Origin of the sequence: Senegalia massiliensis (assembly GCF_900626135.1) — a bacterium.
Taxonomy (GTDB): Bacteria; Bacillota; Clostridia; order Tissierellales; family SIT17; genus Anaeromonas; species Anaeromonas massiliensis.
The window spans coordinates 946,409-1,004,079 of sequence record NZ_LR130785.1 but is presented as its reverse complement, the minus strand read 5'-3'; the positions used below and the strand labels follow the sequence as shown (position 1 = coordinate 1,004,079).

Below are 57,671 nucleotides of genomic sequence, written 5' to 3'. Positions count from 1 at the left end.
ATCAAAGGGACGTATTATACCATAAAATCCAGATAGAATACGCAAATGTTCTTCAAGATATTCAAATTCTTCAGTTTCAAATACATTTTGCCCCATATGCTTGTACTGAAGACCTTCAAATGAAAGTATAGCAGGAGTTAAGTTGCTATACAAGTCCATATTATGGATTCGGTCATAATTTAAAGTAGCTATTTTATCACTACATTTCCATATTGACTTTAATTCTTCATAACTTAAAGTTCTTAAATATGATAGCAAGATTTCTGTATCCTCTATAAACTGAGGAACTTGATTGTAATCTAATGAATCTATATCTACCTTCATTTTCTTTGCAGGTGAAATAATAATTCTCATACTTACCTCCTTATCACTAAAATTTTCACATAGTTATATTTTCTTTGTTTTGATTATATCATAAATATGTTTTATTATCTCATTGAAATGTCATACTTGATTTTCTAACATTAAATTCCTTTATACAAAAAACCAGTTAAAGTAATGTTACTTTAACTGGTTTTTATAGATATAAATATTATCTTATTTACTTACTAATACATTATTTAAACCATAAATCTAATTCACGCTTTGCACTTTCTCTTGAATCTGATCCATGGATTACATTTGTATTCATAGAATTAGCAAATTCACCTCTTATAGTTCCTAAAGCTGCAAGTTTTGGATCCTTATCTCCTATCATATTACGCATTACTTCAACAGCAAACTCTCCCTTTACTTCCATTGCCATAACTGGACCACTTAATATATAATTTATTAAGTCATTAAAAAATGTTTTGCCTTTATGTTCTTCATAATGTTCCTCAACTAAAGCTCTGCTTGGTTCAAATAATTTAGCCTGTATTATTTTAAAACCCTTTTTTTCTATTTTAGATATGATTTCTCCCATTATACCTCTTTGTATTCCATCAGGTTTAATCATTATAAATGTTCTTTCCAATATATATCCTCCTTAAAGTTATTTCAGATATTATACCCTATATTGAGGAATTTTAAAAACTATTATTAAAAAGCACCAAGATTTCTGCCATAATTGGCTAAAATCTTGGTGCTTTTTATGATTAAACTATATTATTTTGCATTTACTATTATACTATTGGAGGTGTTCCTTCAGCATTTCCTGCAACTGCATCTATTTGAACTAAAGCATCCATAGGTAAATCTGAAACCGCTACTACTGTTCTTGCTGGAACTCCTTCTGGGAAGAATGTTTTATAAGCTTCATTTATAGCAGCAACATCTGCTATATTTTTACAGAATATATTTACTTTAACTACATCTTCCATAGCATGATCTACACTTTCTATAATTTCTTTAATATTTTTTAGACATTGTTCAGCTTGCTCTTTCACACCACCTGATACTAATTTACCAGATTTTGGATCAATAGGTAATTGTGCTGAAATGTGATTATAATGAGAAAATGCTACTGTTTGTGTTGATAGAGAATCTTTTGGAGCATTTTCTGTGTTATTTGCTTCTATGATAATACCATGTCTATCTTCAATAACTTGTGGAGGAGTACCATCACCATATGATACCACTGCATCAATTTGAACTAAAGCATCCATAGGTAAAGCTTCAGCTGCTACTACTGTTCTTGCTGGAACATAATTCACAGCTCTTGCTATAGCAGAGTCTGGGAAGAATGTTTTATAAACTTCGTTTACAGCTTCAATATCTGAGATGTTTTTAAGATAAATATTAATTTTTACAATATCATCAAAAGGAACGTCAACACTTTCTAAAATTGCCTTAATATTTTTTAAGCACTGTTTAGCCTGTTCTTTAACATCAGTAGCTACGATTCTACCAGACTTTGGATCTATAGGTAGTTGTGCTGAAATATTATTGTAATGAGAAAAAGCTACAGTTTGTGTAGATAAAGAACAATTTGGCGCATTTGATGTGTTATTTGTAAGCTTTATAAGATCTCCTGATTGTGGAGCATTTGGAATCGTACCTTCACCATTTGATAATAATGCATCTATTTGAACTAAAGAATTCATAGGTAAATCTTTAACCTCTACTACTGTTCTTGTTGGAAGATAGCTTGTAAAGAAAGTTTTATAAACTTCATTTATAGCATCCACATCTTTTATATTTTTAACGTATACTGTAATTTTAACAATATCATTCATAACATGGTCTATGCTTTCTACAATTGCCTTAATATTTTTAAAGCATTGTTCAGCCTGCTCTTTTATACCTCCATCTACTACTTCACCAGATTTTGGATCAATGGGTAATTGAGCTGAAAGATTATTGTAATGAGAAAAAGCTACAGTTTGTGAATATAAACCGTTACCTTTTGGCGCATTTTCCGTATTTCTTGATAATACTTCATTATAATTACTCATAATAATATTCTCCTTTTTAGATAGTTTTTTGATAAATATATTTATCAAATTAAGTTTTACATCATAAAAATCAGAATAAAATATCTACATATATAAGAATCACGACTCTGTATCATGGATATTTTTTCATGATGTAAATTATACATTTCTTAAACGATCAAATATCTCAAATTATTGTCCATACAATATATTAGAAATACTCACTATTCCACTTTTGCTTACACTTTGTGGAAATTCTTTTTATAATGTATACTATCATATTTGCAATGAAGTCACAGATATGTAGTTGAAAAAAGTAATTTCCACTAAAAAGGCTCCATTTTTTAGAAATTGATATTTTATTTAATTTCTAATTTTGACTTTAAATTTAAAATGATAAATCTTAGAGTGGTTGCCTTAGGTATAATTATAGCATATTTTTTTTGCTTTGACCACACATTGTTTGGTTTTTTTGTATTTAGAATTCTTTATATATCACACCCCTCCTATAATACATTGATATTTTTTCCGTTAATTAGTTTTTTTATGCACTTATATAATTATTCAAGGGTTGTATATATATTAGAATTCACTCAATGATTTGCCATTCTGTAGTAATACCATCTTTAAAATTCTTAAGACCAATATCTTCAAAACTGTTTTCATGTACCTAAAATATTTTTTAAATATAAATTGAAAAAATTATATGAAACAAAATTTAAAATAAAGCAGTTCATTATCTGCATTTAGTTTTAAATTCATAAAAATTAAATGCATCAAGATTTTTTATCTCAATGCATATATATCATTTCTATTTAATAGCAACAGCCTCAAAAGTAATTATATCTTCAGAATTTGATGGATATTGACCAAATTTATAATCTGAAGAAATCACAATATTTTTAAACCCTATACTTTCAAGTATTAATTTAAACTCTTCTACTCCATACCATCGTAATGGAAAATACTCCAATTCAGTTTGAAAAAGTACACCTTCACGCCACTTTTCATATCGTCCATGGGAAATAGTATATTGATTTATATAGTCAACCTCAACAATTTTATTTTCTAATGTAATTATATCTCCATTAGAACATTCCAAAGTTTTTGTAGAAACTGTATCTATTGAAATATCTGTTTGTAAAGATATATCAACAATTAATCTACCACCATTAGATAAATGCTTATAGAAGTTTTTTAATGCTTTTATTGAATCTGATCTTTTATGTACTAAAAGAAACGTTCCCGTTGGTACTATAATAGCATCATATTTTTTATCTTGCGAAAAAGACTCCATCTTTGCCTCAAAAAGTTTAGCATTTAAACCTATTTTTTTACAATTGTTCATACATATATTTAACATATCTTTCGAACTATCAAACCCTTCAACATTTAATCCTTTTTTTAAAAGAGGAATTAATATACGACCAGTTCCTATTCCAGGTTCAAGAATAGGTCCTTTGCATGACTCTAATCTATTTATATAAAACTCAACATCCCCAAAAGAATGACCTATAGGTTTATCCATATCATATACTTCTGAAGACAATCTACCATAATAACTTAACATTTTCATCACCTTCTTCTTTTATTTATAAGTAAATTTTGTAAATATAAAGAGTTGGTTACCTTTATTTTACTTTTTTAATAGGAACGTAAATATCCATTACAGTATCCTTTCTATGATGACAGCGTTCATCATAGAATTCAAAATCAAGTTTGGTTTCGTCATATACATATCCACTATCTTTAAATCAATCTTCAAAAATATATTTCCATGTTCCTGCAATGATCTTTGCAAACTCCTTTTGTTCTTTTTCATTTGTAGTATCAATAGGAGGTGTTGTAAAAACTGCATACTCAGCTTCTGGCACTTCTACTGTTATCATATTTTCTTCTACCTTTGAAAAGTCATCCACTATAACACCTAAAAGATATATTGTATTTCCATCTTCAGATAATGGAACACATAATCCCACTTCACCATGCTTAGCAGGATTTAAAATTTTATACATTTTACTTTCTAAATTTTCACCATTATAATTGCTCCAAAAGGATGCAATATCCTTTGTATATGTTCCCCCAGTAATATTGGTTTTAATTCCATAACCAGCTACCTTAAATGCAGCTTTCTTTACAATAACAGGATTCATAATATAACCTCCAATTTCAAATGTTGTTTTTACATCATCATATCCAGCCATTCGCACTTTATATTGTGTTGGACTATAACCAAAAGATTTACGAAATGCCTTGGTAAACCCACTATGTGTTTCAAATCCATATTCTAAAGAAATGTCAATAATTTTTCTACCTTTGAATAATTCTATAGCTGCTAAAGACAACCTTCGTTCTCGAATATATTCCATAACAGACATACCTTTACACAGGCTAAAAACTCTACAAAAGTGATAAACTGAGTACCCTAATTGATTAGCAACATCTTTAATAGTAATATTTTCTTTGATATTCTCCTCAATAAATTTAATACACTTCTCAATATCTCTCCTATAATTCAATTTCCACCTCCACCTGACCTTTCTCCGTACTTTAACTTTATTATAACAATAAAATTAAAATAAAACTGTTCCTGTTTTGCTAAATATTTATAGGAGTAGGAACACTAGGTGTTAACTTAGCAATATCAAAATTATTAAACAAAAAATAAAAAATACGTGTAAGTCGGTCATATGAATTAGTTGAAAATTAAGTGGCCGATTTTTACACGTATATGTATTTTATTTATAATAGTCATTATTAATTCTCTCTACTCTATCCTGTAAAACCCCTAAACTTGGATCTATGTAAATAAAATAGACACAAAAAACCAAACTTTTATGTAGGTTCCTGACATTCTAGCTCTTCGCTCAATTTACATTCCAACTATTGAATTCCATAAGTTACCTCTATACTCACTTCTAATCAGCAAGCTGAATGTCGCTAACTACACGTTATGTGATCGTAGCATAGCGTTCTAAATATCTATTGTATTTCATTTTTTTAAAATGTCTTGTATATATTCTAAAATAAAAGTATTTCTCCCTGTCCATATAGGTGTTTCTCGTAAATCAGAATTAATAATCAAGTTATTATTTTGTATTGCTTCCTCAATACTAATCCAAACAGGTTTAAATCCTAGATTTTCTTCATATTGATCTAAATTTTGCTTACAGTAATTTTCTTTTACTTTACATAAATAATAATAAGAGGTCATTTTAAATACGTCGTATTCATCTTCCACTGGTTTATTATATTCTATTACTGTTCCAATTTCTTTCATAACTATAGAAACTAAAGCACCGCACTCCTCTTCCACCTCACAAATCAAAGCTTATATATATATTTCACCACTTTCTATTCCACCACCAGGAAATTTATAATCACCATTTTGAGATGAATAAGCCATAAGAACTTTATCATCATCTAAAATAATACTCCTCACTACTTCCCGTTTAATAGTTTTTCCCTTTTTATTTATATTTTTTTATGATATATTTCTTTTAATTGTTTCATTATTACCACACCGATTATTTTTTATGATTTTACAATAGAATTTCTATATAATATAAAACTAACTAATATTATATAGATAGCTACACTATGTCATGGATTATACGGAAATAATCACGAAAGTTGTTTGTGCCAGATTTCTGTTCTAGATTCAACCTGAAAACCTATATCTTTATAGAAGTCTTGATTAGATCCTACATGTACTTTTGTAGCACCAAGTTCTTTAATTCGATTTATTCCTTCATATATAATTGATTTTCCTAATCCTTTACGACGATATTTAAGTATAGTTCCAACTGGTTCTAATATCCCTACCTTATTTGTAGAATCAAACCATAGTGTTACAAAAGATGCAATTTCTCCAATTTCATCTACTATACATAAATCAATGTCTTCATTATAATCAGGTGCATTAACCAACCCTGTATATCCTCTTGTACGTTCATTTATACGAGCTGGAACTTCTGATAATTCATTGTTAAATGCTCTTCCATGTGCTTGTGCTCTCTCTCTTGCACTGTAATTATTAGCAGGCTGAATCATAAATCCATCTGGCAAGTCAATGTTAAGTTGCTTTTTTATATCCATTGAACAATCTGTTTCATAATTACCTGTATTTGAATAACCTCTATCAACTAAAACTTTAGTCATTATATCTTTACATGCGTTATTAACCATGGGATATAGTTGTAAGTACCCATCTTTTAATATGCATAAATTCTTTTCTGCATATTCTATTAATATATTAATGAAGTCTTCACTATAATTTATTTCTCTTAGTTGAAAAAACACTTCACCATTATTCTCTTCTTCAGACGAAACAATAGCAACTATTTCATCGTTTTCATCCACCCACATTCCAACTGTAGAAGGCCATGTGTCAAATACTTCTAACCAATTGTGAGCAAAGTATCTACAAAAATTCCATCTATCAATATACCAATTACTAGATTCTTCACTATAAGTCTCTTTAAGAAAATCTCTAACCTTTTCAAAATCAGTTTGTTTAAATTCTCTTCTAAATACTGTCATATATTCTCTCTCCTAACGTTTGTTGTCTTTATCTTTCGGCCTTTTCCCTTGTCATAATTAAACTTAATATAAAGTTTGTCTTTATTTATGACTATAACCCATATATCTATAAGCTCTCATTCCTTTTATTGGTTATTACTATATACCATTTTATCATATTTTTCAAAATATTCATTTAATTTTAGCGTTTTCCAAATATATTTTTCAAAAAAAACAATCAAAATTATTCCCTTAAAATCTCAACTGGCTCTAAACCAAATACTCAAGCTATTTAATTATACACTCGACCTCTGTTCCATCAAGGAATCTAACAATTACGTTATATTGAAAAACTATTGTTTTTTCAAGCATCCTAAAATGTAATTGATAGATGACTTTTTTTCTACATAGTACATTAGGGCTTTTTCATTTCTAGTACACAATAGCCATCTAAATAAAATATGTTCCCTAAGACTAACTTAAGGAACATAAAACACATCTACATATTTACTTAAAACCTTCTAAACCTTGCTATTCCAATCTATTTCTTCTCTATCAACACGACTGTCTCGACGTGGCTTGAGAGTACAATAAAGATGTCGCTTAGACCTGGCTATCCCTTGTGGCAATATAGATTTTAAATTACAAACAACAAGACCCTCAAATAATTTTTTTATTTAAAGGCCTTGTTCATCATAATTTTATTATTTGTCATCGTAATGACCTCTACATTGAGCTATTTCAATCATATTATCTTGAATTCTATATACAAGACGATTTTTATCATCAATTCGACGTGACCACCATCCAGATAAATTTCCCTTAAGTGGTTCAGGTTTTCCTATTCCTTCATTCCAATTGCGATCAATGTCTTGGATAAGTTGATTTATTCGTTTTATTGTTTTTTTATCTTGACCTTGCCAATAGATATAATCATTCCATGCAATTTCTGTAAAATTTATCTTCATTGTTCCATTTCCTTCAATTCATCAAATGACTTAGAAATAAATTTACCTTCATCAGCTTCTTTTATAGATTCTATAAGAGTCCTCATATTAGATTCACTATAAAATGAATCAACCTGTGTTGTTATTTCAAAAGGTATACCACCTTCTCGAATACTTTGACGGATAAAGATATTAAAGGCTGTTGACATATTTAAACCCAATTCATCAAATAATTTCTCCGCCTTTTCTTTTAAATTATCATCAATACGAATATTTATCTGAGCCATGTTAATCACCCCTTTCAAATATATTATATATTGTTTTATATACATTGTCAATACAACGTATATGTTTTTTCGTTTATCATATGTTATGTAATTATTATAATAATATGTAATATTATGAACTAAATATTTTAAATTTATTTTTATCCCTTTTACTAGTTTTTTGAATTACATAACAAGAAATCATCAAATTACTTGACAAACACCTCTCCCATAGCTTTCTATATCTTTAATGCCATCAAAGAGTTCAAATTCATATCTGGATTCTGCAAGTGCATATACTTCATCAATAGTTCGAGGCTTAATATGATCCATAAGTTTTTCAAAATATCTTGTATTTTGGCTCCCCATCTGACTATAATGCTTTGCTAGTTTATTTAAGGCATCTACCTTAATTACTGGTGTTGTACTTTCAGAAACAATATTTAGTATACTGTCGGGAAAACTATGGCTATCAACTGCCACCTCACAATCATGGAGATAAGGTGTTTCTAATCTCATCAGTGCCTTTTCAACTTCAACATCTGAACATGGAAGATAGATATATTCATTCTCTCCCTTTGCAGTCAGCTGTACTGCTGCTATTGTTTCTTTCCATAGATATGGAGGGAACTGCTTTCCATTATATACTTGCTCAGGTACATATGCTATTTTTATATAGGACTCCATATGGTGTGATTATAGGATTAGGATTGTTTTTTATTACATCCATTGCATATGATTCGCCATCAAGTTCATCTAATTCTTTTGTCGATACTGCTTGCCTCTCTGTTAGATATAGGTCTTTCCCCACCTTTTCAAGATTATTAAAGTCTCTTACAAGACTATAGCAATGCATATTAAAACTTAGATCTATTAACTCTGCCATTGTCTTAGGGTTTTCTGCAAAGGATGCACCATAAAATCTTTCTATCTCTTTTTGACTAAATCCATCTAGTCTTTTCATTAAATAGTTCAGCTCATCTATATTACAGTTTTTATCATGCAGTATCCCTAGAAAGTTTCTATCCATGCTATTTTCAATATAGCAATTTGGTTCTGTAGTCATTTCTATTCCCAGTTCACTGCATATCTTATCTAAATTTTCCTCTTCAATGGGAAACCATATGGTTCTAGCCTTTTCATTTTCTCCATTAGATCTTTTAATTGTAATATTCAAGTCTTGTCCCTCCATTCTATTTTGTAATTAAAAATATATCTGTACCATCCCTTGTAATCAGTGAAGCATTAATAATTGTTTTAAAGGCCTTATCATCAATTAAATCTACATCTGCTATTTCACTGATCCTAATACTTTCTTTTCCTGTCCATATGGTTTTAGCCATTTGATATATGGCATAGCCTTCTGTACTTATTTGTTTAAGGTTAAACTTATTAAAATCAAATCCATTTGGTTTTACTGTGTGCTCTAGTAGATTCCATAGAGTCTCATCAGAAGTAAGGAGAAATATGACGGCAATATATCATAGGTACCAATATCTTGTTCGTAAATTACACGATAAAATCTTTCCTTATGATTTGAATGTAAGAATACTTCTCCTTTAAAGCTATCAGTAAGATGTTTCAACCTATCTTTAAATGAATAATTTCTTATTTTTCTAAAGCATTCATTTATTAAACCTTTATAACTAATCTTATCCATATTAGATAAGAAACTAGAATGAATGTCTCCACAATCATTGCATCTATTACTAACATTAATCACAGAATTACAGTCTTTAACACCTCCTTTACAATTAAAATAATTATTAATTACTATACCACTTCTTCTTGGTTGGAAATTAGGTGCCATAACCATCAGCTGTTCTATCCCTCCTAATGATGTTCCATACATAAATAATTTTGACATTGTTCTCAATCCTTTCTTTTAGTTTTTGAAATAAAAAAAGGCGAAGCCTATCGATCATAAGTTGATCGACGACTTCCCCTCTTAGATTTCTTCATTTAGTTTTAGTTTTATATAAAATAAATGCATTAAGACTTTTTTATCTTAATGCATTTATGGTTTTCATTTAAGTTTTTAAGTAATTAATTGTGGTTGAAAATTGGAATTTGTATATCTCAAAAGTTGTATTGCGGATAGTCTTTATACTTTTCGGGTAATTCATAATCGTAGTAATTCAGTTGTTCAATTAGTACCGACTTCTGTTGTGGAAATATCCACTCATTCAAATAATCAATAAAATCAGTTGACCCATAAATTGCTACTTTCTGCCCTCTTATTTCCTGCAACAGCTTTGCTCCATTTGGGTTTTTCCAAATCCAATTAGCAGCAAACTCCCAACAATACTTGTCTAAGTTATCTGCCACCTCATCTGGAACAGAATATATTCTTACTTTATCATCGTGACTGAGAATAACATTTTTCATATATACCCTCCAAATTTCTATTTGTCTAATTGTTTATAAATGGTTCATATTTTAATACCTATACGACGTTAAATATAAAGAATGTGCAGCAAATATTCAAGATTTATTTTAAATTTAAGCTTACAGGTATACTTACTATATCAAAAAATAAATCATATTCTTTATTTATGATATCTATATCCTTTTTTAACTTATCGATAGTTTCTTCCTTATTAGGTCTTATAAATCCTTCATTCTTTAAAGAATACCATATTTGTTGGTACAACTTTTCCTCTTCACTATTAGGAGAATACTCAGTATCATAAAATGGCATTATTATATAATCATTTAAAATTATATCCTCCAACGGCTTATTATCATGTCTCGTACTTAGTGTTACATCTTTTTCTAAAAATCCAATTATTCTAAGCTTTATTTCTTTCGTAGCCAATTCCAAATTCAAAACATCATTTAAATTATATTCATTAACATAATTACTTCCTAATATTATATTAACCATTTCATTTTCTTCTGAAATTATAAAATCCTTTGACTCGAAAGTCCTCCCTTTACTAATTTGTAAAGGAAAGTTCATGAAAAATCTTTCTCCTATTTGCATTGTTTTTAGGTCTGTAGAAATAAAGCTTTCAAGCCCTGTATTAATCTCTTGATTTATTGTGTCTTCAGAAATAGCAAAACCTTTTTTCCCAGTATAATTACCAATATAATGTAACGGTTGAAATTTAAGTTCAATATAATCGTGATTTTGGTTCAAGATAAGATTGATTTCTTTTTCAGTATCTAAAAAATTATCTGATGCAAATAACTCTGATGGTTCTGGATTGTTATCATGGCCAAATCTTAATAATATTTTTTGATATTCATCTTCTTTATTAATAACTGAAAATTTTTCTTTTTTATCCTCAATTTTTACATTATCATCTGCTGTGTTAGTTAAGATATCCGGTGCAGGATTCCTCTGACATGCTGTAATTGATAAAATGGTAATCAAAACAATAATTAAACTTATACCTTTCTTTTTCACAATAAATCTCTCCTCTCTGGTCTCCATACGCCGTATAAATCAACTGATGCGACGCTAAATATAAATTATGTTTAATTATTAAGCTACAAATTGGAATTTGTGAACTTCATGTTATGCTCATTACCCGAAGTTATTTAATACTGTTCGCTGTGAAAAATAAGCTCTTTTCCGTTCTCTTTTGCATATAAAATTTCATCAGCAACCGATGTGCCGATATAACCATCAATATCAACAATATAAACTGCATCGCAAATATCTATTTTCCTATAATGTGCTGCAACAAGACGCTTTTGTGCCTCGTCAGTTATAGGCTCATTCTGCTCATTATAGATGCATTGAAGTACATTAAACCCTTTTTCAACCTCCAGTCTCCAAGCAATCTGTTTCATTTTCTCTGCAAATTTCATACTACCACAAATTGTTATAGTTTTCATTTTGTTCACCTCATCAAATATAAATAATCTTCCCTACATTATGTGTATTATAATTCATTCCTTTCAATTATTTACTAAAGTGAAGATAAAATTGGTTGTTTTCTTCAGTATTATTAATTAAATTAAACCCAACACCTTTACAAATATTTTCAAAGTACTTATTATCTTGGAATGCATCTTCTTTATAGATTCCATAGGTAGTATTAACTTTCGAGCCATTCACATCTATATTTAGTTGAACTAAAAAGGGGTTTGCTTCGTTTATATTTGCATCCCAAATATAAAGTTCTCCTTGTTCTTTTAATACTCTGTATGCTTCTTGGATTACTTTACTATGTTGTTCTTTGTCAATATACATAAGAGTATAAAATAAGGTCACATTATCAAAAGTGTTATCAGTAAATTCAAGATTACAAGCATCCATTAAAAGTTTTGTAAATCCTTCTGGTGCATCGTCTAACTCATCCTGCCTATTATCTATAGCAGTAACTTGTGACTTATAAAGTCTGCCAATAATCCCTTCACCACCGCCACCTATATCAAGAATTGTGCCTTTTATTGTTTTATCCAAAGCTATTTTAGTCATTAAATGTATCCTCCTAAAAGAACTTATTAATAGTTTCACTACAAATTGAAATTTACCATCGTTCCATATTAGCTTGATGTTTTTGCAAATATACTTTTTCCAGCTCTTGTGGTGAAATATCATAACAAAGCATAACATCATTAAAATACATAAGAGTGTCACACATTTCCTCAATAAAATTATTTCGAACATCTATATCATCCATAATCATTTTATCTCCCTTTTTTTTGATTACATCAGCTATTTCACCTGCTTCAATTATCATCCATAGAAGTTTATCTCTTCCTCTGTCAGGCGAAAGAGGATTCCATTTATCTTTATATTTTTCTTGTAACTCCTTTTGGATTTCTTGCATTTTCTCAAAGTTAAAACCTGACATTGTCTTCCCTCCAAATTCTTATTCACCGGTATGTTAATCAATTATTATAGTCCATAACTTTTTACTGCTGAATATAAATCTACTGATGTACATTATATAATTATGCAACATTAACAGACCAAAATTCCTGTGATGCCGAATTCTACCATTGTATATTATAATAATTAATCTTAACTACTTCTCTTACGAAAAATATATGTAACAAAAAATCCTCTTTCATCTTTATCTTCAATATACTTAACTAATTCGAATGATTTTTTTACATCTTCAAAATCAGATGATTGAATCAAATCCTGTTTTCTAATTTTAGAATCAACCTGGTGTTTATGTCCAAATCCACAAACAAATAGAATCCCATTATCAGATATATGATTTTCAATATCTGCAAGTCCCTCCTTGCTTAATCTGTAATGATTGATTAAGATATTATCAAATACTCCGATATCATTTAAAGAATTCAATTTACTTAAATCGATTCTCACTGTATTCACAACATAATTACTTCTTTTAGCAAACATCTGCAAACGCTCAAGTGCCTTAATACTAAAATCCACTCCTGTAACCTTGAAACCCTCCTTAAGTAGAAATAGGGAATTTCTACCATCCCCACATGCTATATCAAGAATAGTTCCTTCTTTAAAGTACCTAACACAGTCAACTAGTGATTTTTCTGGACTTAATGGATTGTCATTTCTATTAGCAAATTTTTCATCCCAGAATCTTTTATCACCCATATACTCCATTTCAAAGCCTCCTATTTATGTTGCATATAATATTACAAATGATCATCTCTAGTATATAATTCACCTACCATTTTATCAACCAAATTTAACCATTTACTCTTCATATATATCTTCAACTATCCTATGTCATCTATAAAACACCCTATTTTTAAGGGTCAAAAAACGGTGTTTTTTCACTGTTCTTTGACCCAAATTTCACCCTCAAACCACTATATGTTGTGGTCAAGCCCTGCTATTCCTCCTCCAAACCACAATACGTCATCAGAATTATACTCTCAACGTGGATTGAGAGGACAGAATGAATGTCATTTGTGTATGTCCGTTCTCGGAAACATATCCACGACACTTTTTGCACTATCGGTAGACGGGAACATATCCATTACACTTCACAATTAAACTTAATGCGCTCTTTCATATAAACCGGAATCTGTTGGTTACTTGTATTCACTCGGAACAGGAATATTAAATCCCTCACACAATAGTTTTACATCATGCACATCTGTATAGCAAAATTTTAACCTATGATAAAACGTTCATAAGCTATCTTTTTTCCTGTAGCCGTTTTAAAATTCTCATCTATACATCTTTTTATTTTTTGCTGTTCCTTTTCTTTATCCATAACCGTTAAGTTCTCAAGCAAATCTGCTTCCCATTGTATCTGAAAATCAGGGCCATCAATTTTAGAAGGAGTGTGATGGTTACCTATTATAAAGCATATTCGATCAATATTTTTGTCATATTCTACTTTTTTTAATATATCTTTTGCTACTGTTGGTCCCTCTATCTCCTGATAAGGTCCATCTATTGAACCATACTTTTTTTGTGCTTCAACAGCACCAATATCATGTAGTATAGCAACAATACGAATTAATTCTTTTTCTTCTGCTTCAACATTTTCACCTTTCATTATCTCTTCTGCATTTTGTAAAACCTTGAGAGTATGGTCAATTCCAAAAGGAATTTCTTTGAAGATTTCTTTCATCTCTTTAATAATTTTTTCCATATACATTGATTGCCCCTCCTATTTTCCCATTAATTGTTCTAATCCCACATCTGATGTTAGCTCTTCAAGATTATTAAATATTTCCTCTTCGCTCCAATTCCACCATTGAAGCTTTAGCAAGAATTCAATCTTTTCGTCACTAAAGCGTTTTTTGATAAACTTAGCTGGATTCCCACCATATATTGTATATGGCTCAACACTTTTCACTACTGTTGAATTAGCGGCAATAATCGCACCATCACCAATTACAACGCCTGGCATAATGGTTACATTTTGACCTATCCAGACATCATTACCAATCACAGTATCTCCCTTAAAAGGAAGTTGTTCTATTGTAGGAGTAACCTTTTCCCATCCACAGCCAAAGATATTAAAGGGATAGGTTGTAATTCCATCCATTCTGTGGTTTGCTCCATTCATAATAAACTTAACACCCTCTGCAATTGCACAGAACTTACCTATTATCAGTTTATCCCCCAGAAATTCATAATGATGCTCAATATTATCATAAAATTTCTCAGGTGACTTTTTGTTATCACTATAATAAGTATATTCGCCAATTTCTACATTAGGGCGTTTAGGCAAATTACTTATATAGCAAACGCTCTTTATATTCTCATTCGGATAAAGCTTTTTCTTATCTGGTCCCGTCATTGAATATGGACTCCTTTCAGGTATTCAACCTCATTTACTAGTCTTTGAAGAATCTCTATTCCTTTTCTTGTACAATCTACATCAGTTGATATTAAGGAAATAACCTTATCGACCCTTTCCTTGTAATCGCTTGGCTTGATCTTAAAATCTTCAATCATCTTAACAGCCTTTTTTTCATTTATACAGTATTCTTTATTTATTGCAAACAAGACTTGATTAAGGGAAGATATGCTTCGAAAGCAATGTCCGCAAACATAGGATACATCGTCTTTATCAATATTCTTCTCAGCAAACATTAAAGAGAAACCTGCCTCAAACATAAAAAATTCAGTTAATCCCTTCTGCAAAGCGGTTGGATAACGTTCTGCTTGCTTTTTAAACTCATAAAAGTTTTCATCATTAGCATATTGTATCTTGCTGATCGCCAATTCTCCACGATACATAGCACTTATATAACCATGTGGATGCCCAGTCTGATAATTGGCAGTAACACTTCCTTGCTCCGTATCTTTGATTATTTGTTCCACCCGTTTTATATCACGTAAAATCAAGTCAACATGATACCCGTTTATAACTAACCATCCGCCACCATTAATCCAATCACCCCACGCTCCGGGAGGTACAACAAGGTCGATTCTATTCTCATCATCCAATTCTGTAGCAATTTGATTAATCGCTGTCAGGTCAAATGATTCTGAATTGTAATAGATTCCGATATCTATATCAGAATCCTCTGTATGGGTACCTCTTGCACGGGAACCCCCTAATACGATGCCTTCTATATAAGGCAAAGAGGATAATTTTTCTGTCACTGATTGAATAATATTATCTACCATATCAAAACACTCCTTTATTACTTTTTATTATTCATCTAACAATTTAATAACTGGAATAAGTGGGCAAACTAGGGCAATACCAACTATTAGGGTTCCAGATATTAAAAACCAATTATTTACACCATTTCTATCAGCAAATATTCCTGATAGAATTAAACCTAGCGGCATAGCCAGTGACATAATGCTTCCTGTAAAAGAAAACACACGTCCTAAATATTCAGGTTTAATTTTTTCTTGAAAAAGAGCCATTTGAAACTACTTATTCAGCAATCGCGCCCAGTTGAAAGGATCCTCCAGGATTAATCGTATATTATATATTTTCCTTCCTCCTGTATCTTTTTTAAAGATGTAAGCATATTATTTATTTCTTCATCAGAATGTCTTTCCCATGATCCTAATTCAGCTATTATTTTCAAAGGAGATTTAGATCTATAAGAACGTGTGGGGTTTCCAGGAAATCTTTTATCAGTTAAGTTCGGATCATTTTCAAAATCACCTAATGGTTCTACAATATAAATTCTTTCCTTTGATTCAGATGCTGCTAATTCAGCACCCCATTTAGCAGCATTTAATGTTGCAGTAAAATATATATAGTTGGATTTTTTATCTTGGTAATTTGATAAGTGTTGCGGTTTTAATAAATCTCCAATTTTAAGTTCTGCTTTAGTACCATGAAAGAAAGGTCCATTATCTAAAACATCATGTTTGTTATCCATACTGATCCACCTCTTATATTTTTTTTGATTTATGCATATCATTTATTATCTATATCTTTTTCTGCTATACTTATATTCAAATTCCCTTATGTCATCTATAAATCACCCCAAAAATAGGGGTCAAAAAACGGTGTTTTTTCACTCATTTTTTGCTCCAAAACCGACCTCGAACCACTATATGTTGTGGTCAAGTTCTACTTTTTGCCCTCTGAACCACAATGCGTCATCAGAATTATACTCTCAACGTGCCTTTTGAGTACAATAAAGATACCATAAGGAGATGGTACCCCCTTGATGGAAGGGTAATCTGCGATAGATTCATCTAATTCTCAGCATTCCTCTCTAGCAGACAAGCCGTCTCCATATGCAGTATCACATTACTCTTATATATTTAAATATTGATGTTAATCCAATCAGCTGTATTTTTTACAACTTTATCAACAAATATTTTATCCTTCTCAAGAATATTGAAAGTATGATTTGCATTATCAACAATTCTATATTCCCTGATTTCTCCATTACAAGCACTCACGATTTCTTTAGCGTGTATATATGGAACGAGTTCATCCTCTGTCCCTGAAACCGCCAGTATTGCTCCTTTGTATTTCGATAAACTGTCCATTGGATTAGAATCGCGAATATCATCAAACCACTTCTTAGACAAGATTAAATCATTGCGCCAAAACATTGGTATTTTTGCATATTCATTTCTAGATGCTTCTTCGTAATATTCTTGAAACCATCCTTCAAAAACACCTGCTCCATTATGACAAGCTCCGGACCAGCTAACTGCAACTTTTATTTCTTCAGGGTATTTCCCTATAAATTCTGCCATTACACGTGCCCCTTGGCTAAATCCTAAAATTCCGATTCTACTTGAATCAATTTTATTGCAATCACGAAGATATGCATGTATTTTTTCAGTATCACTGACTTCTCCATAAAATGTTAAATCCTGTTGTTTTGCCAGACTTTCACCACAACCTGCAAAGTCAAAGCGTATAGATGCAATACCTCTTTTTTTAAGGGATTCTGAAAGTTTAACAAATAGATTTCCTACTTCATCCTTAAAAGAACCTGTCCCATGACACAAAATGACAGCAGGAAATTTGTCACCGCTATTTGGACTGCTTAAGATGGCAGGAATATCATATGATTCACTCTTTATCAAAATTATATTTTCCATTGTATCTTTCCTTTCAATAATAAATAATCTTTACTTCGTATTTGTTTATCAGTTTCACTTTGTTAAATAGTCAAACCAGCTTTTTATGTTCCCATAGACTATAAACACACGAAACTATTTGAATGATAATCCACTGAATTCATTGATTTCACTAGCTATGTTGCATTTTTTCAATAGATTTTTGCTTTTATACACCCCTCAAACCCTGATTCCTTCGTTCCATTATATAATAGAGTTTTGCTTTTTTCCACTCATTTTTCCCACTTACTCCCAAATAAAGAAGCAAAACTTTATTAAAATTATAATAGCGTTTTGCTTCTTGTGAATGTCAATGAATTTCTTTACCACGCGCTATTGAATTAGTTTACCAGTTGCGCTACTCAAAAAGTTTACCATCTTAAAATAAATGATACTGAAAAAGTTTACCACTTAATTGCTTAAGATAGAGAAACACTTGAACTAGCATTTCCCTGTATATTAGTAGATTCTAAAGTTGATAGAATTAATATTAATATTAATATTAATTTCATCACTTAGAAGTTGTATCCATTATATTTCTGGAATGTTCACTCCCAAATGAAACCCCATTCATATTTAGTAGTCAATCTATCAATAAGAGCAGCAACCATGGTTTCATTTTCAAATAAAGTTGTCCATTCGGAAAATTTTAAATTTGTTGATATGATGGCGCTTCTTTTCTCAGCTCTATCAGCTATTATTTTAAAAAGTAGTTCTGATAGATGTCTATTAAAAGTAATATAGGAAGCTTCATCTATTATTTCATCTTCAAATCCATCGATATCATATTCCCCATAGACCATCTACCACCTTGTAAATATCCAGATTTACTAAACCTGACACTAATGCTTCCCCAAGTCCAAATCCTGCATCAATGGAAAGTGTCTTTCTATCAGAGGTCATTGGGTCTGCTGTAAACATAATCCCTGAGGATTCTGACATAACCATCTTTTGTACAACTACAGATAATAATACTTTTCTGTGATCAAACCCATTTTCTATACGGTATGTGACTGCACGATCGGTAAAAAGTGATGCCCAACATTTTATTATATATTCTATAATTTTATCCCTACCCTTAATATTTAGGTAGGTATCCTGCTGTCCTGCAAAGGATGCATAGGGGAGATCTTCTACTGTAGCACTTGAACGTTTGGCATAGGGTTCGTTACTGCCGTATTGGATAATACCATTGTTATTTCGTCTTCAATGCTGCTTTCGATTCTTAGGTTTTCAATAACAAAACGCATTTTCTTACTTATTTCTGAAAAGCTCAAGCTTATTATGGATCAAAAATATGAAGCCACAGCGGAATCAAGCTCCTCAGCTTTTAGCAAATATGCATGGGAAGATAAGACTTTACAACAGGTATATAAGGAAGCGGTAAACTCAAAAGCAATCTCAGTATACAATAAATTTATTGAGTTTGGTAAAAAAGAAGGAGCTATTGATAAAAGTATTCTAAATGATGCGATTCTGGCATATCTTATTTCATCAGTTTCTATTATTGAACAATCTGATTACCTTAAAACTAGCCATGAATACAAAACAGGAATACTAAAACTATTTTTTTATGGCATATTGGGAAAAGAAAAATAAAATAGTTCTCATACAAAAATTTCCTCAAGTCAAAATCAAATTTGTTACAATATACCCACAAAACCCAATCCCATAAATCCACAAATAAGACTCCATTTTAGCCTAATGGAGTCTTATTGTCTATATTTGAGTTATATGTCTTATCCAATACTTCGACGCCTGAATCCAACAAAGCCTAACCACGTAAGTCCCATAGCAATAATTACTAACACAATCAGCGGCACGATAGAAAGCTCATGGATTGGAATACTATAATGGGCATAGGCGAAGGGCGTCCATTGCAGTGCAGACCATCCTACGATTCCAACCTCCCAAAGCATCTCGATGAAAATAAACGTACCTAATATAAGCCAATTGAGAACAGAGCCAATACGTGGAAGCCAGCCATACAATAGGGTGGCGATGCCAATAATTGTCCAGACAGAAGGAATTTTTGAAAGGCTCATGACTAACACTCGAGGAAAATGATTGAACTCTCCCGAAGCAATACTCCATCCTAAGCCGGAAGCCAAACCAAGGGTAAGGAGTATCAACACACTACCTACGAAAGCAACCGTCAAATAGCTTCCCATCCATTTGAATCTACTCACGGGTCTTGACAATAACATATCGGCATAATGCTCCTTTTCTTCCTGCCACAGGCTTTGTACTGTTGTGATAGCAAATACCGATAAACCTGCCATCAGTCCCAGAATGTAGATTAAAATTGCTATGAAACCTTCCTGATTGCCCAGATTTACTATAGCAGCTGCCCAAGAAGTGTTCATCTGGGCGAACGTGGAACTCATAGCTTCGGATATATTGGGCGTACCCACACCCATAATTCCCCCAAGATAGGCCATCCCAATTGCCCAGCCCAGAATACTGCCTTTATGCTGACGCCAAGCAAAGGCCATTGGAGAAATGAGATGTGGAGAAGCGTTAGCCGGACCTTCTTTTTGGATGATAAGCCCGACACCCATATCACGGCGACCAAGCAGCATATAGGAAATCATCATCGGCAGAGCAGAAAGCACTATAAAAATTAATAATGGCCAAGCAAGATTTCCCCCAAAGGGAAGGGTGATACGGAACCATGATTCGGGAGCAAGCCATGCCCACCCTGTGCTTCCACCTCCCATATTATTTGTAACCATAGCTACCATGGTTAATCCATATATGCCAAATACAGCTCCTCTTGCACTGCCACTATGGGAAAAAATTTGTGCACATAATCCGCCGATTCCAGCAAACATAAATCCAGAAGCGGCAAGAGTCAGTCCAGCCAGCAGAGAACCGCTCCCTGCAAAGCCGATTCCCATAAAATATACAGCAGTCAATAAGCCCGCCAGAAAACTTCCTCCACAGGAAAGGATCAGGGCTGCCGATAGATTGGCGTATCTTCCTACTGGTCTTCCAAGGATCAATTCATTTCTTCCGGATGTTTCCTCCGTACGGGTATGTCGAATCATAGTAAATGCTGCTCCAATCATAACTGTTATGGAAGCCTGCAGCAGACCACGCCAAAGGATGGCTCCTTCTATGCTTAATGGAACAACAGGTCCAAGCAAAGCAGAGGTAAGAGGACTTTCAGATAGTTCAGTAATAAATATCTTCCAATCTGCCATCCCTTTCACAAAAGACACCTGCCCGACAATCACCATCAAGGCCAGCGATATCCATATAGGCAGAATAATTCTGTCTCGTCGCAGATAAAGCCTAAGTAGCTTGGCGGTACCTATAAAATCACTTTGTTTCATCTTAAAGCACCTCCCGAATATCTTGACCATAATGACGCATAAACAGTTCTTCTAAAGTGGGCGGTTCCGCTGTAAGAGACTTAATACCCATAGGAGCAAGCTTACTCATCACTGTCTCTATGGCACTGGCATCCACTGAAAAGAGCCACTTCTCTTCTTTTCGTGCTATATCGTGAACCCCTTGCAGTTGATTTAAATTTGTAGGGTTGGAAAGCTCCACGGTGATAGTTGTACGTGTTAAATGCCTCAGTTCTTCAAGGGTACCAGATTCAACAATTTTCCCCTGTCGGATTATGCCAACTCGGTCACAAAGCAATTCTACTTCTGCAAGAATATGACTGGATAGAAAAACAGTTTTTCCCTGTTTCTTTAATTCTAAGATATATCTCTGAAAAATCTGCTCCATTAATGGATCAAGTCCACTGGTAGGCTCGTCTAAAATCAGCAACTCCGCGTCAGAAGCAAATGCTGAAATCAGTGCCACCTTCTGACGATTCCCTTTAGAGTAGCTACGGCATTTTTTCTTTGTGTCAAGCTGAAACATATCCACTAGTTCCCTGCGACGTGAAGGATTGATTTGACCATGCAAACGACCTAAGAAATCAATTACCTCACCTCCGGTTAAGTTTGGCCATAATGTCACATCTCCAGGCACATAGGTAAGTCTCTTATGAAGAGCAACGGCATCCTGCCAAGGGTCACCGCCCAGCAACTTTGCTTCTCCTCCATTTTTACGAAGCATTCCTAAAAGGATGCGGATGGTTGTTGATTTTCCTGATCCATTTGGTCCAATAAATCCATAGACCTCCCCTTGTTTCACAGTCAAGTCAACTCCACATAAAGCCTCCTGTTTGCCATAAAATTTAGTAAGTTTTCTTGTTTCAATTACATTCATCATAATGCCCTCCTTACAATTTATAATAAGTTTTTCGAAGCTCATCTAAATAGCCATCAAACTCTGTGCGTATTTTATCAAAATCAAACTCTTTGATATCCAAGCTTTTAAATTGCTCCAGTATTTGATCTGCGTATCCGCTTACTGCCCAGAAAATCAATTGCTTTGCCTTCTCTATGTCTAACCCGCTTCGAAATCCGGATGTATCAATATCTCCATAAAACCGCTCAAAGCTGCTGGCTTCAACCATTTTACGCCTTTTCTCAACCTCCTCCTTCACCACCTCAGAATCGGTAAACACCGCAACTCTTATAAAATCAAAAATCCAAGGATATTTTTTTAGCAGTTGAATCTTAAGTAAGCAAGTCTGTCGCAGACGCTCAAAAATATCCTTCTCATGCAAATTTATTTGGTCAAAATACTCTTGATTCACAATGTCCAGACAATAGTCATAAAGAAAGATAAAAAAATCTTTTTTATTGTTGACATAGTGAAACATCAAAGGCTTTGAGATACCTGATTCCTTAGCAATTACATTGGTTGATGCATCATCAAATCCTTTGCTGGCAAACTCTCTTAGAGCAGCATTCAAAATTATATTTCTTCTTATGGGCTCTAAGTTTAAAAATTTAGTGAACATAGTCATCACCTTTCATAGTCTACTTATCATATATTTCATTTACCTGTTAGGTAAATATGTAATTATTATAGCACCGTTTACCTAATAGGTCAATAGTAAGTATTAGAGTATTTTTTAGCTGTTAGGGTTAATGGTGCTTTGTGAAGTCGAAATATAAATAAGAGGCGAAGCCTATTGATCATAAGTTGACCGAAGACTTCGCCTCTTTGGGTTTCTATATTTAGTTTATGGTTTATATAAAATAAAAGCACCAAGTTTTTATATCTTAGTGCGTTATACATTATGTTGATATTATCATATTTTTATTATGGCAAATTAAAATTAATCATAACTCTGAATCGATATTTATTTGGCTCTCGATGAATGTTTTTGAAATGAGCATAGCTTGAATTATGTGTTGAAAGCGATTAAATTGTGAGCTTCCTTTTTCATATTTACTTTGAGCTTTTTTAGTTTTATTAATGATTGAAACTATAGGAGGTAGTGCCTCTCTCAAATCTTTCCTTGTATAATTTGTTGTTTTATCCCATGGTAGAAGAGACTTAGAAATATAGAGTGCTTTAATTCTATTTCTTAGGAGCGAATGTTGAGATGTCCCTTCTGAAAACTTAAGTTGCACTTTTTCACAATTAATAATGGTAGAAGATAGTAAGGATATTGCTTTTTCTAATTCTGCTTTACTGAATTCCATCATTATCCCACCTGTTCAAATTATAATTTATCTATCTACCTTTCATCTGTAACAATATGTTCTACGTAACTCTGTATATTTGATAGTTTATCAATAAAAAAGGTAGGAAATGCCTTGTACTTTGATAAGTTATTTATTGGTAGTCAATGCATATACTCTTTAAAATCGCCTGAATAACTATTACTATTAAGTTTTTGTGTTCCCCTTGGCTTCATCAAAAAGTAAAAAGCAATTTCATGGCAATTATAACCTTCAAGATTACCACTAAAAAAATTCTCATGAATAAATGCTAACCTATCAATTTCATAGTGCATCCCTGTTTCTTCATATACCTCTCTCACAACAGCTTCTTCAGCCTTTCCACCAATTTGAACGCCTCCTCCAACTCGATAGTAATAATCATCCCTATCGTTTTTAGCAAATAATACACTTCCGTTTTCAATAATTATTGCTGTTGCTTTATATCCGAACCATCCATTGTCTTTGGTGAAGCCACAATCATACTTCATTTTTATCCCCCTCATAAATTCCTGTTTACCTTTTTGATTTTAAACAATACTTAAGTCACAGTATCAATAATATTCATTATCATAAGAGCTAATCCATACTTAGTTTTTCAATAGCTTGTTTTTCATTTGGCAAAAATAATATATCTTTTCCTTTATTACATTCATAAATAAAATCTTTCAAACTCTTGCTTGTATATATAGTAAAATCTCCTATGATTGCTATTTTCTTTCGATAATTTATAAATTTTTGTAATATCTCTCCTGCTATCTTGGTGCTTAGATCAAAAAACTCTTCACATATTGATGATTTATTTATAATCATACGACTACATCCTGTTTCATAATCTACTGTAGCAAAAAAATCCAGTGCTGATTGCACATCTGTTATCAGTATATCTTCACTATTTACAATCGCAATTTCAATATTACTCTCTTTAATTACGCTTATTTGCATATTATATTAACCCTCCTTATCCACATATTATTTCTACCTAAAAATATACTTATATTACTTATCTATCTATTACTTCATATCTCTAACCTTACTTTCTCATTTTTATTCTATAATTACTCCTTTTATCAAATGTCATCTATAAATCACCCCAAAAACAAGGGTCAAAAAACGGTGTTTTTTCATCGATTTTCGACCAAAATTCCATCCTCAAACCACTATATGTTGTGGTCAAATCACATTACCCCTCCCTTGAACCACAATACGTCATCAGAATTATACTCTCAACGTGAGGCGTATGTGGAAACATATCCATACATTTTACTTTTTTAACTTCATAACCAAAGCTTTCAAATTCTTTTAAATCTTCTACTAAGGATGTTGGTTTACAAGAAACATATACTATACGTTTAGAGTCAAATGCTACTATTTTTTCTATAGCAGATTTATGAACTCCTACTCTTGGTGGATCTAATATAATTAAGTCTGGTTTTATATTTATATTATCTATTTCTTTTAAAACATCCCCTGCTATAAACTCACAATTATCTAAATTGTTTAACTTAGCATTGTCACGAGCTTTTTCTACTGCTTCTTCTACTATTTCTATTCCTATTACTTTGTTAGCTACTGGAGCCATTATTTGAGCTATTGTTCCCGTTCCACAATATAAGTCGAATACTGTTTTATCTTTTGTATCTCCTGCATATTCTCTAGCTATTTCGTATAATTTTTCTGCTCCAGATGAATTTGTCTGGAAAAATGAAAAAGGAGATATATTAAACTCAAGTCCTAGTAATCTTTCAGTTATAAAATTTTCGCCATATAATGTAATAGTTTCATCACTTTGCACTACATCTCCTAAATTATCATTTAGTGTATGAAGAATACCTTTTAATTTACCTATATAATCAATATTTTTTAATCTATCTACTAAATCATCTAATTCTAATTCTTGCTGTGTGCTTGTTACAAGGTTTATTAATATTTCACCTGTAATTTCTGCTTTTCTTATTACTAAATGTCTAAGTACTCCTTCATGCTTTCTCTTATGATAAAAAGGCACTTTCTTTTCTCTAAAATATTCTAAAACTACATTAAGTATATTTGTAAAATCATCATCTACTATCTCACAATATGGAACAGACAATATTTCATAAAATTTGCCTTTTTGATGCATTCCTAATGTAAGTGGACCATCTTTATATTCATCTCCAAATGTAAATTCCATTTTATTTCTATATCTCCATACATTTGGACTTTTTTCTATTCCTTCAAATTCAAATTCTTCAATCCCTGCTTTATGGAATAAATCTAATACTTGATTCTTTTTCATTTCTAATTGATCATTATATGTTAAGTTCTGATAACTACATCCTCCACAATCCCAAAAATGAACACATTGAGGTTTTATTTCTCTTTTCGACCTTTCTATTACTTCAATTAGATTTGCATCTATTTTATTTTTTCTATTTTTCTTAGTTCTAACTTTTACTATTTGTCCTGATGTAGCACCTTTTACTACAACTTTTTTATCATTATATGTTCCTATGCCTTTATTAGGAAACTCAGTTTTTTCTATTTTAACTTGAAATTCTTTTTTCTTTTTTGCCATATCATTTTTCACCTCTCAACTTTCTATTATAAGTATAATATATTATTTGCTTAAAACAAAGAAAAAATAAACAAAAAAATAAACTCTCTTATGAGAGTTCAAGCATAAATTATCTTAAAGTATTAGGAATTTCAAAATCACCTTGTAGATACTTTATTGCTATAACTTTATTTTCTTTTACATAAAATTCATCACTCAATCCATCTACTATTTTGAGACCTCGTCCACCAGTATTTAAGCTCAAAGGATCGTATTCTTCTCTATTATATATAAATCCTTCACCTTCATCTTTTACTTCTATTCTTAAATGTTTATCTGATATTTCTATTAGTAAGTCTACAAGCTTTTCTTTTTCTTTTCTATTCCCGTGATGTACTCCATTACAAATTAATTCATCTAATATAAGTCTTGCTTCAAATAATAATGAGTCATCTTTAATTATTGATTGTAAATTGGATTGAATATTCATAAGATCATTTTTTATAGCGATTAAATCGCTTACTAAAGATCTTTCAATTGTATAACTCAATGTCATCACACCATTCTATTATGATTATTTTTCTTTCTATAATTTAATTACCCTTTTTAAATATGAATAATCTTTAATTAACTTGTTTTTTGTTTTTAATATTAGTATAATATAGTTGTAATTCAAATGTTTAAAACATTTGAATTGTGGGTAACATTTAATTAGTTACATAATATTACTATATATAGGAAGGGGTTTTGAAGATGAAAAAGTATGTATGTATACCATGTGGTTGGGTTTATGATCCTGCAGAAGGAGATCCAGATGGAGGAATTGAGCCAGGTACTGCTTTCGAAGACATTCCAGAAGATTGGGTTTGTCCAGTTTGTGGCGCTACTAAAGATATGTTTGAACTAGAAGAATAAGATTATAAAGGCTTCCTAATTAGGAAGCCTTTTTTTATGTGTTTAACACTTTTTTTATTGTACTCCATACTTTATCTTTATTCAACTTCTTTGTAGCAGAAAAAGGTATTACTAGACTTCTATCTTTTATTCCTAATTCTTTACATATAACAGATATTTGTTTTGATCTTTGATTATTTGATAATTTATCTGCTTTTGTAGCTACTATTATTCCTTTAAATCCTATTGACTTTATCCAATCATACATCATCTTATCATGCTCACCAGGACTATGTCTTATATCAAGTAACAAGATAACTTCTTTTAGAGATCTTCTTTCTGTAAGATATCTATTTATCATATCTCCCCATTTCTCTCTTTCTTTTCTCGATACTCTTGCATATCCATAGCCAGGTAAATCCACAAATCTAAAATCATCATTTATATTATAAAAATTTAATGTTTGTGTTTTTCCAGGCTGACCACTTGTCCGTGCTAAATTTTTTCTGTTTATAAGTGTATTTATAAGGGAAGATTTCCCCACATTAGATCTACCTGCCAAAGCTATTTCAGGCGAATCTTCTGGGGGATATTGAGATGGTTTTACTGCTGTTATTATTATTTCAGCTTTTTTAATTATCATCTTTTTTCTCCTCTACTAATGCATGTTCTAATACCTCATCCATAGTTTTAACAAATACAAAGTCTATATTTTTCTTTACTTTGTCAGGTACTTCATCAAAATCCTTTTTGTTATCCCATGGCAATAATACTTTTTTAATACCTAATCTATTTGCAGCAAGAACCTTTTCTTTTACTCCTCCTATAGGAAGAACTCTACCTCTTAATGTTATCTCTCCTGTCATAGCCACATCACCATTTACAGGCACATTAGATAGTGCAGAAATAACTGCTGTTGCCATTGTTATACCAGCTGATGGTCCATCTTTAGGTATAGCTCCTTCTGGAACATGTATATGAATATCTCTATTACTATGGAATTTTTGATCAATCTCTAATTCTTTTGTTTTAGATCTAATATAACTTATACCAGCCATAGCAGATTCTTTCATAACATCTCCAAGCTTTCCTGTAAGCTGAAGTTTACCCTTTCCTGGCATTGGAGTTACTTCTATTGATAATGTCTCTCCTCCAACTGCTGTCCAAGCAAGTCCAGTAGCTATTCCTATTTGATCATTTCTTTTAGTTTCATTTCTTCTATATTTTGGTGTACCTAAATATTTAGAAAGTGTTTTTTTATTTACCTTTACAGATTTTATTTTTTCTTCCACTATTCTTTTAGCAGCTTTTCTCATTACATTTGCTATATTTCTATCTAGCTCTCTAACTCCTGCTTCTCTTGTATAGTCTTCTATTATAGAAGCTAAGGTATTATCTGATATTGATATATTTTTTTCTGTTAATCCATGCTCTTTTCTTTGTTTAGATACTAAATATTTCTTTGCTATTTCAATTTTTTCATCTTCAGTATATCCTGAAATTCTAATTACTTCCATTCTATCTAATAACGGTCTTGGTATTGTATTAAGTGAATTAGCTGTTGTTAAAAATAAAACTTTAGATAGATCAAATGGAACCTCTAGAAAATTATCAGTGAATGTATTATTTTGCTCAGGATCTAATACTTCTAATAAAGCTGATGCAGGATCTCCTCTGAAATCACTGTTTAACTTGTCAATTTCATCAAATAAAAATACTGGGTTTTTTGAACCTGATTTTTTTATAGAAGATATAATTCTACCAGGTATTGCACCAACATAAGTTCTTCTATGACCTCTTATTTCAGCTTCATCTCTTACTCCACCTAAACTCATTCTTACAAACTTTCTATTCATTGCTCTTGCTATAGATTTTGCTATGGAAGTTTTTCCAACTCCAGGAGGTCCTACAAGACAAAGAATAGGTCCTTTCATATTTTTAGCAAGTTTTCTTATAGCTAAATATTCTAGTATTCTTTCTTTAACATCTTTTAACCCATAATGATCATCATCTAATATTTTTCTGGATTTTTTAATATCTAACTTATCTTTAGTTTGAATATCCCAAGGAAGTTCTATTATCCATTCTAAATAATTTCTTATAACACCTGTTTCTGCTGAAGAAGGTGATAATCTTCTTAGCCTTTCAGCTTCTTTTATTGATTTTTCTTTTACCTCTTCTGGCATATTTATCTTTTCTATTTTTTCTATATAATCATCTACTTCTGCATCTAGTCCTTCTTCTTGACCAAGCTCTTTTTGGATTGCTTTAATTTGCTCTTTAAGGTAGTATTCCTTCTGAACTTTATTTATTTGATCTTTTACTCTAGAGTTTATTTCTTCTTCTATTTCTAACACTTCTATTTCTTCTTCTAGCATTATATGAAGTACCTCTAGACGTTTATATGGATTAAATGCTTCTAGTACTTTTTGCTTATCTTCTGGATTTAATTGAATATAGGAAGAAATTACATCTGCAAGTCTCCCTGGCTCTGTTATCTCAGAAATTGAAACTAATATTTCAGAAGATAAATTATCTGATGCCTTAACATATTCCTCAAAATTATCCATTACAAGTCTCATCATAGCTTTCATTTCTTTGTCTGATTGTATTTCAGATTCATATACTAATTCTTCAACTTCAACTTCGAAAAATGGATCATCTTGTAACACTTTTCTTACCTTTGCTCTATTTATACCTTCTACTAAAACTCTAATAGTATCTCCTGGAAGTTTGAGCATTTGTTTTATTTTACAAATTGTACCTACCTCGTAAAAATCATCTTCTGTAGGCATATCAATTTTTGCTTCTTTTTGTGAAGTCAAAAATACTAATGAATCATTTACCATTGCCTCTTCCAGAGCATTTACCGACTTATCTCTTCCTACATCAAAATGTATTACCATATAAGGAAATATTGAAAGTCCCCTAAGTGGTATAAGTGGTATTGTTCTTTTGTTTGATTTCGCTTTATATTTATCCACCCTAATCTCTCCTTTAAATCTTTTTATTATAAATCATAACTGGGTAGAATTTTAATACTGATGTTAAAATTCAAGTAATACTATTATATTAATAAAAACACCTTACTGCAATAGTATATCCTAAAAATGATCTTTATTAAAGTATTACCCTAATTAATATTAAAATATCAAAAGCCGAGGGAAAACCCTCGGCATCTGTTTTAAGAAGCATTTTCTTCTTTATCATCTTCATCGTTTTTTCTTTTTTCTGATAAAACTAATGTAGGTTCTGAATTTTTATCTATAGAATCTTTAGTTATCAGACATTTTTCTATATCATCTCTAGATGGTATATCATACATTATATCTAACATAATCTCTTCTAATATACCTCTAAGACCTCTAGCACCTGTTTTTCTTTCAATAGCTTTTTTAGCTATGAGTTTTAATGCATCTTCTTCAAATTCTAAATCAACATTATCAATATTAAATAATTCTTTATATTGTTTCACAAGAGCATTTTTAGGTTTAGTGAGTATTTCAACTAAAGCTTCTTCATCAAGTTGACTTAATGATACTATAACAGGAAGTCTTCCTACAAATTCAGGGATTAATCCATATCTTAACAAATCTTCAGGTTGAATAAGCTTTAACATTTCTCCCATATCTTTAATTTCTTTACTTTGAATGTCAGCTCCAAAGCCCATTGCTTTCTTGCCTACTCTTTGTTGTATTACTTTATCTATACCATCAAAAGCTCCTCCTACAATAAATAATACATTAGTAGTATCTATTTGTATAAACTCTTGATGTGGATGCTTTCTTCCACCTTGTGGTGGAACACTAGCAGTTGTTCCTTCTAATATCTTAAGAAGTGCTTGTTGGACTCCTTCACCACTTACATCTCTTGTTATAGATGGATTATCAGATTTTCTTGCAATCTTATCTATTTCATCTATATATATAATACCTTTTTCAGCTTTTTCTACATCATAATCTGCTGCTTGAATAAGTTTTAGAAGAATGTTTTCAACATCCTCTCCTACATATCCAGCTTCAGTTAAGCTTGTAGCATCAGCTATGGCAAAAGGTACTTTTAATATTCTTGCTAATGTTTGAGCAAGTAATGTTTTACCAGAACCTGTAGGTCCAAGCATTAAAATATTACTCTTTTGAAGTTCTATATCATTATTAGTCTTTCTATTTATCCTTTTATAATGATTATATACTGCCACAGCTAAAGATCTTTTTGCTCTATCTTGTTTTATTACATAATCATCTAATATTTCATTTATTTCTGATGGCTTTGGTAACTCATTCATGTCAAAGTCCATATTCTCATCAAATTCTTCTTCAATTATTTCTTGACATAACTCTATACACTCATCACAAATATATACATTAGGTCCTGCAATAAGTCTTCTTACTTGTTCTTGAGACTTGCCACAAAATGAGCATTTAAGTTCTTTATCTTCAAACCTTGCCATTAAGACACCTCTTTTCAATTATTTCGCAGAACTTATGACCTCATCAATTAAACCATATTCTTTCGCCTCATCAGCAGTCATGAAATTATCCCTATCTGTGTCTTTTGATATTCTTTCTAAATCTTGACCTGTTCTGTCGGATAAAATCTTATTTAATTTATCTCTCATTTTCAAGATTCTTTCTGCATGTATCTTGATATCTGCTGCTTGACCTTGTGTTCCACCTAATGGCTGATGAATCATAACTTCAGAATTAGGTAATGCATATCTTTTGCCTTGCGCACCTGCCGCAAGTAAAAATGCACCCATGCTTGCACACATACCAACACATATAGTTGATACATCAGGCTTAATATATTGCATTGTATCATAAATTGCAAATCCAGATGTAATAGATCCTCCTGGACTATTAATATAAAGTTGAATGTCCTTATCAGGATCTTCTGCCTCTAAAAATAATAATTGTGCTACTACTAAACTTGCTGTTACATCATTAATTTGATCGCTTATAAATATTATTCTTTCTTTTAATAATCTAGAATAAATATCATAAGATCTTTCTCCTCTATTTGTTTGTTCTACAACCATTGGTACTAATGCCATAAACAAATCCCTCCCGGTACAATTATATATTCATTTTAAACTAGTTTAGCATTATCTACTAAAAACTCAATAGTCTTAGTTTTAATTATACCCATCTTGATTGATTCTAAATCTTCATCTCTCAAGTTCTTTTTAAATTTGTCTACATCTTGTTTGTATTGCTCTGCATACTTTTCTAATTCTTTATCTACATCTTCATCAGAAGCTTCAATATTTTCTTTTTTGCCTATAGCTTCTAATACAAGATCACTTTCAACTAGCTTTTCTGCATTTGGTTTTAACTGCTCTTTTAAATCTTCTATTTTAGAATTTGTAAGTTCTAAATACTTCTCTAAATCAAGACCTTGATATCTTAATTTATAGTCAAGATTTTTTATTTCTTCATCAGTTTGTGAATCTATCATTACTTCAGGTATGTCAACCTTTGAATTTTCCATAACTTTTTCTATTACACTATTTTGTAATTCTGCTTCTTCTTTATCTTTTGCTTCTTTTTCTAGTTTAGCTTTAATATCTTCTTTTAATTCATCTAATGTATCAAACTCACTTACATCTTTTGCAAATTCGTCATCTAATTCAGGTAATTCCTTTTCTTTAACTTCATGAATTTTTACATCAAATTTTGCTTTTTTGCCTTTTAATTCTTCAGCTTGATAGTCTTCTGGGAATTCTACATTCACTTCTACATCTTCACCAGTATTTTTACCTACTAATTGCTCTTCAAAGCCTGGAATAAATTGACCTGAACCAATTTCTAATGTTTGATTCTCAGCTGTTCCACCTTCAAATTTTTCTCCATCTACTGATCCTGAGTAATCAATTACTACAGTATCTCCTTCTTTAACTTCTCTATCTTCTACTGCTACAAGTCTAGCATTTCTGTCTTGCATAGTTTTTAATTCATTTTCTACATCTTCATCTGTTACATTATACTCATTTTTTTCAACTTCTATACCCTTGTATTCACCTAACTCAACTTCAGGTTTAACAGTCACTTCTGCTGTAAATATTACTGGCTTTCCTTTTTCTAATTCAGAAATATCAATATCTGGTCTATCCACTGGCTCTATGTTGTTTTCATCTATAGCATTACTATATGCTTCAGGAAGTACTATGTTTATTGCATCTTCAAAAAAAACACCTTCACCATATCTTGATTCAATTATTTTTCTTGGTGCCTTCCCTTTTCTAAAACCTGATATATTAAATTTAGATCTGTTTTGTAAATATGCCTTTTGAACTGCTTTATCAAATTCATTATACTCTACTTGAAACTTTAAAGTTACTTTGTTGTTTTCTTTTTTTTCTACAGTTGAACTCATTTATTCTTTTCCTCCTTAAAATCGTAAATCTATTTAACCTTTTTAAAACCATGATAGAGTTAATTATATCATAATAGATGCGTTACAAAAAGGTTTAAATGTAACTTTATCCCTACATACTAAAAAAACCCATGGATCTACCATCGGTTTTAGCATTTTGTCAATGGTGCGGGAGAAGGGACTCGAACCCCCACGTCAATGACACTAGATCCTAAGTCTAGCGCGTCTGCCAAATTCCGCCACTCCCGCATAAATATAATAAACTCTTCTTCAACAGACTTTATTATATTATTTATCTTTTAAAATGTCAATAGAATAAAAAATAAAAAAATATTCAAAAAATTTTTATTTTTATGTTTAATATTCATATTTTAAGGTATATATATAATACTATTAATAGAAGGGGATGATTCCACCAAAGTAAAAAAGTATTAAATTCATTTAATTTACAAATCTCTAAATATTATCATCAAAGTAATTGTCTAAACGATTATAATAATTTCTTAAATATGTAACAGCAAAGTTTAAGAAATATTATCAAATCAGTTAATATGACAAACTTAATGATAATATAAAAAATGAGAAAAGTAATATATTAAAACTTTAAGGTTATTGTATTTAAAGTAATTGTAATACTTAACTTGTATAGGTTAAGTCGATAAACAAACTTTAAAATGATAGACTTTAAAGAAAATATCTAAAAGTAGTAGTATTTAAATAGTAGTATTAAAGAAAATAAAAAAGTAAATAGTAGTATTATTTAAGTAGTAGTATCGGGTATTTAAAAAGAAAGGAATGATTCCCCCAAAAATTAATAGTGTTACATTATAGAAAAGAACATCTCAAGAATTTATAAGAGATGTTCTTTTCTTTATGTTTTTAAAAATATAATATGTTATAATCAAATTAATAAAACAAATGGGGGTATCTTTATGAGTGAAAACTATAAATTTAATCAAAATGAAAAATGTGAATATTTCCCTTGCCATAAAGTAAAAAATGTTAAAGAATTTAATTGTCTTTTTTGCTATTGTCCTTTATACGCATTGAAGGATAAATGTGGTGGGAATTTTAAATATAATAATGGAATAAAAGATTGTAGTGATTGTACTATTACTCATAGTAAACATGGATATGATCATGTAATGAGTAAAATAGGTAAAATAATAGAGATCGGAAGTAAAATAGATTAGGGTAATCCTAATCTATTTTATATTTAAATGTAAAAGATTACTGAATAGTACAATAATAATCTATTAGTAAAAATATCAATATTTCAGTATAATAAAGGGTATATATGTTAGATGTTAATAATAATGTATGATCGGAGGCAACTATGGAATATAAATCTTATCAAGAAAACTTATTAAGATATTTATTATACATACCTAAAAAAGATTTAAAAAATACTATATCTAGAATTCATCCTGAAGATATATTAGATGCATTAAGACTTTATGACGGAAATAAAAAGAAAATACTTTTAAAAATCCCTGAAGAAGTGCTTGTTAATATTATAGATCAAGCTGAAGATGAGGAAAAATATGAACTATTATCATTAATGCCTGAGAAAAACCAAAAACATATAATTGAAGAAATGTCATCTGATGAATTAACTGACCTTCTAGGCTCAATATCAAATGAAGAAGCAAATAGAATAATATATAATATGGACATTGATGATGCAGAAGAAATAAGAGAGTTACTTAGCTATGAATCTGATACTGCTGGTGGTATAATGGCTACTGAATTCATAGCTATAAGAGAAGAAATGACAGTTTCAGATACTTTAAAGTATTTACAAAAAGAAGCTCCTAATGCTGAAACTGCATATTATTTATATGTATTAAATGATGAAGAAAAATTAAGAGGTATTGTCCCTCTCAGGGATTTAGTTATAAGAAACTTTGATGTACTTATAAAAGATATTATGAATGAAAATGTTATAAAAATACCATGGGATATGGACCAAGAGGAAGTAGGAAATATATTTGAAAAATATGGATTCTTATCCATACCCGTAGTAGATAATTCTGAAAAAATGTTAGGAATTATAACTGCTGATGATATTTTTGAAATAATGAAAGAAGAATATACTGAAGATATGTACCTTTTAGCAGGTCTTGACGAAGATGAAAAAATAGAAAGAACTATAAGTGAATCAGTAAAAAATAGACTTCCTTGGCTTTTTGTAAATCTCTTAACTGCAATATTAGCTTCAATAACAGTATCTTTATTTGAAAGTACTATTAGTAGAGTAGTTGCTCTTGCTACATTTATGCCAATAGTAGCTGGAATGGGTGGAAATGCTGGAACCCAGACCTTAACCCTAATTGTACGTGGTATTGCAATGGGAGAACTTGAAATAGAAAATACTAAAAAAATATTATTAAAAGAAATTAGTATTGGATTATTAAATGGACTAGCAATTGGATTTACTATAGGAATTATAAGCTTTATTTGGGAAAAGAATATTGTATTTGGTATCGTAATAGCTATATCTATGATATTAAATATGTTAATTGCTGCTATATCAGGATTTAGTATCCCTATTTTACTTAAGAAATTAAACATAGACCCTGCACTTGCTTCATCTGTTTTTGTAACTACAATGACTGATGTATTAGGTTTCTTTTTCTTTTTAGGACTTGCTAGTATTTTTGTTGAATTCCTTTAAATACTTATGATAGAATAGTTAAGTTAGGTTAATTTATGTATGTTTAAGGAGTGAATTTTTTGGATTATATTATATTAGTTTTAGGATTTACTGCACTTATTAAAGGAGCTGATTTTTTTGTAGATGGTGCATCTTCTATCGCAAAAAAATTTGGTCTTCCTTCTATACTCATTGGACTTACAATAGTAGCATTTGGTACTTCTGCACCTGAGGCTGCTGTAAGTATAAAAGCAGTTACTACAGACTCTGATGGTCTTGCAGTGGGAAATATAATAGGTTCAAGTATATTCAATATACTATTAGTTGTAGGAGCAGCTGCAACCATTAAACCAGTTAGAATAAAACTTAAAACAATATTTAAAGAGTTTCCATTTTTACTATTAGCTTCAGGAATGTTATTTGTACTAAGTTATGATAAAGTTTTACAAGGAACAAATGTAAATGAGTTGTCACGAGGAGATGGAATAGTATTACTCTCTATATTTCTAGTATTTATATATTATATAGTAGAAATGGCTGTATTTTCAAAAGAAGATAGCACAGACTTAGTTGAAACAGATGGAATAGAAGAAATAGCCTTATGGAAATCTTTAATATTTACAGGCATTGGACTTTTAGGCATAATATTTGGAGGTAATTTTGTAGTTACTTCAAGTTCTTCTATTGCATTATCTCTAGGTATGAGTGAAACTCTTGTTGGACTTACTATTGTTGCAATTGGTACTTCATTACCAGAGCTTGTTACATCTATAGTTGCAGCATTTAAAGGAGAATCTGATATTGCAATAGGAAATGCAATTGGTTCAAATATGTTTAATATTGTATTTATATTAGGAATAACATCAGTTATTAAACCATTGCCAATTGAAAATAAAGTTTTTTTCGATATATTTTATCTTATAGGTGCAACTATTCTTACCTTTATATTTGCAAGTACTAAGAAACAAACAAGTCGGTATGAAGGGATATTTTTATCTCTAGCATATATTGGCTATATGATATTTATACTAATAAGAAATTAGGACAACTCATATCATTATGATATGAGTTGTCCTAATTTTTATATAAACTTTATATTATTTGTCTTTACTAAATTCTAATATAGCTTTTTCAAAACATTCCATTGGTGGATTTACTATTCCTGCACCAATTTGCCCTACTCCTGCTTCTTTATGAGCTATTCCAGTATTAATTATTGGAAGCGTTGAAGTTTCTATTACTTTTCTAATGTCTATACCTATAGCTGAACCTCTAAAGTTCAATGTAGGAATAGCATAATTAGTATTTTCTGATACTGTTATTGAGTACATTTCTTCACTATAATTTATGGCATCACTAACAGTCCCCCCAACAAATTGAACTATAGGAAGTGCCCCTGCCATTACAAATCCACCTATTCCTGAGGTTTCTGTAATTGTACTATCTCCAATATCAAGTGCTGCATCATCTTCTGTATATCCTGGGAATAAAAGACCTTTAACCATATTTGCTGGTGCTGTAAACCACTTATTACGTCCAAGTCCACTTATTCTTATACCAAATTCTACACCATTTCTTGCCATAGCTGTTACTACAGTAGAATTCTCTATTCCTTCTGCTGCATCTAATGCCACTTTACATGCTGGCATGGAAAGATTTAAGAAATAGTGATTATTATCTTTCATAAATTGTAAAACTCTTTTTATTACATTTCTATCTATATCAGTTTCTAATAAATAAGTAGATATTTCTCTAAAGAACAGACTAGTTGCAGCATTATTTCTATTATGACCTTCATCACCCATTTGTACTGCTTGAGATATTATAGGCTTTAAGTTTATTCCACCATCTACTAATTCTAATGCTTTTTTAAGAGTTGGAGCAAATTCTTTTTCTATCCATTTAAGTCTATCTATTACTTCATCACTAAAGGCACCATATCTTAATACTTTTCCAAGACCTTCATTTATTGTACAATATCCATAATTACCATGAGTTTTATTTTGTATTATATGAACAGGCATAGAAGGAGATATTATTCCTGCCATAGGTCCTACAGCATTATATTCATGTGCTGGTGCAAACTTTATTTTTCCACTTGCAGCAAGTTCTCTTGCTTCTTCTTCATTTTTAGCTTTACCTTCATATATTAAAGCACCTATTACAGCCCCTTGTGCTGGCCCACACATATTCTCCCATTTTATTGGAGGACCTGCATGAAGTATTGTATTAGCATCCATATTTGGTATTACATCCTTAGCTGTACCTACGTCAACCAAGAAAGGATTTGCTTCTTTTATTATATTTACTGCCTTTTCATTAGCTTCATTTATTTCTTTATCTAATTTTTCAAGTTTATCTAAAGCTTCAATTAATTCCTTATTCCCGCCAGCAGGTGGTTCCCAATCTACTTGTACTACATCTCTATCTTGAAGTTCTAAATCATTTTTAAACTTAGAAGTTCCTACATTTATTACTTTTAAATCTTTTCCAAAAATATTACTTATTTGACTCATATTTATACCTCCTTAAGCTAAAATTTCTGCAACTGTATTTGCTGCCTCAACATTACTATGAGCTACTATTACTCCTGCATCTTTTAACATCTTAGTTTGTTTATCTAAATTTTGTTTGTCTTTATCCGTTCCACAAATATATGCTACAAATATAACTTCTCTATTATTATCTTTTGCTATTTGTTTTGCTTCTTCTATAGCAGGTAAAGTTGCACCTACTGGATCTTCATGAGAACCATAACCTAATTCAAAATCTAATAATATAACTCCTACACTTTCATCTTTTACTTCTTTTTTAATTTTACTTAATCTTATAGTAGGATCTATCATAGGATGAGGTCTACCTTGCGTAAATTCATCTTCACCTAAATCTAATAATACATTACCTAAATAATCTTCTACATTCTCTAATTTTTCTTCATCACCTTTTGCTACATTACTTTTTATTCCATCTAATTTGTCTCTTAAAATAGCTAAAGTCTCTGCACAAAGAGTTCCACCACCATATAACCCTCTTACATATTTTTGACTGTCTTTTAATTTTTCTTTTGCATCTATAATTTGTTGTTTTAATTCATTACTGTTTTCATTTGTATCTACATTTTTGTTCTTATTTGATAGTGCTACTGCTTTTTTAGCTGTATCATATAGATTATATCCAAAAATAGCTCCTACTTTTTCTACTTCTTTACTATCACCTTCAATAAATGATACTACTACAGGAGTGTCTATTTCTGATACCCTCTCTAAAATCTTCTTTTCTACAGATTTTGCTGGTGGTTTAGAAATAAGCACTATTACATCAGTAGAATTATCTTTTTCCAATGCATTTATTGATTCGAGCATCATTATTCCACCAACTTCTTCTTTTAAATCACGTCCACCAGTACCTATGGCTTGAGAAATCCCTCCACCTAATCTATCTATTTGTACCATTACTTCTTGAAGGCCTGTACCTGAGGCAGCTACAAGTCCAATATTCCCTTCGTTAACCTTATTTGCAAAACATAATCCAGTATTATTTATACTAGCTGTACCACAGTCTGGCCCCATAACTAATAATCCTTTGTCACGTGCCTTCTCTTTAAGTCTTACTTCATCTTCTATTGATACATTATCACTAAATAACATTACATGTAGATTATTATCTAATGCCTTATCTACTTCTCTTGCTGCATATTCTCCTGGTACAGAAATTACAACCATATTTGCTTGTTCCATTCTATTTACAGCATCTGATATAGTCTTAGGGTTTTTCTTTTCCCTTTCTCCTTCATCAGAACTTTTAGAATTTAACAATTCATCTACTTTTTCGTAAGCTTTTTCATAATTTTCTTGGTTGTCTGCCTTTATTGCAATTATAAGGTCACTACTTTTTGCATTCATTGATTCTTCTGTATCTAACCCTACATTTTGTAATAATTCTTTATTCATATCTGTACCCATTGATATAACTGCATCTTCTATACCTTCTAAATCTGTAATCTTACTAGATAGACTCATAAGAGTTACAGAATCATAATATGAATTTTGTCTAATAACTGTATTTGATACCATTTAAAATTCCTCCATTTCATTTTCATCAATTGTAAATAAAAATCCTAATACTACGCCTATACTCATATCTGTTCCAGAAGAAGATCCTATAGTTAAAAGATTTTTAAAAGATTTCAAATATTTATCACTATTGTTATATAAAAATGAATATATAAAATCATTTAAATATTCCCTAAACTTTTCTTGAGTTGCTGCTTTTAACATTGCTCTACTTACATCAGTTGTAGATTTTGTATCTAAAGGTATTAAATCCTTTATTTTATGAAATAAATCATTATTCTTATTAAATATGGTTATAGCTGCCATAAATCCTGTTAAAAAATCATCTCCAGAAGGAGTAAGGCCCATTCCAAGTCCTATTAATCCTCTAATATCTGTCTCTTGGATATTATCTTGTTTAATTTTCATATAAAAATCATCTATTTTTTTAGAAAGTTCCCTTTCTATTAAACTATCTGAATTATTTTCTATACCTAAAAAGTTTTTTAAATAATAATATTTACATCCACCACTACTGCCCATGCTTTGTATCATCATATTAAAAATACCTATATTTTTCTTTATATATTCAGTAGAAAAGCTTTGTATTTTTTCTCTTTCTACATTCCATAATTCTGCACTAGATAAATCAATTTCTATATTTCCTATAAATAAATTATCTTTATTTTTAATTATATTTTGATCTTCAAATACTATATCTTTAAAACTACCATTATAATCTACTTTTAAAGTATATGGTGCATTATCTGTTTTATTATTTGAAATTGTATAAAGCGTACCATTATCAGATTGAATATTTACTACTTTGTCAAATATACTATGAATATCACCTTGAATATTTTTTTCCTTTAAAAAATATTGGAAGTCTCTATCTAAATATAATCCTTTAATTTTATTAGTGCTCATTTATACCTCACCTTTAATTTCATCTTTTGGTAACACAATATTTAATACTATTGCAATTATTGATGCAGGAACAACTCCTGAAGTTAAAAATAATTGAATATTTGTTGAAAATTGAGAAGTAACTTCTGGAACTAGATTAAGCCCTACACCTACACCTATAGAGATAGCAATTATCAATAAATTTCTACTAGTAAATCTAATATTTTTAAGTAAAGTAAGTCCAGAAACCATTACCATAGAAAACATTGCAATTGTTCCACCACCTAGTACAGCTTCTGGCATTATTGAAATAATCGCTGCAAACTTTGGAAGTAGTGCTAATATTAATAGTATAATTGCTCCTATCTTTACCACATATCTACTAAATACTCCAGTCAAATTTACTACGCCAATATTTTGAGTATATGATGTGTTTGGAAAAGCATTAAAAAATGAAGCAATTGCACTTGCTACTCCATCTGCTAAAACTCCACCTTTTACTTCTTCTGGAGTAGCATCTCTACCCTCAGATGCACTAGTAAGAGCAGATATATCTCCAATAGTTTCTATTGAAGTAGCTATATACATAAATACCATTGCTATTATAGCAGAAGGTTCAAACACCCATTTATATGCTAGAGGTCTTGGAAATGATACCCAAGATGCTTCTAAAACCGGTGTGAAATCAATTAAATTCATAAAAATAGATAAAATATAACCTACTACAAGCCCTATTAATACAGATGAAGATTTTGTAAATTTACTACCAAACTGATTAAATATAATTATAGTAATTAATACAGTAGTAGATATAAATAAATTTTTGAAACTACCTATGTCTCCATTTCCTCCTGCAGCTTGTTTTATACCAACAGGAATGAGAGTCATCCCTATACTCAAAACTACAATACCAGAAACTAATGGAGTAAAAATTTTTTTGAGTTTATCTAAATTTAAAGCTATAAAAATTTCAAATAATCCCCCAATAAGACTTGCACCAAGTACTGCTTCTATACCAAATTGTGTTCCTATTGCTAAAACTGTTGCAATAAAAGCATTGCTTGTTCCCATTACAATAGGTAAACCTGAACCTATTTTACCCTTTTTACTTATCTGAATGAAAGTAGATATTCCAGCCATAAATAAGGCGCATTGTATTAAAAAAGTAGTTTCCTTTGAATTTAATCCTAATGCATTTGATAACAATAATGGGACTGTAATATTTGATGCAAACATAGCTAATATATGTTGAAATGCCAAAGGAATACTTTTTGATAACTTAGGTTTATCATTTATACCATAAATAATATTGATTTCTGTTGTATTATTCTCCATTTAAGTTATATCTCCTCATTATTATACTCGTAAATAAAGGGATTAATCTTAATCCCTTTATTTATGGTTTATACAAATATTATAGCAACTATTGTAACTAATATAAATGCAGGTATAACATATTTCACATTTTCCTTTATAACATCCATTATTTCTAAATCAAAACCATCTGCTAAAGCTGCTACATTTATTTGAACCGGACTTATTTGAGTACCAAGTCCAGTAGCTATTGCAACAAATCCCATAGCTTCTGATGGCAATCCTAGTACTGATAATGTTGGTAATATAAGTGTTAATACTCCTGCTGTAAATGCTCCAGAAGGTATTGCTATTAAAAATGCTGCAACCATAGCCATAGGAAGGATTATAGCATCAGGTGCTTTAGATACAAGACCCGCTAATTGTTCAAAAGTTCCAAGTTCACCTATCATGTTTATAAATGATAAGAATATTCCTACAGAAAATAATGTAGTAAGTATAAATTTAGAGCCATCAATTAAAGCTTCACTTGTTTTGTCTATATTAAGTGGTGTACATATTACAGTTAATATTGCTGTAAAAATTACTGCTGTTGCTGGAGTGAATAAAGTTATCCCTATAAGCTCATTCAAATTACTACCAAGTACAACTAATGTTAAAAGTGCTATAGAAGGTATTGCTCTTTTTACTAATATAGATGTTGATACATTTTCTTCTTGTTTTTTATCTTTTCCTTCTCTTACTAAAGAACCTCTTCTATATACTCCATAAACTGCAAGTGCTGCTGCAAGTACAAAAAATACTATTGTATAAGGTAACATTGCATTTGCATGAGCTACAACATCACGTCCTGCACTTTCTGCAGCTATTACTGTTTCTGTTGAAGCTGGAGAAGTAGTAAAACCAACTGCTGTTGCTATTGCCATTCCTGCTATAACTTCTGGAACTGCTCCAAGTGCTATTGCTACAAGTGGTGCTGTAACCATTGTATTTCCTGCACCAAGTCCTGCAGTATATGTTGCAAAAGCTTGAATTAACACCATTATTCCACCAAGTATAGCTATTTTTCCTTTTAATCCTCTTTTAGCAAGTTCAACTAAAGATTCTATGCTTCCTGCCTTTGCTACCATTGATGCTGCTGCTGCATATAATATTGGTACTGTAATACCTAACATATTACCTACACCACCAATAAACAGCCCTGTAGCTTCACCTATGCCAATACCTCCTATTATCATAGCCAGTATTCCACCAACTAAGCCTGCAAAAAGCATATGCTTTCTCATAAATAATAATATTAAAATAACTACTAAAGGTATAACATTAATTAATAATTCCATTTAAATTCCTCCTTTTTAAAATGACCCCATATATTTGATCTTTCTATTATTGCCTTGTGTTTTTTATTTGTATTTATAACAATAAATCTTGCTCTTTGTTTTTCTTTGACTTCATAATTATTATTGAATAAAGAGGAAGGAATAATAGAAATCATATCAAATATATTAGATAAATCATCTATACCACCCATATGTGACCCATGAGCACCTATAAGAGCTTCCTCTAATAAATTTCCATTCCCAAAAGGGTTAAATGGATCTCTTATGTTATCAGAACCTATACTTACATCTATACCTTTTTCAAGTAAATCTTTTACCCTTGTTATTCCTCTTCTATAATTTTTATCATCATTTCTTCCTTGTAAATATAAATTAGTAGAGGGAAGTGTAACTATACCAATTTTTGCCTTCTTGATTAAAGATAAAATATTTTTAATATCTTCTAATTTATTTGCTGATAAACTACAACAATGTCCTGCTACTACTCTGCCTTGATAATTTTCATCTATAGTTTTATCAGCTAGATATTTAACAGTAAGTGTATCTGAATCATCAGTCTCATCAATATGCATATCAATATCTTTATTATATTTTTTAGCTAATTCAAATATCATATCAATATGTTCTTTAGGCTTTTTCTCTATAGCTGGTATACCACCTACTATATCTGTTCCAAGCTTCAGAGCATCTTCTAGATATTTATAATTATTCAGATTTTCTATAAACCCTTCTTGAGGAAATGCAACTATTTGAATATCAATTTTTTCTTTGAATTCCTCTTTAAGTTCTAAAATAGCATGAATACCTTTCAACCCTATTATTTCATCAACATCTACATGAGTTCTTAAATATCTAGTACCATTTTCATATGCAAGTTCTAAAGTTTTTCTAGCTCTATCTTTTATATCAGATTCAGACATATTTTCTTTATAATTAGTCATTATTTCTATGGCTTCATTTAAAGTTCCCGATTGATTAGAAACCTTCTCTCCGATTAAAGCTTTATCCAAATGCATATGACTATCTACAAATCCATTAATAACAATCTTTTTATCTACATCTATTATCTTATCTACTGTTATATTGTCTATATTAGAATCAATTTTTTCAATATATCCATCTTTAATATATATATCTTGAATTTCGTTTTTAAAAGGCATATAACAATTTTTAAATAAAACTTTCATTTTATACTCCCCTCTATTCAAGTATTTTTACTTCTCTATTATTGTAGCTATTGGTCCACCACCTGCAGGTCCTTGGTGCTCTGCTCCTCCAGAAACATATACCATAGGATCTCCTACTATAGAAGATATTACAGCATTTACTACAGATCTTGCTTGTCTTGTATGATTTATATCAGAATCTGTAAGCATTGTAGTTCTTCTATTTCTTACATATCCATCAGGAGATGCTTCAGCTTTTGCTAATATATTTACTATTCTATTTTTTTGTTCTTCTGTTGGAAGTTTATCTACTCCAAGACCTGCATCATTCATAGATTCTATCACTGCTTCTAAGTCTATTGAATCCTTCATAACACTATGTCCTATTTTATATTGACTTACTGATTTTTTAGAATTTCCTAAAAGGATTATTTCACAGTTTAATAGTTCAACACCTGCTGAAGTTGAAGCTATATTTGAATAAAGATTCCAATCATGTAATATAGATTCATTTGTAACTTTTGATTCTTCTATTTCACCTAAAGCAATGGCAACACCTAATGCTGATGCTCCTCTTGTATAACCCATAGACTTATAAGTATCTTCTACAGCTACATCTTTACCTCTAGAATATGCATCATTTATTCTATCTGAAGTTAATAAAGGAGTTTTAATTTGTACAAAGTGAACATCTTCTTTATTTTCTATTCCTGTTTCTTTCATTAATTCTAATACAACTCTTTTTACTTCCTTTACCATTTCCATTCTTCCCATTTCTTCTGGTAAGAACTCTTTAGTAAATCCAACACTTAAAGCTAATGATTTTTCATCTCTTTCCTCTGCCTCTACTTGCTTTTTAGTAAAAATAGTTGCATGTGGTGACATAACACCTTCTGTACCACCACTCATTACAAATGCTACAGTTTCACCTATTTCATCCATTGATTTATCTAATTCTCTAGACAGATAAAGTTTAAAGCTTTGAGTAGCATATCCTCTAGTAAAGTCATTTACACAACCATTACCTTCTGTTTTGCCAAGAACTGCCACTATTTCCTCTGGTTTTATTTCACCACTATCTACTAATTTTTTAAGTCCAGAAACATCCTCTGGTCCTGACATTGGTACTCTGTAAATATTTACATCCATCATATATATCTTCCTCCTCGTATAATAATCGTTTTCCTTTTATGATAATATTGTATCAATTTATATAGTTTTTATCATTGTAAAAAGGTCATAAACATTTTTAAAAATATTGTCGAACTTTGCTAATACTATTTTCTATACCTGAAATTTAGTATATTTATGTTTAAAGTTTTAATATCATAAATTAAATAAAAGATAGTATAACTCTAGAGTTATACTATCTTTTATTTAAATACTATATTTAAAATTCTATTTTAATCCTGCTTCTTTAACTGCTTTTATAAACCTTTCTGAATCAGAAACATTACCAAATACTCCACCTTGCATTTTTATAGATTTTATTGCTGATTTATAGTTTTCTTCATCTGTTGCTCCAGTACAATCTTTTAAAAGTATACACCAATAACCATAATCATTAGCTTCTCGCATAATAGTGTGAACACATACATCTGTAGTTATACCTGAAATTACTAGATGAGTTACCCCTAAGTTTTTTAATAATAGATGTATGTTACTCATAGTAAATGCACCTTTACCTTCTTTATCTACTATATATTCACCTTCTATAGGATAAAGTTCATCTACTATATCCCAATTCGGTTCACCTCTAGTTAAAAGCTTACCTATTCCTCCTTCAGGAGTTTCTCCAATACCAACACCATGTCCTATTATTTTAGATCTTAATACTTTATTAAAGGGAGCATCAGATAAATCAGGTAAATGTCCTTCTCTTGTATGAACTACTTTTATATCAGTTCCTCTAATAGTATCTAATACATTCTTTATAGGTTTTATAGGTGCAGAAGTTGCAGCTAAATCATAGCCCATAACATCTACATATCCTTTTTCACCTGCAAAATCTGTTTGCATATCTATTGAGATAAATGCTGTTCTTGCTGAGTCTAATTCTATAAAAGCATTCTGTCCGAATTTTGGAGTATCTTCTACTTCTAATTTAATTATTTTACCTTTAGGTTCACCATATTGCCAAGCTGGGAATCTAATTGTTTTAGTTTCTTTAAATTCTTCGTATGCGTCTTCAACTTTCTTCAAGAAATTTTCTCTACCTCTATTTAAAAACTCTTCATATTTTCTCATACCTTTTTGCATGTTTATCTCCCCTATTATTTATCATAATATTCTACATCTTATTTTTACCCTGAAAAAAATGTCTAAAACTGTGGACTCCTTTATTTAAAAACCCTTACATCTCACCTTTTGATTTAAACCATATATATATATTATAAGCTAGTACTATTTCACCTATTTCAAATCCATCATCAATATTTATTCCTAGTTCTCTTAATTTTTCCATTCTATATCTAAGCGTATTATAATGAATATACATATTTTTAGCTGTTTTTTGTAAGTTGAAATTTGTATCAAGTACTCCTTTTAAAGTGTTCATCAAACTTAAATCATGACTATTATCGTATTCAATTAATTTTCCTAACTTTTCATTTACATAGTTTTTTAATAATGTTATATCTTTTATTTCTTTAATTAAATTTATTACTCTGAAATCTTCATAATGAATTAAAAATGAATCTTTATTTAGTGCTTTTCCTATTTCTATACCATTTTTAGCTTCTTTATATGCAAGTGGTAATTCATTTATTTTTTCTATTCTTTTAGATATTCCTATTCCAATTTTCCCCATATACTTTAACTCATTTAATATTGTTGTAGCAATATTCATCAATATTTCTTTATTGTATTCAAAGCTACCTACATTTACAAATATAATTAATGAATCATCAATATGTGCTGATTTAATTTTTCTTAACTCAATATTTATTTTTTTACTTATAATATTTTCTAAAGTTTTTTCTTCTATTAATTTTTCATAATTTTCCCTTTTAATTTTTTCATCTTGAACAAGTAATTTTAAATCAATTATTACTTGTGGAAATTCCAGCTCCCAACCAAATGACTTTGCTTTATTTACAGCTTCTGTTTTAGAACTTATGTTGTTTTCAAGCATCTCTCTTATAAAAGAATTTAAATAATTTTTTTCTTTTTCTAATATCGCTCTATTTTTATGAAACTCAGATGCTAACAACAATGAAGCTTGATTTAATGCGACTAGAATATTTTCATCTTTTCTATTACATTCTACCACCATTAAATATCCAAAAGAGTTATTACCAGCTTTAATTCTATTTATTATATAATTATCTTGTTCTATTTTTATTCCACCAACAACTAATTGTAAATTCTCAGCATTAACAAATTGCTCATTCTCCAAATAAATTAATTTATCTTTAATATTTTTTGAAGTTAATTTTATATTAAAGTCATTATCAAACAAAATTACAGGTGAATCTATAATTCTAGAAAATTCTTCAATAAGTGTGTTTAATCCTTCCCCTTTTAAAAAAAGTTCCATCATTTTCTCATTTACAAAATTTCTAAACTTAAGTATTCCTATGTGCTTATTTAATGATAATTCTAATATTTCATTAACCAAATTAGATAAATTTGCGTCTTGTGGAAGTTTTATCAATGGAAAACCTAATTTATTAGCTTGTTCAACCATTACTTCTGGAATCCTTGGTACATATCTTTGAGGCTTTATACAAATTCCTGCTAAATTCTTAGATGCTAGTTTAGGAATTAATTCATCTTTTGCTTTTTCATCTTTATATATTGGATATAGAGTTGTAACAAGCAATGACTTTTCTTCAATATATGAAAAAACATCAGGAACTTCCATTAGAAAACCATTTTTTACTTCATTATGAATTCCATTTATTCCACCTATTATTTTTGCTCCATTAAACCCTTTTAATTTTAATATATTAGCTACTGTACTTTCCAAAACAAAACCTCCAAAATTACTTTTTATAGCTACATCATTATATCAGATAACAGTTTCTTTTAATAGGTATAGAAAAAAATAAAGATCCGTCACAAGCTCAGGATAACAAATGTATATCATTTTGAGCTTTCGACGGATCTTGTTATTATTTAAGTTTTATTAAAAGTTCTCCATTTTTAACTTGATCTTGTTCTTTAACTAAAATTAAACCTACTATTCCTTTAGATGGAGAGTTTATGATTGTTTCCATTTTCATAGCTTCAATGATAATTAGAGGTTCGTTTATTTTAACTTGCTGACCTTCCTCTACTAGTACCTTATAAATAGTCCCTGGAATACTAGCACCAACTTCTAGTGGATTATCAACATCTGCCATTTGAGTAAATATTTCATTTGCAATTATATTATTTGCCTTATCTTTGATTTTTATTTCTCTTACATTTCCATTGACTTCAAATGATAAATTTCTATAGCCTTCATTATCTAACTTGCCAATTTGAATAAGTTTAACTACTAGTATTTTACCTTCTTCTATTTCTATTTCTGAAGTCTCTCCTACAGTTAGACCATGGAAATATATATCACTTCCCATTCTGGTAAAGTCACCTTCATCTTTTATATATTTTAAATACTCGCTAAAAACTTTTGGATATAATGCATAGCTTAAAAGTTGTCTTTTAGTAGGTTCCACTCTGAAATTTTCTTTTAAATGTTTCTCTATCTCTTCAAAATCTACTGGTGGTAATAATTCTCCTGGTCTACAGTCAATAGACTCTTTATCTTTTAAAACAAGCTTTTTAAGCTTTTCCGGAAATCCACCTTTTGGTTGACCCATCATACCTTTAAAATAACTATCTACAGAATCAGGAAAACTCATTCCTTTTGCTTTATCATAGATATTTTCAGGCGTTAAATCATTTCTTACCATAAATATAGCTAAATCTCCTATCATTTTAGAAGAAGGAGTTACTTTTACAATATCACCCATCATTTCATTCGCCTTTTTAAACATTTCTTTAACTTCTGTAAATCTATGGCCAAGCCCAAAACTTTCAACTTGTGGCTTTAAATTTGAGTATTGTCCACCTGGTATTTCATATTTATATATTTCAGCTGTACCTGATTTCAATTCAGATTCAAAATTCCCATATACAGGTCTTACTGCACTCCAGTAGTCATCAAGTTTTTGGATATTATCTAGACAGATACCAGTATCTCTATTAGTATTTTCAAGAGCTGCTACTACAGAGTTTAAAGCTGGTTGACTAGTAAGCCCTGACATACTATTAAATGCTGTATCTACAATATCTACCCCTGCTTCTGCAGCCATTATAAGAGTAGCTACTCCATTTCCACTAGTATCATGAGTGTGTAAATGAATAGGCATAGATACTTCTTTTTTAAGCTCTGTAATTAATTCAAAAGCAGCATAAGGTTTTAATAAGGATGACATATCTTTGATAGCTAAAATATGAGCTCCTGTTTTTTCAATTTCTTTAGCTAATTTTATATAATAATCCAAATCATATTTAGTTCTCTTTTTATCTAATATATCTCCAGTATAACAAATAGAAGCTTCTGCTATTTTACCAGTTTTTAAAACTTCATCTATAGCAACTTTCATTCCATCTAACCAGTTTAATGAGTCAAATATTCTAAATAAATCAATTCCTGCATTTGCTGATTCTTTTATAAATTCTCTAATTACATTATCAGGATAATTTGCATAGCCTACTCCATTTGCTCCTCTAAGTAACATTTGGAATAAAATGTTTGGAACTTTTTTTCTAAGTTCTATTAGTCTTTTCCAAGGACTTTCCTTTAAAAATCTATAAGATACATCAAATGTAGCTCCTCCCCACATTTCTAAAGAAAATAAATCTTTTCCAAGTATTGATGTATCATTTGCAATCTTTATCATGTCAACTGTTCTAAGGCGAGTAGCCATAAGAGATTGTTGAGCATCTCTCATAGTAGTTTCAGTTATTAGTAATTTATTTTGATCTTTAATCCAATTTACAAGTCCTTCTGGTCCATTGTTATCTAATATCTGTTTAGTTCCTTTTAAATTATCTATTCTTTCTAACTTAGGAACCATAGGAACATCAAAATCCTTTTTATCTCCTTTAACTTCATTAACTATTTTTTCGCCTAAAAACTTCAATAATTTTAATTCTTTATCTCTTGTAGGTTTAATATTGAAGATTTCAGGATGACTATCTAGAAAATTCGTATCACATTCTCCATTTAAAAAAGTTTCATGCATTAGTATATTAATTAAAAAAGCTGAATTGGTCTTTATACCTTTAATAGCAAATTCTCTAATTGACCTTACAGCTTTTTTTGCAGCATCTTCAAATGTTCTAGAATAAGATATAGTTTTAACTAAAAGGCTATCATAATAAGGGCTAATTACTGACCCAGTATACCCATTTCCTCCATCTAATCTAATACCAAATCCATTTGCCGAACGATAAACATCAATTTTACCTGTATCTGGCGCAAAATTATTTTTAGGATCTTCTGTTGTTATACGGCACTGAATAGAATATCCACGTACATCAACACTCTCTTGATTTGGTAAATTAATCCTAGATGAATCTAGACTATATCCTTCTGCAATCAATATTTGAGATTGAACAATGTCTATACCTGTTACCATTTCTGTAATTGTATGTTCCACTTGAATTCTTGGATTCATCTCTATAAAGTAATGATTGCCTTTGTTATCAACTAAAAATTCAACTGTTCCTGCATTTCTATAATTTACAGCTTTTCCTATCTTTATTGCATCCTCACATATAGCTTTTCTTTTTTCATCTGAAAGTGAAAAAGCTGGAGTAAACTCTATAATTTTTTGGTGTCGTCTTTGTATAGAACAATCTCTCTCAAAAAGATGAACTATATTGCCAGATTTATCTCCTAATATTTGAACTTCTATATGTTTTGGATTTTCAAGATATTTTTCAATAAAAATACTATCTATACCAAATGCTTTTTTAGCTTCATTTTTTGCACTTTGAAATGAAGAAACTAATTCATCTTTATCTCTAACAATACGCATTCCACGTCCTCCACCACCAGCAGCTGCTTTTAGCATAACAGGATATCCACAATGGGCTGCAAATTTTAATAATTCTTTTTCTGAGTTAATAGGTTTTTCTATCCCTGGTATTGTAGAAACACCAACTTCTTTAGCCACAATTTTTGAAGATATTTTATCTCCTACTTGTTTCATCATATCCTCACTTGGTCCAATAAATTCTATATTAGCCTCATTACACTTTCTTACAAACTCAGGGTTTTCTGATAAAAACCCATAACCAGGATGTATTGCATCTACCCCTTTATTTTTTGCAAGATTTATAATCTCATCAATATCTAAATATGCTTCAATAGGGCCCTTATTTTTCCCAATCAAGTAGGATTCATCAGCTTTTGTACGGAATAAGCTCTTTCTGTCTTCATGAGAATATATTGCTACTGTCCTAATACCTAATTCATGGCATGCTCGAAATATACGAATAGCAATTTCTCCTCTATTGGCAACTAAAACTCTTTTAAATTTTTTCACGTTATTTCCTCCTTCATTGGAATTCTAATTCTATCATTATTATGTTTTAATATTATATAATATTAAAACATTGTATAACAAAATCGTAACATTTTCAATAAAAAAAACACTAGGAAAAATCCTAGTGTTTTATATATTATTCTTCTGATTTATATACTTTAGTACCACTTTCACCTTTTAAAGCTTCTTTAGCTTTTTCAAGTGAAGCTATTATAGTAGTTCTACCTATTTTTGATTCTGCAAATTTCATAGCAGCTTCAACTTTTGGTAGCATACTTCCTGGTGCAAAGTGCTTTTCTTCTATATATTTTTTAGCTTCTTTTATACTCATTGATTCTAAATCTAATTGATCTGGTTTACCAAAGTTAATTGAAACTCTATCTACTGCTGTAAGTATAAATAGATAATCAGCGTCTACTATTTCAGCTAATTTTTCACTAGCAAAGTCTTTGTCTATTACTGCTGGTACGCCTTTTAAAGAATTTCCTTCTTCAACTACTGGTATTCCACCACCACCAACAGTGATAACTACTTGACCGCTATCTATTAAAGCTTTTACAGTTTCTTTTTCTACTACATCTACAGGTTTTGGAGAAGCAACTACTCTTCTATATCCTCTTCCTGAATCTTCTACCATATCATAACCTTTTTCTTTTCTAAGAATTTCACACTGTTCTTCAGTATAGAAACTTCCTATTGGTTTAGAAGGATGTTTGAAAGCTTCATCATCTTTATCTACTACAACTTGAGTTACTATTGTAGCTACAGGTTTTTTTGTATTTCTCTTTTTTAATTCTTCACCTATTGCATTTTGAAGATGATATCCTATATATCCTTGACTCATAGCTCCACATTCTGGGAACGGCATTGAAGGAACAGCATCTTCTTCACTTGAAGCAACTTCCATTGCTAAGTTAATCATACCAACTTGTGGACCATTACCATGTGCTATTACTACTTCATTTCCATCTTCTATAAGATCAACTATTGGCTTCGCTGTATCTTTTACCAATTTTAACTGTTCTTCCGGTGTTTTTCCTAAGGCATTACCGCCTAATGCAATTACTATTCTACTCATAAGTACCTCCTAAAAATTTTATAGTATAGTTAGTTTCATAGTTTTTAAACCTACTTAAGTATATTTTATCATGAATTGTATAAAAATCCATAGTAAATTTAATTTTTTTTATATTTTAGCAAATTTCTATAATTTTCACTTAAAATTTTGTCTAATATTATCATTTCTTAATCCATCTAATGCCTCTTCAGGAGATAATTTGCTAGTATTATCTTTATCAGTATAAGATAATACTAGTTCTCCATTACTTTTAATTACAAAGGTAGTAGTTGAAGATAATAATTTATCTAAACCAAACTTTTTGTATATTTTATAACCATTGTCTATTAATACTTCATATTGTAAAAAGTTTTCTTCTATAATATTCCTAATTTCTTCTTTTGACCCTGTAGTTATTAAAATTAAATCTGTATTTAATTTATGAATCTCAGGAAGTGATTCTTGATAAGATTGTAGATCTAATATATTGTGCTTAAATAACTTTTCAGGATAAAAAACAATTATTAAATTTCCATTTAACAATAATTTATTTATACTAATTACATCATTATAAGAGTTATTTAAACTAAAATTAAATATTTTATTCCCTACCTCAATAGTAATCACCCCTAATTTCGTATTTTCTTAAATATTTCAGATATAGTCATAGGTAAGAGTGATAATAACCCTACATAAATCCAGTGAACTCCATCTAAACTTGATAGTTCAAATATATCCCTTAGAGGTGGAATAAATACTACACTTAGTAAAAGTGTTGCTGATAATGCTATTGCACCTATAAGATATTTATTTGAAAATAACCCTACCTTAAACATACTTTTATCCATAGATCTTATTGTTAAACTGTTTGCAAATTGTGAAACTGCAAGTGTTACAAGTGCCATAGTTCTACCTGTTTCAATATTTACTTCTTTACCTAAATAAAAGGCAATTATAGTTACTGCACCTATTACAATACCTTTTACAAATATACTGACCCCAAGTCCACCTGCAAATATACTTTCATCTGAAGATCTTGGTTTCCTATCCATTATACCAGGTTCTGGTGGATCTACTCCAAGTGCAAGTGCTGGGAAACTATCTGTTATAAGATTGACCCATAATATATGAATTGGTAAAAGTGGAGTTGGCATTCCTATAACTAATGCTACAAAAAGAGCAATGATTTCTCCAACATTACAAGATAAAAGATAATGTATAGATTTTTTAATGTTATCAAATATACTTCTTCCTTCTTCTACTGCTGAAACTATTGTAGAGAAATTATCATCAGTAAGTACCATATCTGCTGCTTCTTTCGATACATCTGTACCAGTTATACCCATAGCACAACCAATATTAGCTCTTTTAAGTGCCGGTGCATCATTTACTCCATCTCCTGTCATTGCAACTACTTTTTCATGACTTTGCCATGCTTTTACTATTTTCACTTTATGCTCAGGAGAAACCCTAGCATATACAGAGTATTTTTCAACATTTGCTGCTAATTCACTATCAGATAATTTTTCAATTTCTTTTCCTTCTATAGCTTCTGAATCCTCTTCTAGTATTCCAAGTTCCTTTGCTATTGCAATGGCAGTTATTTTATAATCTCCTGTAATCATAACTGGTTTAATTCCAGCACGTCTACATTCCTCTACAGAAACTTTAACTTCCTCTCTAGGTGGATCTATCATACCACTCATACCAACAAATACTAAATCACTTTCTACTGATTCACTATTAATTCTGTCAGGAATTTTTTCTATATCCTTGTATGCTAAGCCTAGAACTCTAAGAGCACTTGAAGCCATACTTTCATTTTCTTCTATTATTTTTTGTTTATGTTCTTCGGTTATATCTTTTACTTCTCCATCTATTAATATACCTTTACATCTATCTAATATTACATCTATTGCCCCTTTTGTAAATACTCTATAGTTATTTTCTTTTTCATGAATTGTACTCATCATTTTCCTATCAGAGTCAAATGGCACTTCTTCTACTCTTGGCATTTTTTCTTCTAATTTTTTTCTATATAAACCTTTATCTCTACCTAATACAATCAAAGCTATTTCAGTAGGATCTCCTATAGCCTTTTTTTCTCCATTATCTTCTTCAATAGATGAATCATTACACATAAGTCCTGCCATAACAGCTAGTTCTTCATCTGTATTTTCTATATTAACATCCTCTGAATCAATTAGTTTATTATAAGTATAAACTTTAGTTACAGTCATTTTATTTTGTGTAAGTGTACCAGTTTTATCAGAACAAATTACTGAAGCAGTTCCAAGTGTTTCTACTGCTGGTAGTTTTCTTATTATTGCATTTTTCTTTATCATACGTTGAACACCTAAAGAAAGTACAATAGTAACTATAGCTGGAAGTCCTTCTGGAATAGCTGCTACAGCTAAGGATACTGCTAACATAAACATTTCAAATACTCCACGACCTTGGAAATATCCTACTAAAAATATTACTCCACATACTGCAAGAGCTATTATTCCTAAATATTTACCTAATTGATCTAACTTTTTCTGAAGTGGAGTTTCTAAATCTTCTTGACTTTCTATCATTTTAGCTATTTTACCTATTTCTGTATCCATGCCAGTTTCAGTTACTATAACTTTTCCTCTTCCATTAGTTACTAAAGAAGTAGAATACACCATATTTTTTCTATCCCCTATAGGAATATCTTTTCCTTCTGGAATTTCTAAATCCTTATCTACTGGAACAGACTCTCCTGTTAAAGCTGATTCTTCTACTTTTAAACTTGCACTTTCAATAAGTATACCATCTGCTGCTATGTAATCTCCAGCTTCTAATATTAATATATCTCCTGGTACTATTTCTCCAGAGTTTATTTCCAATATGCTACCATTTCTCAAAACTTTTGCAGTAGGTTTAGACATATCTTTTAAAGCTTTCAATGATTCTTCAGCTTTGTTTTCTTGAACTAAACCAAGTATTGCATTTAATAATACTATTGCTGCTATTATTATAGTATCCTTATATTCTCCTAATGCTCCAGATACTATTGCTGCTACTAAAAGTATTATTACCATGAAATTTTTAAATTGATTTATAAATCGTTGAAATAGAGTTATGCTTTTTTTACCTTCTAATTCATTTGAACCATATTTCTCTCTTCGTGTTATTACCTCTTCCTCTGATAATCCCATTTTAGGATCAACTTTCAATATATCCATAACTTCTTCAGGTTTCTTTTTATACCACAATTCCGAACTCAATATATATCACTCTCCTATAATAAATCTCTATAATTTCCTTAATTACTACTTAGTATTTACCCTTTTATGTATCTTATATTCATTAACTATTTTTATTATGCTTTTATTTTTCTACAAAATAAATTATATTTCCCTGGCAATATTCGACTTTAAAAATCAAAAAAATCTATGGAATTTATCCATAGATTTTTTATAAACTAATTACATTTTAATTCAAGACCCATTTTTTCTTCTTTAAATAATCTTATATCCATTATTTTTAAGTTGTCTGAAATAATTGGTTTGAATCCCATTTGACCAATTACATCTTTTTCTAAATCAACTCCAGGTGCTATTTCTGTAAGAGTAAAGCCTTCTTTAGTAAGTTCAAATACTGCTCTTTCTGTAATATATATAACAGGTTGATTTATTTCTCTAGCATATTCACCTGAGAATGTAATCTGTTCTACTTCTTCTAAGAATTTCTTAACTTTACCTTCTTTTATTATATTTATTTTTTCATCCTTTATTTCAACTTTTAATCCTCCAGCTGTAAATGTTCCACAATAAACAACCTTTTTAGCATTTTGAGATATGTTAACGAATCCTCCACAACCTGGTATTTTAGGACCAAATTTAGATACATTTACATTTCCCTCTTTATCACATTGCGCAAGACCTAAGAATGTAATATCAAGTCCTCCACCATCATAAAAATCAAATTGATAAGGTTGATCTATTATTGCATCTGGATTAGTAGCTGCTCCAAAACTATTTCCACCTGCTGGTACACCACCAATAGTTCCAGCTTCTGTCGTAAGTTTAAGTCCCTTTATTCCTTCTTCATTAGCTACAATTGATACCCCTTCAGGCATACCTATTCCTAAGTTTGTAATAGCATTAGGTACAAGCTCCATTGCTGATCTTCTAGCTATTACCTTCCTTATTTCTAAATCCATAG

The 57,671-nt window shown here is 30.4% G+C and carries 55 protein-coding genes, 1 tRNA gene and 4 pseudogenes (2 of these 60 running past the window's edge); 5 read left to right on the top strand and 55 right to left on the bottom strand.

Going from position 1 to position 57,671, the window contains the following annotated elements; genetic code table 11:
* From yaaA to E0D94_RS04790, 27 genes and pseudogenes are all read right to left on the bottom strand, one after another.
* Positions 1–354: the 5' portion of a peroxide stress protein YaaA gene (yaaA, locus tag E0D94_RS04915; RefSeq protein ID WP_130806172.1), read on the bottom strand. 396 nt of this gene lie to the left of the window's left edge; 354 of the gene's 750 nt are visible here — the first part of the coding sequence; it begins with the start codon at positions 352–354; the stop codon falls past the left edge of the window.
* A 202-nt stretch (positions 355–556) separates the two neighbouring features.
* The gene (gene ndk / locus E0D94_RS04910; protein ID WP_165442871.1) at positions 557–955 is read right to left on the bottom strand and encodes a nucleoside-diphosphate kinase; all 399 of its coding nucleotides are present in this window, start codon (positions 953–955) and stop codon (positions 557–559) included.
* Positions 956–1,103: 148 nt separating this feature from the next.
* Positions 1,104–2,375 (bottom strand): RidA family protein, encoded by a 1,272-nt coding sequence (locus tag E0D94_RS04905; protein ID WP_130806171.1) that lies wholly within the window; start codon positions 2,373–2,375, stop codon positions 1,104–1,106.
* 790 nt (positions 2,376–3,165) lie between these two features.
* The gene (locus E0D94_RS04900) at positions 3,166–3,924 is read right to left on the bottom strand and encodes a class I SAM-dependent methyltransferase (protein ID WP_130806170.1); all 759 of its coding nucleotides are present in this window, start codon (positions 3,922–3,924) and stop codon (positions 3,166–3,168) included.
* Between the two features lie 61 nt (positions 3,925–3,985).
* Positions 3,986–4,873 (bottom strand): annotated as a pseudogene (locus E0D94_RS04895) (AraC family transcriptional regulator).
* 473 nt (positions 4,874–5,346) lie between these two features.
* Positions 5,347–5,670 carry a hypothetical protein gene (locus E0D94_RS04890; protein ID WP_165442870.1) on the bottom strand — a complete coding sequence of 108 codons (324 nt, stop codon included), beginning with the start codon at positions 5,668–5,670 and terminating at the stop codon, positions 5,347–5,349.
* A 308-nt stretch (positions 5,671–5,978) separates the two neighbouring features.
* A complete protein-coding gene (locus E0D94_RS04885) occupies positions 5,979–6,896 on the bottom strand; it encodes a GNAT family N-acetyltransferase (protein WP_130806168.1) in 918 nt (305 codons plus the stop codon).
* Positions 6,897–7,579: 683 nt separating this feature from the next.
* Complete coding sequence (locus tag E0D94_RS04880) at positions 7,580–7,843, bottom strand: Txe/YoeB family addiction module toxin (protein ID WP_130806167.1); 264 nt, start codon at positions 7,841–7,843, stop codon at positions 7,580–7,582.
* The gene (locus E0D94_RS04875; RefSeq protein ID WP_130806166.1) at positions 7,840–8,109 is read right to left on the bottom strand and encodes a type II toxin-antitoxin system RelB/DinJ family antitoxin; all 270 of its coding nucleotides are present in this window, start codon (positions 8,107–8,109) and stop codon (positions 7,840–7,842) included. Before E0D94_RS04875 ends, E0D94_RS04880 begins: the two co-directional genes overlap by 4 nt.
* A gap of 183 nt (positions 8,110–8,292) precedes the next feature.
* Positions 8,293–8,775, bottom strand: a complete 483-nt coding sequence (locus tag E0D94_RS04870; protein WP_130806165.1) for a hypothetical protein — start codon at positions 8,773–8,775, stop codon at positions 8,293–8,295.
* Positions 8,741–9,265 (bottom strand): hypothetical protein, encoded by a 525-nt coding sequence (locus tag E0D94_RS04865; RefSeq protein WP_207289638.1) that lies wholly within the window; start codon positions 9,263–9,265, stop codon positions 8,741–8,743. The genes E0D94_RS04870 and E0D94_RS04865 overlap by 35 nt, the downstream gene beginning before the upstream one ends.
* 16 nt (positions 9,266–9,281) lie before the next feature.
* Positions 9,282–9,431, bottom strand: a complete 150-nt coding sequence (locus E0D94_RS15025) for a hypothetical protein (protein WP_242620481.1) — start codon at positions 9,429–9,431, stop codon at positions 9,282–9,284.
* Between the two features lie 83 nt (positions 9,432–9,514).
* Positions 9,515–9,955: a hypothetical protein gene (locus E0D94_RS04860; protein ID WP_242620480.1), complete on the bottom strand. Its 441-nt coding sequence runs from the start codon at positions 9,953–9,955 to the stop codon at positions 9,515–9,517.
* Between the two features lie 212 nt (positions 9,956–10,167).
* Positions 10,168–10,476, bottom strand: a complete 309-nt coding sequence (locus E0D94_RS04855) for a hypothetical protein (RefSeq protein ID WP_130806164.1) — start codon at positions 10,474–10,476, stop codon at positions 10,168–10,170.
* Between the two features lie 103 nt (positions 10,477–10,579).
* The gene (locus tag E0D94_RS04850) at positions 10,580–11,500 is read right to left on the bottom strand and encodes a hypothetical protein (protein WP_130806163.1); all 921 of its coding nucleotides are present in this window, start codon (positions 11,498–11,500) and stop codon (positions 10,580–10,582) included.
* Positions 11,501–11,634: 134 nt separating this feature from the next.
* Positions 11,635–11,934, bottom strand: a complete 300-nt coding sequence (locus E0D94_RS04845; RefSeq protein ID WP_130806162.1) for a hypothetical protein — start codon at positions 11,932–11,934, stop codon at positions 11,635–11,637.
* A gap of 67 nt (positions 11,935–12,001) precedes the next feature.
* On the bottom strand, positions 12,002–12,520 hold the full coding sequence (locus E0D94_RS04840; protein WP_130806161.1) for a class I SAM-dependent methyltransferase: 519 nt from the start codon (positions 12,518–12,520) through the stop codon (positions 12,002–12,004).
* A gap of 52 nt (positions 12,521–12,572) precedes the next feature.
* Positions 12,573–12,899 (bottom strand): nucleotide pyrophosphohydrolase, encoded by a 327-nt coding sequence (locus E0D94_RS04835; RefSeq protein ID WP_130806160.1) that lies wholly within the window; start codon positions 12,897–12,899, stop codon positions 12,573–12,575.
* Positions 12,900–13,069: 170 nt separating this feature from the next.
* Complete coding sequence (locus E0D94_RS04830) at positions 13,070–13,642, bottom strand: class I SAM-dependent methyltransferase (RefSeq protein WP_130806159.1); 573 nt, start codon at positions 13,640–13,642, stop codon at positions 13,070–13,072.
* A 514-nt stretch (positions 13,643–14,156) separates the two neighbouring features.
* Positions 14,157–14,651, bottom strand: a complete 495-nt coding sequence (locus E0D94_RS04825) for an HD domain-containing protein (protein WP_130806158.1) — start codon at positions 14,649–14,651, stop codon at positions 14,157–14,159.
* A gap of 12 nt (positions 14,652–14,663) precedes the next feature.
* Complete coding sequence (locus E0D94_RS04820) at positions 14,664–15,299, bottom strand: Vat family streptogramin A O-acetyltransferase (protein WP_130806157.1); 636 nt, start codon at positions 15,297–15,299, stop codon at positions 14,664–14,666.
* Positions 15,296–16,135, bottom strand: coding sequence for a nucleotidyltransferase domain-containing protein (locus tag E0D94_RS04815; protein ID WP_130806156.1), 840 nt, complete (start codon positions 16,133–16,135; stop codon positions 15,296–15,298). The genes E0D94_RS04820 and E0D94_RS04815 overlap by 4 nt, the downstream gene beginning before the upstream one ends.
* 27 nt (positions 16,136–16,162) lie before the next feature.
* Positions 16,163–16,387: pseudogene (locus tag E0D94_RS04810) on the bottom strand (MFS transporter); the annotation flags it as partial.
* A 47-nt stretch (positions 16,388–16,434) separates the two neighbouring features.
* Positions 16,435–16,851, bottom strand: coding sequence for an NAD(+)--rifampin ADP-ribosyltransferase (gene arr / locus E0D94_RS04805; RefSeq protein WP_130806155.1), 417 nt, complete (start codon positions 16,849–16,851; stop codon positions 16,435–16,437).
* Between the two features lie 391 nt (positions 16,852–17,242).
* Positions 17,243–18,037 (bottom strand): alpha/beta hydrolase family protein, encoded by a 795-nt coding sequence (locus E0D94_RS04800; protein WP_130806154.1) that lies wholly within the window; start codon positions 18,035–18,037, stop codon positions 17,243–17,245.
* Between the two features lie 566 nt (positions 18,038–18,603).
* On the bottom strand, positions 18,604–18,858 hold the full coding sequence (locus E0D94_RS04795; protein WP_130806153.1) for an ATP-binding protein: 255 nt from the start codon (positions 18,856–18,858) through the stop codon (positions 18,604–18,606).
* A pseudogene (locus tag E0D94_RS04790) lies at positions 18,854–19,323 on the bottom strand (PEP/pyruvate-binding domain-containing protein); the annotation flags it as partial. The gene E0D94_RS04795 and the pseudogene E0D94_RS04790, both read right to left, overlap by 5 nt.
* Here E0D94_RS04790 and E0D94_RS04785 point away from each other — a divergent pair.
* Positions 19,235–19,654, top strand: a complete 420-nt coding sequence (locus E0D94_RS04785) for a hypothetical protein (RefSeq protein WP_165442811.1) — start codon at positions 19,235–19,237, stop codon at positions 19,652–19,654. The pseudogene E0D94_RS04790 and the gene E0D94_RS04785 sit on opposite strands and share 89 nt — an antisense overlap.
* A 140-nt stretch (positions 19,655–19,794) precedes the next feature.
* Here the strand turns inward: E0D94_RS04785 and E0D94_RS04780 are convergent, their stop codons facing one another.
* From E0D94_RS04780 to E0D94_RS04745, 8 genes and pseudogenes are all read right to left on the bottom strand, one after another.
* Positions 19,795–21,393: an ABC transporter permease gene (locus E0D94_RS04780; RefSeq protein ID WP_130806151.1), complete on the bottom strand. Its 1,599-nt coding sequence runs from the start codon at positions 21,391–21,393 to the stop codon at positions 19,795–19,797.
* 1 nt (position 21,394) lies between these two features.
* Positions 21,395–22,288, bottom strand: coding sequence for an ATP-binding cassette domain-containing protein (locus E0D94_RS04775; RefSeq protein WP_130806150.1), 894 nt, complete (start codon positions 22,286–22,288; stop codon positions 21,395–21,397).
* A gap of 13 nt (positions 22,289–22,301) precedes the next feature.
* Positions 22,302–22,928 carry a TetR/AcrR family transcriptional regulator gene (locus E0D94_RS04770; RefSeq protein WP_165442869.1) on the bottom strand — a complete coding sequence of 209 codons (627 nt, stop codon included), beginning with the start codon at positions 22,926–22,928 and terminating at the stop codon, positions 22,302–22,304.
* Positions 22,929–23,253: 325 nt separating this feature from the next.
* Positions 23,254–23,622, bottom strand: coding sequence for a hypothetical protein (locus tag E0D94_RS04765; RefSeq protein ID WP_207289634.1), 369 nt, complete (start codon positions 23,620–23,622; stop codon positions 23,254–23,256).
* Between the two features lie 32 nt (positions 23,623–23,654).
* Positions 23,655–24,128: pseudogene (locus E0D94_RS04760) on the bottom strand (NUDIX hydrolase).
* A gap of 88 nt (positions 24,129–24,216) precedes the next feature.
* Positions 24,217–24,582 carry a DUF4180 domain-containing protein gene (locus E0D94_RS04755; RefSeq protein WP_130806147.1) on the bottom strand — a complete coding sequence of 122 codons (366 nt, stop codon included), beginning with the start codon at positions 24,580–24,582 and terminating at the stop codon, positions 24,217–24,219.
* Between the two features lie 238 nt (positions 24,583–24,820).
* Positions 24,821–26,194: a 23S rRNA (uracil(1939)-C(5))-methyltransferase RlmD gene (rlmD, locus tag E0D94_RS04750; RefSeq protein WP_130806146.1), complete on the bottom strand. Its 1,374-nt coding sequence runs from the start codon at positions 26,192–26,194 to the stop codon at positions 24,821–24,823.
* Between the two features lie 109 nt (positions 26,195–26,303).
* Positions 26,304–26,723 (bottom strand): ATP-binding protein, encoded by a 420-nt coding sequence (locus E0D94_RS04745; RefSeq protein WP_165442868.1) that lies wholly within the window; start codon positions 26,721–26,723, stop codon positions 26,304–26,306.
* Between the two features lie 203 nt (positions 26,724–26,926).
* On the opposite strand from E0D94_RS04745, the gene rd reads away from it, so the two are divergent.
* On the top strand, positions 26,927–27,088 hold the full coding sequence (rd, locus tag E0D94_RS04740) for a rubredoxin (protein ID WP_130806144.1): 162 nt from the start codon (positions 26,927–26,929) through the stop codon (positions 27,086–27,088).
* A gap of 34 nt (positions 27,089–27,122) precedes the next feature.
* Here the strand turns inward: rd and yihA are convergent, their stop codons facing one another.
* From yihA to E0D94_RS04710, 6 genes are all read right to left on the bottom strand, one after another.
* Positions 27,123–27,710: a ribosome biogenesis GTP-binding protein YihA/YsxC gene (gene yihA / locus E0D94_RS04735; protein WP_130806143.1), complete on the bottom strand. Its 588-nt coding sequence runs from the start codon at positions 27,708–27,710 to the stop codon at positions 27,123–27,125.
* On the bottom strand, positions 27,700–30,051 hold the full coding sequence (gene lon / locus E0D94_RS04730) for an endopeptidase La (protein ID WP_130806142.1): 2,352 nt from the start codon (positions 30,049–30,051) through the stop codon (positions 27,700–27,702). Before lon ends, yihA begins: the two co-directional genes overlap by 11 nt.
* Before the next feature lie 200 nt (positions 30,052–30,251).
* Complete coding sequence (gene clpX, locus E0D94_RS04725; RefSeq protein WP_130806141.1) at positions 30,252–31,517, bottom strand: ATP-dependent Clp protease ATP-binding subunit ClpX; 1,266 nt, start codon at positions 31,515–31,517, stop codon at positions 30,252–30,254.
* Positions 31,518–31,535: 18 nt separating this feature from the next.
* A complete protein-coding gene (gene clpP, locus E0D94_RS04720; RefSeq protein WP_130806140.1) occupies positions 31,536–32,120 on the bottom strand; it encodes an ATP-dependent Clp endopeptidase proteolytic subunit ClpP in 585 nt (194 codons plus the stop codon).
* 35 nt (positions 32,121–32,155) lie between these two features.
* A complete protein-coding gene (gene tig / locus E0D94_RS04715; protein WP_130806139.1) occupies positions 32,156–33,442 on the bottom strand; it encodes a trigger factor in 1,287 nt (428 codons plus the stop codon).
* 164 nt (positions 33,443–33,606) lie between these two features.
* Positions 33,607–33,691, bottom strand: a tRNA-Leu gene (locus tag E0D94_RS04710).
* A gap of 683 nt (positions 33,692–34,374) precedes the next feature.
* Here E0D94_RS04710 and E0D94_RS04705 point away from each other — a divergent pair.
* The 3 genes from E0D94_RS04705 (at position 34,375) to E0D94_RS04695 (ending at position 37,141) form a co-directional block, all read left to right on the top strand.
* On the top strand, positions 34,375–34,635 hold the full coding sequence (locus tag E0D94_RS04705; RefSeq protein WP_130806138.1) for a cysteine-rich small domain-containing protein: 261 nt from the start codon (positions 34,375–34,377) through the stop codon (positions 34,633–34,635).
* A gap of 143 nt (positions 34,636–34,778) precedes the next feature.
* Entirely contained in the window at positions 34,779–36,119 is a 1,341-nt protein-coding gene (gene mgtE / locus E0D94_RS04700; protein WP_130806137.1) for a magnesium transporter, read from the top strand.
* Between the two features lie 59 nt (positions 36,120–36,178).
* Positions 36,179–37,141 carry a calcium/sodium antiporter gene (locus tag E0D94_RS04695; RefSeq protein ID WP_130806136.1) on the top strand — a complete coding sequence of 321 codons (963 nt, stop codon included), beginning with the start codon at positions 36,179–36,181 and terminating at the stop codon, positions 37,139–37,141.
* Between the two features lie 54 nt (positions 37,142–37,195).
* On the opposite strand, the gene E0D94_RS04690 is transcribed toward E0D94_RS04695, so the two are convergent.
* The 14 genes from E0D94_RS04690 to E0D94_RS04625 all read right to left on the bottom strand — a co-directional run.
* On the bottom strand, positions 37,196–38,614 hold the full coding sequence (locus tag E0D94_RS04690; protein WP_130806135.1) for a YlbE family protein: 1,419 nt from the start codon (positions 38,612–38,614) through the stop codon (positions 37,196–37,198).
* A gap of 12 nt (positions 38,615–38,626) precedes the next feature.
* Positions 38,627–40,171 carry an acyl-CoA synthetase FdrA gene (gene fdrA, locus E0D94_RS04685; protein ID WP_130806134.1) on the bottom strand — a complete coding sequence of 515 codons (1,545 nt, stop codon included), beginning with the start codon at positions 40,169–40,171 and terminating at the stop codon, positions 38,627–38,629.
* Entirely contained in the window at positions 40,172–41,077 is a 906-nt protein-coding gene (locus E0D94_RS04680; RefSeq protein WP_130806133.1) for an oxamate carbamoyltransferase subunit AllH family protein, read from the bottom strand.
* The gene (locus tag E0D94_RS04675) at positions 41,078–42,391 is read right to left on the bottom strand and encodes a uracil-xanthine permease family protein (RefSeq protein WP_130806132.1); all 1,314 of its coding nucleotides are present in this window, start codon (positions 42,389–42,391) and stop codon (positions 41,078–41,080) included.
* A 68-nt stretch (positions 42,392–42,459) separates the two neighbouring features.
* Entirely contained in the window at positions 42,460–43,710 is a 1,251-nt protein-coding gene (locus tag E0D94_RS04670; RefSeq protein WP_130806131.1) for a hypothetical protein, read from the bottom strand.
* Positions 43,698–44,897 carry an amidohydrolase family protein gene (locus E0D94_RS04665; RefSeq protein WP_130806130.1) on the bottom strand — a complete coding sequence of 400 codons (1,200 nt, stop codon included), beginning with the start codon at positions 44,895–44,897 and terminating at the stop codon, positions 43,698–43,700. Before E0D94_RS04665 ends, E0D94_RS04670 begins: the two co-directional genes overlap by 13 nt.
* 27 nt (positions 44,898–44,924) lie before the next feature.
* Entirely contained in the window at positions 44,925–46,028 is a 1,104-nt protein-coding gene (gene atzD / locus E0D94_RS04660) for a cyanuric acid amidohydrolase (RefSeq protein WP_165442867.1), read from the bottom strand.
* A gap of 246 nt (positions 46,029–46,274) precedes the next feature.
* Positions 46,275–47,135, bottom strand: coding sequence for a cysteine hydrolase family protein (locus tag E0D94_RS04655; protein WP_207289632.1), 861 nt, complete (start codon positions 47,133–47,135; stop codon positions 46,275–46,277).
* A 94-nt stretch (positions 47,136–47,229) separates the two neighbouring features.
* Entirely contained in the window at positions 47,230–48,846 is a 1,617-nt protein-coding gene (locus E0D94_RS04650; RefSeq protein ID WP_130806129.1) for a PucR family transcriptional regulator, read from the bottom strand.
* 145 nt (positions 48,847–48,991) lie between these two features.
* Positions 48,992–52,420, bottom strand: coding sequence for a pyruvate carboxylase (locus tag E0D94_RS04645; protein ID WP_130806128.1), 3,429 nt, complete (start codon positions 52,418–52,420; stop codon positions 48,992–48,994).
* Between the two features lie 136 nt (positions 52,421–52,556).
* Positions 52,557–53,498, bottom strand: a complete 942-nt coding sequence (gene arcC, locus E0D94_RS04640; RefSeq protein ID WP_130806127.1) for a carbamate kinase — start codon at positions 53,496–53,498, stop codon at positions 52,557–52,559.
* A gap of 135 nt (positions 53,499–53,633) precedes the next feature.
* Entirely contained in the window at positions 53,634–54,104 is a 471-nt protein-coding gene (locus E0D94_RS04635) for a peroxiredoxin family protein (RefSeq protein WP_130806126.1), read from the bottom strand.
* A 2-nt stretch (positions 54,105–54,106) separates the two neighbouring features.
* Positions 54,107–56,719 carry a calcium-translocating P-type ATPase, SERCA-type gene (locus tag E0D94_RS04630; protein WP_207289716.1) on the bottom strand — a complete coding sequence of 871 codons (2,613 nt, stop codon included), beginning with the start codon at positions 56,717–56,719 and terminating at the stop codon, positions 54,107–54,109.
* Between the two features lie 209 nt (positions 56,720–56,928).
* Positions 56,929–57,671, bottom strand: the 3' portion of a protein-coding gene (locus E0D94_RS04625; protein ID WP_130806124.1) for an acyl CoA:acetate/3-ketoacid CoA transferase. 811 nt of this gene lie beyond the right edge of the window; only the last 743 of its 1,554 coding nucleotides appear in the window; the start codon falls outside the window, past its right edge — the gene reads right to left on this strand; it ends in the stop codon at positions 56,929–56,931.

Excerpts from the sequence above, each read along its gene's own strand:
- E0D94_RS04875 (WP_130806166.1), bottom strand. The coding sequence starts at position 8,109 with ATGGCTCAGATAAATATTCGTATTGATGATAATTTAAAAGAAAAGGCG.
- E0D94_RS04680 (WP_130806133.1), bottom strand. The coding sequence starts at position 41,077 with ATGAGCACTAATAAAATTAAAGGATTATATTTAGATAGAGACTTCCAA.
- E0D94_RS04835 (WP_130806160.1), bottom strand. The coding sequence starts at position 12,899 with ATGTCAGGTTTTAACTTTGAGAAAATGCAAGAAATCCAAAAGGAGTTA.
- E0D94_RS04825 (WP_130806158.1), bottom strand. The coding sequence starts at position 14,651 with ATGTATATGGAAAAAATTATTAAAGAGATGAAAGAAATCTTCAAAGAA.
- rlmD (WP_130806146.1), bottom strand. The coding sequence starts at position 26,194 with ATGGCAAAAAAGAAAAAAGAATTTCAAGTTAAAATAGAAAAAACTGAG.
- E0D94_RS04780 (WP_130806151.1), bottom strand. The coding sequence starts at position 21,393 with ATGAAACAAAGTGATTTTATAGGTACCGCCAAGCTACTTAGGCTTTAT.
- E0D94_RS04675 (WP_130806132.1), bottom strand. The coding sequence starts at position 42,391 with ATGGAGAATAATACAACAGAAATCAATATTATTTATGGTATAAATGAT.
- E0D94_RS04800 (WP_130806154.1), bottom strand. The coding sequence starts at position 18,037 with ATGGAAAATATAATTTTGATAAAGAGTGAATCATATGATATTCCTGCC.
- E0D94_RS04845 (WP_130806162.1), bottom strand. The coding sequence starts at position 11,934 with ATGAAAACTATAACAATTTGTGGTAGTATGAAATTTGCAGAGAAAATG.
- arcC (WP_130806127.1), bottom strand. The coding sequence starts at position 53,498 with ATGAGTAGAATAGTAATTGCATTAGGCGGTAATGCCTTAGGAAAAACA.
- E0D94_RS04830 (WP_130806159.1), bottom strand. The coding sequence starts at position 13,642 with ATGGAGTATATGGGTGATAAAAGATTCTGGGATGAAAAATTTGCTAAT.
- clpP (WP_130806140.1), bottom strand. The coding sequence starts at position 32,120 with ATGGCATTAGTACCAATGGTTGTAGAACAAACAAATAGAGGAGAAAGA.
- E0D94_RS04655 (WP_207289632.1), bottom strand. The coding sequence starts at position 47,135 with ATGCAAAAAGGTATGAGAAAATATGAAGAGTTTTTAAATAGAGGTAGA.
- E0D94_RS04840 (WP_130806161.1), bottom strand. The coding sequence starts at position 12,520 with ATGACTAAAATAGCTTTGGATAAAACAATAAAAGGCACAATTCTTGAT.
- rd (WP_130806144.1), top strand. The coding sequence starts at position 26,927 with ATGAAAAAGTATGTATGTATACCATGTGGTTGGGTTTATGATCCTGCA.
- E0D94_RS04765 (WP_207289634.1), bottom strand. The coding sequence starts at position 23,622 with ATGATGGAATTCAGTAAAGCAGAATTAGAAAAAGCAATATCCTTACTA.
- E0D94_RS04665 (WP_130806130.1), bottom strand. The coding sequence starts at position 44,897 with ATGAAAGTTTTATTTAAAAATTGTTATATGCCTTTTAAAAACGAAATT.
- fdrA (WP_130806134.1), bottom strand. The coding sequence starts at position 40,171 with ATGGTATCAAATACAGTTATTAGACAAAATTCATATTATGATTCTGTA.
- E0D94_RS04820 (WP_130806157.1), bottom strand. The coding sequence starts at position 15,299 with ATGACGGGACCAGATAAGAAAAAGCTTTATCCGAATGAGAATATAAAG.
- E0D94_RS04870 (WP_130806165.1), bottom strand. The coding sequence starts at position 8,775 with ATGGAGTCCTATATAAAAATAGCATATGTACCTGAGCAAGTATATAAT.
- E0D94_RS04880 (WP_130806167.1), bottom strand. The coding sequence starts at position 7,843 with ATGAAGATAAATTTTACAGAAATTGCATGGAATGATTATATCTATTGG.
- E0D94_RS04860 (WP_242620480.1), bottom strand. The coding sequence starts at position 9,955 with ATGTCAAAATTATTTATGTATGGAACATCATTAGGAGGGATAGAACAG.
- E0D94_RS04770 (WP_165442869.1), bottom strand. The coding sequence starts at position 22,928 with ATGTTCACTAAATTTTTAAACTTAGAGCCCATAAGAAGAAATATAATT.
- E0D94_RS04795 (WP_130806153.1), bottom strand. The coding sequence starts at position 18,858 with ATGGTCTATGGGGAATATGATATCGATGGATTTGAAGATGAAATAATA.
- E0D94_RS04900 (WP_130806170.1), bottom strand. The coding sequence starts at position 3,924 with ATGTTAAGTTATTATGGTAGATTGTCTTCAGAAGTATATGATATGGAT.
- atzD (WP_165442867.1), bottom strand. The coding sequence starts at position 46,028 with ATGATGGATGTAAATATTTACAGAGTACCAATGTCAGGACCAGAGGAT.
- mgtE (WP_130806137.1), top strand. The coding sequence starts at position 34,779 with ATGGAATATAAATCTTATCAAGAAAACTTATTAAGATATTTATTATAC.
- E0D94_RS04885 (WP_130806168.1), bottom strand. The coding sequence starts at position 6,896 with ATGACAGTATTTAGAAGAGAATTTAAACAAACTGATTTTGAAAAGGTT.
- tig (WP_130806139.1), bottom strand. The coding sequence starts at position 33,442 with ATGAGTTCAACTGTAGAAAAAAAAGAAAACAACAAAGTAACTTTAAAG.
- E0D94_RS04705 (WP_130806138.1), top strand. The coding sequence starts at position 34,375 with ATGAGTGAAAACTATAAATTTAATCAAAATGAAAAATGTGAATATTTC.
- arr (WP_130806155.1), bottom strand. The coding sequence starts at position 16,851 with ATGGATAACAAACATGATGTTTTAGATAATGGACCTTTCTTTCATGGT.
- E0D94_RS04755 (WP_130806147.1), bottom strand. The coding sequence starts at position 24,582 with ATGCAAATAAGCGTAATTAAAGAGAGTAATATTGAAATTGCGATTGTA.
- E0D94_RS04690 (WP_130806135.1), bottom strand. The coding sequence starts at position 38,614 with ATGAGTCAAATAAGTAATATTTTTGGAAAAGATTTAAAAGTAATAAAT.
- E0D94_RS04815 (WP_130806156.1), bottom strand. The coding sequence starts at position 16,135 with ATGGTAGATAATATTATTCAATCAGTGACAGAAAAATTATCCTCTTTG.
- E0D94_RS04905 (WP_130806171.1), bottom strand. The coding sequence starts at position 2,375 with ATGAGTAATTATAATGAAGTATTATCAAGAAATACGGAAAATGCGCCA.
- E0D94_RS04775 (WP_130806150.1), bottom strand. The coding sequence starts at position 22,288 with ATGAATGTAATTGAAACAAGAAAACTTACTAAATTTTATGGCAAACAG.
- E0D94_RS15025 (WP_242620481.1), bottom strand. The coding sequence starts at position 9,431 with ATGGCTAAAACCATATGGACAGGAAAAGAAAGTATTAGGATCAGTGAA.
- yihA (WP_130806143.1), bottom strand. The coding sequence starts at position 27,710 with ATGATAATTAAAAAAGCTGAAATAATAATAACAGCAGTAAAACCATCT.
- clpX (WP_130806141.1), bottom strand. The coding sequence starts at position 31,517 with ATGGCAAGGTTTGAAGATAAAGAACTTAAATGCTCATTTTGTGGCAAG.
- E0D94_RS04855 (WP_130806164.1), bottom strand. The coding sequence starts at position 10,476 with ATGAAAAATGTTATTCTCAGTCACGATGATAAAGTAAGAATATATTCT.
- E0D94_RS04670 (WP_130806131.1), bottom strand. The coding sequence starts at position 43,710 with ATGGAATTATTAATTAATGTTATACCTTTAGTAGTTATTTTAATATTA.